This window comes from Streptomyces sp. NPDC056296, assembly GCF_042268605.1.
GTDB lineage: Bacteria > Actinomycetota > Actinomycetes > Streptomycetales > Streptomycetaceae > Streptomyces.
This window is the reverse complement of record NZ_JBHJRX010000065.1, coordinates 1-46,759: the sequence shown is the minus strand read 5'-3', so window position 1 is coordinate 46,759 and position 46,759 is coordinate 1. Positions and strand designations below refer to the sequence as shown.

Here is a 46,759-nt window from a genome sequence, read left to right as displayed (position 1 = left end):
GCGGACGGCAGGCGGCAGGCGGCAGGCGGCGGACGGCGGACGGCGGACGGCGGGCGGCGGGCGGCGGACGGCGGACGGCGGACGGCGGACGGCGGGGGCAGCGTCGCGGGGTCGGGCGGGGCACGGGGCCGCGCGCACGGACGAGTACGGACCTCACAGCATCCCCGGCAGAGCCTGGCCCGCGACCATGCCCAGCAGGCCGAACAGGGCGGCCGGCGGGGGCGCCGGGGACTTCACCTTTCAGGGCGGCGTACAGCGCGCCCACGAGAGAGCCGGCGAGCAGCGCCCATACGTACGCAACCGTGCCCTCAGCTTCGCGTGCGCCACTGGTGGTCGGGCAGGAAGGTCACGTCGTACTGCTGCGGCACGGTACCGAACTTGTGCGACTCGGGCACGAACGGCCGTCGCGGCAGCCCGAGTTCGCCGGTGTCGGTGCCGAGGGTCTCGAAGAACCGCTCGAAGGTGCCGCCGGGACCGGCCGCGACGCCGACGATCTGGCTGTGGTGGCGCTCGATGCGGTAGGCGTGCGGGCAGTTCTTCGGTACGAAGCCGAAGTCGCCGGCGGTGAGCAGCTTCTCCTCCTGCTCGCCCTGGAGGTCCTCCACGAAGAGCCGGACGGCGCCCTGCGTCACGAAGAAGACCTCGTAGGTGTCCGGGTGGGAGTGGGCCGGGATGATGTCGCCCTTGGGGCCCTCGCAGGTAAAGAAGTTGAAGGTGTTCTCGGTCTGCGGTCCGCCCGCGTAGACGGTGATCAGGTCGCCGAAGAGGTGGGCGCGGTCGCCCATGCCCTTCTCGATGAAGTAGGGCTTGCCCGGTTCGGCGGGGATGAGGGAGTGCGAGCGCCTGGCGAATTCGATGGTCACGGAAGCCTCCGATCGATTCTTCCGTCAGGCTACCTGACGTTTCGAGTGGGCGTCAGGCTACCTGACACATGAAGTCGGCAACAGCCCCGTGAACAGCTCCGTGCGCGAGAAATGGCGGAATCACCTGGCGAAGCTGCCCGTATGCTCGGAGCCGAAGGAACCCGAGGAGACATGACGGAAGCCGTACAGAACCTGCCCCTGCTGCTGGCCGGAGCCAAGCGCTGGCTCGACGACGCGCTGACGGCGAGCATGCGGGCGGCCGGCGAACAGCCGCTGAGCAGCGCCCAGGGTCAGGTCTTCGCCCTCCTGGACGCGGAGGGCACCACGGTCGCCGAGCTCGCCCGCCGCCTCGGCGTCACGCGTCAGACCGCCCACCAGGCCGTGCACGGACTGCTCGCCCTGGGTCTGCTGGAACAGGTGCCGGACCCCTCCTCGGCACACAACCGCCTGATCCGTATCACCACGGAGGGCACCCGCGTCCACCGACGTGCCCAGGCCACCCTCGACGTCATCGAGGACGTCCTGGCCGACCGCATCGGCGTCGCCCAGGCCACGGCACTGCGGACCGCCCTGACCCTGCCGCGCGGCGAGCCGCCGGTCGTGGAGGCCCCGTGAACAGGCGACGGCACAAGAAACTGTCCCGGCGTCTCGTCGACGCGACGCTGATCGGCGACATCGCACTGGTGAAAGCGGTACTCCGAGCCGGAGCACCGGCCGAGACGGCCGACGCCGCGGGCACCACGCCGCTGTACCAGGCCTCCGTGAACGGGGCCGCCGACATCGTCCGCGTACTGCTGGCGGCCGGCGCCTCGCCCGACACGGAGAGCGGGATCGGCTCGGAGGGCACACCGCTGTGCGGGGCCGCCTGCTGGGGACACACCGAGGCCGTCCGCGCACTCCTCGAACACGGCGCCGACCCGAACCTCCGGGAGGACCACGGCACGGGCTGGGCACCGCTCGACTGGGCGTCGAAGGGACCGTATCCGGAGACGGTGGACCTGCTCGTCGCGGCGGGGGCACGCCCGCGGTCGTGATCCCCGGCGCGAAGGGCGGCACGGGGCGCATCCGGCGGCGCGGCACAGCACGGCGCGGCACAGCAAAAGAGCCTTCACGGTTTTCTCGCCCGTGAAGGCTCTTCACACCGTCGGGACGACAGGATTTGAACCTGCGACCCCTTGACCCCCAGTCAAGTGCGCTACCAAGCTGCGCCACGTCCCGGTCTGCTGACGCGCGGCGAACCGCGCGATCACGCGGACAGCACTTTACCCCACACCCCGGGCCACTCCTAAGCGGGCGCGGGCGGGGGACAATCGGTCCCATGGACAGCCCTGCCGACAGCCCCATGGACAGCACGGCCGCGAACCGTCCGGTGGACGCGCGGGACCGCGACGACGAGGGCCGGGCGCGCAACGCCCGGCCCCGGGACGGCCTCGGCCGCCCCTTGCCGTACGGCGAGGACGGCGTCCCCCGCCAGCCGGAAGGCGTCGTACGTGCCCCCGAGGAGACGGTCGCCGAGGCACAGCGGCTGCTGGACGCGGGGCGGCCCTTCCACGCCCACGAGGTGTTCGAGGACGCCTGGAAGTCGGGTCCCGAGGAGGAGCGGGAGCTGTGGCGGGGGATGGCCCAGCTGGCCGTGGGACTCACGCACGCGGCTCGCGGCAACGTCACCGGCGGGGCCAGGCTGCTACGGCGCGGGGCCGGGGCGGTGACCGCGTGGGCGGCTTCGGCGTCCGGGCGGGGGCGGCCGTACGGGATGGACCTGGACCGGGTCGCCGGGTGGGCCCGGGAGCTGGCACAGGACGTGGAGGGCGGCGCGACCGTGGACGCGGGGGCACGGGCACCACGGCTGCGGGGCTGACGCCGGCCCCGCCGCAGCGCTTGAGAAAGTCTCGCCGCAGCGCTTGAGGAAGTCTCGCCGCAGTGGTGAGGACAACCCCGCCGCAGTGCTGAGGGCAGCCCGGCCAGGGCGTTGTCAGTGGCGTACGGCAGACTCGTGGCGTGCGGAAGATTCATGTGATCGGTATCGGCGCGGGCGACCCCGAACAGCTCACCTTGCAGGCGGTCAGGGCGTTGCGCGGCACGGACGTGTTCTTCGTCCTGGACAAGGGCGAGGTGAAGGCCGACCTGGTGCGGCTGCGCCGGGACATGCTGGAGACGCACATACCGGAGGGGACGTACCGGATCGTCGAGGCGCGCGACCCCGAGCGGGACCGGAGCGCGGGCGGCACGGCGTACTCCCCCGCCGTCGGGGACTGGCGCAGTGCCCGCGCCGGCATCTACGAGCGGCTGATCGCCGAGGAGCTGGGCGAGGACGAGAGCGGTGCCTTCCTGGTGTGGGGCGACCCGGCGCTCTACGACAGCACGCTGGGCATCCTGGAGGAGATCCTGGAGCGCGGCACGGTGGCCTTCGAATACGACGTCGTACCGGGCATCAGCAGCGTTTCCTCACTCGTCGCCCGGCACCGGACCGGGCTGAACCGGGTGGCGCGGCCGGTGCAGATCACCACCGGGCGGCGGCTCGCGGAGGGCTTCCCGGAAGGGGTGGACGACGTCGTGGTGATGCTCGACGCCCACCAGACCTTCCGGCAGTACGCGGACCAGGACATCGACATCTACTGGGGCGCCTACATAGGCACTCCGGACGAGATCCTCGCCTCCGGCCCGATCGCCGAGGCCGCGCCCCGCATCGAGCGGCTGCGCGCGGAGGCGCGGGAGCGCAAGGGCTGGATCATGGACACGTATCTGCTGCGGCGCAACCCCGGCGACGGCTAGCCGGACCGGCTGCCCGGCCCGGCCCGACGGCCGCACCCGGGCGGACCGTCCCCGCATGCGTGGCCGGTGCACCGGTGTGATCGTGACCGTGTGACAGTCGCCGAGGAAACGCCACGGAACGCCGCCGCCCAGCCGCCCGTGCTCGACAAGCGCCGCCGCAACGTCGTCTTCGTCACGATCATGCTGGGCATGCTGCTCGCGGCCCTCGACCAGACGATCGTCGGCACCGCGCTGCCGACGATCGTGTCGGACCTGGGCGGCGGCGAGCACATGTCGTGGGTGGTCACCTCGTACCTGCTCGCCGAGACCGTGGCGACGGTGCTGGTCGGCAAGTTCGGCGACATGTTCGGCCGCAAGGTCGTCTTCCAGGTCTCGGCGATCGTGTTCATCACGGGCTCGTTCCTGTGCGGGCTGGCCACGAGCATGCCGCTGCTGATCATCTGGCGGGCGATGCAGGGCGTCGGCGCGGGCGGTCTGATGGTCACGTCGATGGCGCTGATCGCCGACGTCATCCCGCTGCGGGAGCGCGGCAAGTACCAGGGCGCCATCGGCGCGGTGTTCGGGGTGGCGACGGTCATCGGGCCGCTGCTGGGCGGGCTGTTCACCGACCACCTGTCCTGGCGCTGGGCGTTCTACGTCAACGTGCCCATCGCGATCGTCGTCGTCATCGCCGCCGCGCGCACCATCCCGGTGGTGAAGTCGGCCGCCCAGCCCGTCATCGACTACCTGGGCATCGCGCTGGTCGCGGTGGGCGCGAGCGCCCTGATCCTGGCGACCAGCTGGGGCGGGAACGAGTACGGGTGGGGTTCGGCCGTGATCATCGGCCTGTTCGCGGGCGGGCTGATCGCGCTCGGGCTGTTCTGCTGGGTGGAGACCCGGGCGGCCGAACCGATGCTGCCGATGCGGCTGTTCTCCAACCCGGTGTTCACGGTCTGCTCGATCCTCAGCTTCATCGTCGGCTTCGCGATGCTCGGCGCGCTGACGTATCTGCCGACCTATCTGCAGTACGTCGACGGCGACTCGGCCACCGTCTCGGGCGTCCGCACGCTGCCAATGGTGGCCGGGCTGCTGATCGCCTCGGTCTTCAGCGGCAGCGTGGTCAGCAAGACGGGGCGGTACCGGCTGTTCCCGATCGTGGGCACCCTGGTGATGGGCGTCGGCCTGTATCTGATGTCGCTCATGGACCCGTCCACGGGCGCCTGGCTGGAGTCGCTGTACATGTTCGTGCTCGGCACGGGCATCGGCCTGTCCATGCAGGTGCTGACCATCGCCGTGCAGAACACCGTCGACTACGCCGACCTCGGCACCGCGACCTCCGGCGTCACCTTCTTCCGCACGCTGGGCAGCTCCTTCGGCACCGCCGTCTTCGGCACCATCTACGCCAACGCGCTCGGCCCCAACCTGCGGGACGGCGTCGCCGCCGCCGCGGGGACCGGCGCCGCCGATCCGGCCGCGATCAGCAGGGCGGCGACCAGTCCGGAGGGCGTGCACCGGCTGCCGCCGGACGCGTCGGTGCCCATCGTCGGCGCGTACGCGGACACCATCCAGACCGTGTTCCTGTGGACGGTCCCGGTCGCGGCGCTCGGCTTCCTCGTCGCGCTGTTCCTCAAGCAGGTCCAGCTGCGCGACAGCGCCCGGCTGGGTTCCACCGACATGGGCGAGGGCTTCGCCTCACCGCACGACGCCGACAACAGGCGGGCGCTGGAGGCCTCCGTCGGAAAGATCATCGGCAGTACGGAGCTGGACACCGCGCGCCGGATCATCGCGGACAGCGACACCCGGCTCGATGTCGCCGGCGCTTGGGCCGTCATGCAGGTCGACCTGTTCACGCGGTTGGTCGGGCACGCCAGCCTCGGCCTGATCGCCGCTCGCCGCCGGCTGCCGCCGGAAGTGCTGCTGCCGGTCTTCGACCGCATGGTCGAGGAGGGTTTCCTGACCCGCCACGGCTCCCTGCTCTCCCACACCGAGGCGGGCGCCCGCGAGGCCCTGGTCATCGGCCGGGCCTGGTCGGCGTGGCTGGAGGACCGGGTGGAGCAGGACATCGGCCGGCCCTCGGACACGGACCTGCGTGCCGCGGTCGACTCGATCGCCAAGCGCCTGCTGGTCGAGGACCTGAGCAGCGGCCTGCCGGACCACGTGCGGCAGCCGGTCACGGCCCGCTGAGCCCCAGCCGCTCCAACCGCTCCAGAACCGCCGGCACGTCGGACACCGCCTCCGCGCCGGTCGGCAGCGGGGGTCTGCGGACGACCACCACCGGGAGGGCCAGCTCCCGGGCCGCGGTGAGTTTGGCCGCGGTGGCCGCTCCCCCGCTGTCCTTGGTCACCAGTACGTCGATGCGGTGGTCGCGCAGGAGGGCCGTCTCGTCGGCCTCCGTGAACGGGCCGCGGGCCAGCAGCACGCGGGTGTCCGGTGGGAGGGGTGGCTCGGGAGGCTCCACCGAGCGGGCGACGAAGTGGTGGTCGGTCAGGTGCGCGAAGGCCGCCAGGCCCAGTCGTCCGGTGGTCAGGAAGACGCGGCGGCCGAGGTCCGGCAGCAGGTCGGCCGCCTCGGCGAGGGAGGCGACCGGGTGCCAGTGGTCGCCGGGTCCGGCCTGCCAGCCGGGGCGGCGCAGGGTCACCGCGGGGATGCCGGTGGCCGCCGCGGCGCGCACCGCGTTCGCCGTGATCGTCCCGGCGAACGGGTGGGTCGCGTCGACGAGAGCGTCCACGTGCTGCTCGCGCAGCCAGGCGGCCAGCCCTTCGGGTCCGCCGAAGCCGCCGGTCCGCACCTCCCCGGCGAGGGAGCCCGGCCGGGTCACACGTCCCGCGAGGGAGGTGGTGACGCGGACGCCGGATCGCGCCGCCAGCTCGGCGGCCAGGCTACGGGCCTCGGTGGTGCCGCCGAGGATCAGCACGTGCGGGGACGGGGGCAGGCGGGACATGGCGTCGAGACTAGGGCCTGTCCGGCGGATCAGGTCGCGGGAAAGGCACGGCGCCTGCCCTACGGTCCGTCAGGTCAGTAGGAGCTGGAGGCCCCCCACCACCGTCGCCGCGATCACCAGCCGCTCGAACAGACGTTGGTTGATCCGGGTCACGGCCCATTTGCCGATGAACGCCCCGGGCACCACGAACACCACGAGCGCGGCGTCGAGAAGCAGCGAGCGGCCGTCGATCAGGCCGAGGCCGGCGCTGAAGGGCAGCTTGGAGACGTTGACGATCAGGAAGAAGAAGGCCGAGGTGCCGAGGAAGCCGAGCTTGCGGAAGCCCGCGGAGAGGAGATACATCGACATCACGGGGCCGCCCGCGTTGGCGACCATCGTGGTGAAGCCGCCGAGGACGCCGTACGAGCGGGCCTTCACGCGGCCGGTCCGGGAGGTGATCTCGTCGGGCTGCCCGTCCGCGTCGGCGGCCTGCCGTCGGCGCCACATCGTCACCCCGGCCATGAACAGCAGGATCACACCGATCGACGTCCGGACGATCGCGTCGTCGGCCCACACCAGGAACAGGGTGCCCGCGACCACGCCGACCGCCACCGCCGGGAACAGCCGCCACAGCGTGGGCCAGTGCGCGTGGCGCCGGTAGGTGAGCACGGCCAGGATGTCACCGGCGATCAGCACCGGCAGCAGGATGCCGGTGGAGGCGCGGGCCGGCAGGACCGCCGCGAAGATCGCGAGGCTGACCGTGTTGGCCCCGCTCACGGCGGTCTTGGAGAAGCCGACGAGCAGGGCCGCGAAGGCGAGTGCGGCGAATTCCCAGCCGGTGAGGTGCCACAGCGTCATGGTGTCCATTGCGGGCACCGATGCTATGCGCATCTATCCGTGGCCCGTAAGCACCGTCTCGCCAGATGATCCTTAGCGGTCCGCGTAAAGCACCCGGAGTTCCCGCTTCAGCACCTTCATGCTGGGTCCGAGCGGCAGCGCGTCCGCGAACTCCACGCGGCGTGGGTACTTGTACTTGCCGAGGTACTGCCTGGACCACTCGGTGACCTCGGCGGCGTCCGGCGTCGTGTCGGGGGCCGGGACGACGACGGCGCACACCTCCTCGCCGTGCAGTTCGTCCGGGAGGCCGATGACGGCCACCTGCGCGATGCCGGGGTGGCGCATCAGCACCTCCTCGACCTCGCGCGGGTAGACGTTGTAACCGCCCCGGATGATGATGTCCTTCTTGCGGTCGACGATCCGGAGGTACCCCTCGTCGTCCTTGGTGCCGAGGTCCCCGGTGCGGAACCAGCCGTCGACGAGCGCCTCGGCGGTGGCCTCCGGGCGGCCCAGGTAGCCGGAGAAGACGTTGTGGCCGCGTACGACGACTTCGCCCAGCTCACCGGGCGGCAGCAGCTCGACGGTGCCCTCGGCCTCCGCGCGGGCGATCTCCACGTCCACGCCCCACAGGGGGTGGCCGATGGTGCCGGGCTTGGCGCCGAACACCGGCTGGTTCACGGCCGCCGCCGGGGAGGTCTCCGACAGCCCGTACCCCTCGAAGACCTTCGCACCGAAAGCCGCCTCGAACCGCTCCAGGACGGCCACCGGCAGCGAGGCACCGCCGGAGATGCACACCCGCAGGGCGGGCAGAGCCTCTGCCCCGGCCGCCGCGGCGGCGAGCGCGACGAACATGGTCGGCACCCCGTGGAAGGTGTTGACGCCCTCCCTCACCATCAGCTCGATCGCGCGCTCCGCGTCGAAGCGCGGCAGCAGGACGAGGGTGGCTCCGGCACGCCAGGTGGAGTTCAGGGAGACGGTCTGGCCGAAGGCGTGGAAGAGCGGCAGCGCGCCGAGTGCGACGTCGTCGGGTCGGATGTCGTTGGCGTCGAAGGCGTTGACGGTCGCGTTCATCACCAGGTTGAAGTGGCTGAGCACGGCGCCCTTGGGGACGCCGGTGGTGCCGCTGGTGTAGAAGACGACGGCCGGGTCGTCGGCGTCGCGGGTGACGTAGGTCGGCAGTGGCTCGGCGTCGGCCGCGAGCTTGTCGAGCTCGTCGCCGAGGGTGATGACCCGTACGCCCGCCTCCCGCGCGGCGGCCGCTCCGGTCTCCGCCTGTGCCGGGTGGCACAGCAGCAGCGTGGCGCCACTGTCCCGCAGGACGTGCTCGACCTCCGTCGGTGACAGCAGCAGGTGGACCGGGACGACGACGCCACCGGTCGCGGCGATGGCGTAGTACGCCTGCGGGAAGTCGGCGGTGTTCGGCGCCATCAGCGCGACCCGGTCCCCCGGGCGGACCCCCAGGCCGGTGAGGGCGCCGGCCTGGGCCCGGGCCCGCTGCTACACCTCGGCGAAGGTCAGCCGCAGGTCGCCCTCGACCAGCGCCTCCTTGTCGGGACGGCGCCGGGCGTTCTCGGCGAGGATGGCGGCGACGGAGAGGGTTGCCATGGGGTGTTGCTCCGTTCCTTGCTGCGGCTCTGCAGAGGGGGTGGGGTGGCGTGCGGGCGAGTCGGGGGTACCGTTCGGAACTTGCCGGGGTCGCGGGGCCGACCCGGTCCGAACGACACCCCCTAGTGCCGCTCGACCAACACCGCGCTGCCCTGCCCCACGCCCACGCACATCGTGGCGAGCCCGCGGGCCGCTCCCGTGCGGCGCATGCGGTGGAGCAGGGTGGTCAGGATGCGGGCGCCGGAGCAGCCGAGCGGGTGGCCCAGCGCGATGGCGCCGCCGCTGGGGTTCACGAGGTCGGGGTCGATGCCGAGCTGGTCCACGCAGGCGAGGGCCTGGGCGGCGAAGGCCTCGTTGAACTCGGCCGCCGCGAGGTCGTCGACGCTCCAGCCGGCGCGGGCGAGGACCTTGCGGGTGGCGGGGACCGGGCCGATGCCCATGACGTCCGGGTGGACGCCGGCCGAGCCGCCCGCGACGTAGCGGCCGAGGGACTCGAGGCCCAGGTCGTTCAGGGCCTCCTCGCTGACCAGGAGGAGGCCGGCGGCGCCGTCGTTCATCGGGGAGGCGTTGCCCGCCGTGACGGTGCCGCCGGCGCGGAAGACCGGCTTGAGACGGCCCAGCTTCTCGACGGAGGTGTCCTCGCGGACGCACTCGTCGGCGTCGACGACCACGCCGTCGGGGCGTTCGAAGGGGAGCAGTTCGTCGTCGAAGTGGCCGCATCTCCGGGCCTCGGCGGCGAGGCGGTGGCTGCGCAGGGCGAACTCGTCCTGGCGTTCGCGCGGGATGCCGTACCGCTCGGCGACCTCCTCCGCGGTCTCGCCCATGGCCAGCAGACCGTGCAGGTCCTTCATCGCCGGGTTGACCAGGCGCCAGCCGATCCGGGTGTCGGCGGTCTCGATGCGGTGCGGCAGGGCCTCGTCGGGGCGGGGCAGCACGAAGGGGGCGCGGCTCATGGACTCCGAGCCGCCGGCGAGCACGATGTCGGCCTCGCCGGCCGCGATGGTGCGGGCGGCGGTGGTGACGGCCTCCAGGCCGGAGGCGCACAGCCGGTTCACCGTGGCGCCGGGCACGGACTCGGGCAGGCCCGCGAGCAGGGCGGCCATGCGGGCGACGTTTCGGTTGTCCTCGCCGGCCTGGTTGGCGGCGCCCCAGTAGACGTCGTCGACGCGGGCGGGGTCGAGCGCGGGCACGTCGGCGACCAGGCCCCGGATCACGGCGGCGGCGAGGTCGTCGGGCCGCACGCTGGACAGGGCGCCGCGGAGCTTGCCGATCGGGGTGCGGCGGGCGGCCGCGAAGTGGACGGGACGCACGAGGGGACTCCTGACCGTCACTCGGTCGCCGGGCGGCGAACGAACACTCGAAACGAACACTTAACTCGAAACGAACACTTAATTAGCACTGCTAGTTTTGGACTATAGACCGCCGGACTGCTCCCTGGGAAGATCCTCCGGTGACCTTCACCGACGCAGCTGGAGGAGAGATGACCGAGGCCCGCGAGCACGTACTGACCGGAACGCGGGGACGGCTCACCGCCCGCGAGTGGCCCGCCGAGCGGCCCACGTACGTGGCGCTGCTGGTGCACGGATACGGCGAGCACATCGGCCGCTACGACGAGGTGGCCGGCGTCCTGACGGAGCACGGTGCGGCCGTGTACGGCGCCGACCACACCGGGCACGGGCGGTCGGACGGCGAACGGGTGCTGATCGAGGACTTCGAGGACGTGGTCACCGACGTGCACACCGTGGCCGAGCGGGCCCGGACCGCCCACCCCGACCTGCCGGTCGTCATGATCGGGCACTCCATGGGCGGCCTGATCGCCTCCCGCTACGCCCAGCGCCACCCCGGCGAGCTGACCGCACTGGTACTGTCCGGGCCGGTCATCGGCGACTGGGAGCTGCCGCGCACGCTGCTCGCCCTGGCGGAGATCCCCGACACCCCGATCAGCCCGTCCTCGCTCTCCCGGGACCCGGCGGTCGGCGCGGCGTACGCGGCGGACCCGCTGGTGTGGCACGGCCCCATGAAGCGGCCGACGGCTCAGGCGTTCGTACGGACCCTGGACACCGTGGCCAAGGGCGGCGACGTCGGTCGGCTCCCGCTGCTGTGGGCCCACGGCGACGACGACCGGCTGGTACCGCTGCCCGGCAGCCGCGTAGGCGTCGAGCGGCTCAGCGGCGGCGACCTGACCGAGCGCGTCTACCCGGGCGCCCGGCACGAGATCTTCAACGAGACGAACCGGGCGGAGGTGTTCACCGACGTCACGCACTTCCTGGACGGCGTACTCGCCCGCTGAGTGCCGGGCGTTCGCCCCGGAGCACGAGCGGCGGCGTTTGCCCTGGAGCCCCATGGGCACCCGCGCCCCCATGGAGTGGTCGCGCCGCGCCGCCTGCGTGGATGAGGACCCCGAACTGTTCTTCCCGGTGGGCACGGCCGGACCGGCTCTGCGGGACACCGAGGCCGCCAAGGGCGTCTGCGCCCGGTGCCCGGTGAGCACCCAGTGCCTGGCGTTCGCCCTGGAGCTGGGGCAGACGTCGGGCGTGTGGGGAGGCACCGGCGAGGAGGAGCACGTCGCTCTGCTCCGTACGACCGCGCAGTACGCACATGCGTACGACTACGCACATACGCACGACGAAATGAGGGGCAACTCATGGCCGACGCCCTCGAACTCGACGCGCTGTGGGAGGACTTCCACCGCGTGGTGAACATGACCTCCGCGGAACTCTCGGACTGGCTCCGGGTGCGCGACTCCGGCGAGCTGACCGAGCCGCTGCCGGACGACGCCGGCTCACCACTGGGGCAGCACGTCCTCGCGATCCTGCAGAAGCGGCGCACGGACCTGACGGAGGACGACCTCCGGGCGATGCGCAAGGTCGTGGACACCGTGACCTCGCAGACCGACCTGGAGAACGAGCCCCGGTCCGAGGACACCCGGCTCAGGCACCGGCTCATGACGGTCGGTCACGACCCGCTGAAACCGTAGCCGTGAGCCGTGACCAACGGCGGGTCGTACGGGAACTCGTCGACGCGCACGGGCAGACGTACGCCGAGGAGGCGGGCATCCGGCTGAGGGACACTCCACAGCCGCTGTACCGGCTGCTCGTCCTCGCCCATCTGCTCAGCGCCCGCATCAGCGCTTCGATCGCCGTGGCCACCGCCCGTGCCCTGCACGAGGCGGGGCTGCGCGACCCGCGCCGCATGGCCGGCGCCGAGTGGCAGGAGCGGGTGGACGCGCTCGGCCGGGGCGGCTACCGGCGCTACGACGAGCGCACCGCCACCCAGCTCGGCGACGCCGCCGAACTGCTGACCGAGCGATGGGGCGGGGACCTGCGCCGGCTCCGGAAGGAGGCGGACGGCGAGGTGCCCGAAGTGCGGCGGCTGCTCCAGGAGTTCCCCGGGGTGGGACCGACCGGCGCGGACATCTTCCTGCGCGAGGCCCAGCGCGTCTGGCCGGAAGCCGCGCCCTACCTGGACCGCAAGGCCCTCCAGGGCGCGGAACACCTCGGCCTGCCGGGCGATCCCGACCGGCTCCTCGACCTCGCCGGAAAGACGGAACCGGCCGTCCTCGCGGCGGCGCTGGTGCGCGCGTCGGTCGACAAGGAGGTCGCGCGGGACACGCTCGACCGCGCCGGGTGAGCCTTCCCGGCTCCCGCTGCCTCACGGCTGTCGGTCACGGCTGCCTCACGGCTGTCGGTCACGGCTGCCGGTCACCCGAACAACCCCGTGCGCTGGTGCGTCCGCGGGTGCGGTGGTGCGCTGAGGACACCGTGTCACGTCCCAGGAGGCATCCGCGATGAGCCGTCGTCCGTCCCACCCCGTCCGTCTCATGGCCTCCGCCCTGGCTGCGGGCGCGCTGCTGACCACGGCGGCCTGCTCGGACGACGGAGGCGGGTCGCGGGCGGCCTCGGACACCGCCGCACAGGCCCGCGCCGCCGAGCAGAACGCGGCGAAGCAGACCCCGAGCGGCTCCCCCACGGACTCCCCGACCGGCTCACCCACGAACTCCCCGACCGGCTCACCCAGTGCCTCCCCCTCCACCCTCACCGAGTCCGGCGCGAAGGCCGCCCTGCTCACCGAGGCCGACCTGGAGGGCGAGTGGAACCAGGTCCAGGACGCGGACAAGTGGCGCGACCGGCTGCTCGTCGGCGAGGTCGACGTCTCCGACTTCCTCACCGCCAAGACCGACGCGGCGGACTGCCAGAGACTCCTCGACGGCCTCTACCGCGACAATCTGCTGGGCGAGCCGTCGGGGCCGTCGGCGCTCACCGGCTTCGAGCAGGGCGACTCCCGCCTGCTGGAGCAGGTCGCCGCCTACGACCGCGCCGGACTGGACGACAGCCTGAAGTGGATGGACTCCCTGCCGCAGAAGTGCGATCAGTTCACCGCGACCGACGAGGCGGGCGAGAAGCGCACGGTCCAGGTCACCGAGGCCTCGGTGCCCGAGGTCGGCGACGCGCGCGAGGGCCTGCACGTGACCGTGCAGGGAACCGCCGCCGACAACCCGGCCACGCTCACGCTGGACGTCGTCGCCGTACGCGTCGGCACCTCCGCCCTCACCGTCACCGGCGGCGGCCTGGACGGCGACGAGGCCGCCTCCGTGGAGCAGGCGGTGCGGCAGGGCACCGAGCGCCTGAAGACCGTCCTGGACGGCGGAACCCCTTCGCCGCAGCCCACCAACCTGGACTGACGGCCTCGCCGGACGGCCCCGGCACCACGCCCCGTGGCGCGTCACCCGACGCGGCGTGGGGCACCGCCGTGTACGCACCTCGGGCGAAAACCGGACACCGTGATCACCGGACGGCACAATGAGGGTGTGCGCCGACTGCCGGCGGGGCTCGCTCCACGCCGCCCGGCGGCCTGGTGGACGGCGGTTGAGCGGCGTGGGACCGGTCACAGTCCCGGAGCGCCGCCCGGGAAGCAGGAACGGCTGAAAGTATGATCAAGCGATGTCTGACATGACCGAAACCACGCCGGGCTGGCTGTCGACCGACGAACTCGAGATGGCGCGCGCCCGCATGCCGATCCTCTACGTCGAGGCCGTGCCCGTGCGCGTCGACGACAGCGGAGAAGTCACCAGCGTCGGCCTGCTCCTGCGCATCGGTCCCGACGGGACGGTCAGCCGGACGCTGGTCTCCGGCCGGGTGCTGCATCACGAGCGGGTCCGGGACGCCCTGCTGCGTCACCTGGAGAAGGACCTCGGCCCGGTGGCGCTGCCTCGGGTGCCGTCCTCGCTCCAGCCGTTCACGGTGGCCGAGTACTTCCCCACGCACGGCGTCACGCCGTACCACGATCCCCGGCAGCACGCTGTCTCCCTCGCCTACGTCGTGCCGGTGACCGGCGACTGCCGGCCGCGGCAGGACGCGCTGGACCTGGTCTGGTTCAGCCCGCGGGAGGCTCTGTCACCGGCGGTGCAGAGCGAGATGCCGGGCGGGCACGGGGTGCTGCTGAAGCAGGCGCTGGCGCATGTGGGCTGCGTGGTCTGAGCCCTCGGTGGCCGGCCGTCCGCACGGGCTACTCCCCGGGCCGCTCCCCGTTGCTCAACTGCGGGTCCAGGTCGTCCCGGAGTAGACCCCGGGACCCCGTCTGGCCGGTGCGGTAGGCGGAGCGGGCCACCAGGTGGGAGGCGACCGGGCCGGTGAGGAACTGGAAGAAGACGATGAGCGCGAGGGTGCCCAGGTCGATGCCGTGGCGCAGCCGCAGCGCCACGCCGACGAGGACGAGGAGCATCCCGAGGGTCTGCGGCTTGGTGGCGGCGTGGCTGCGGGAGAGCACGTCGGGGAAGCGGAGCATCCCGATCACGCCGAGCAGGCACTGCAGGCAGCCGAGGAACAGGAGGACCGCCCCGATCAGGTCGGCGGCCTCGGCCCAGGCGTTCACCGGTGGTCCTCCCTGCCGTCCGCGCGCACCGAGGGCCGGTCGCGTACGGCGATGAACCGGGCGATGCCCACCGAGCCCGTGAAGCCGAGGAAGGCGAGCACCAGCATCACCGGGAAGTAGAAGGAGTCGCCGTCGTGGGCGGCCTTGACGCCGAGGCCGGCGATGATGAGCGCCGCCGCCACGTCCAGGGCGACCGCGCGGTCCAGCATCGAGGGCCCGTACCAGATGCGGTACAGCAGCAGGGCGCCCGCGACGAGGATCATCACGGCCGAGGCGACCAGCACGGCCTCTTCGACGGCACGCAGGGTGGTCACGGCGCGGGGTCTCCTTCCGGTACGGGCTGGGCGGCGAGGGCGATGTCCTCGGCGGTGCCGAAGGCGCGGGCCACGAGTCCCTCCATGCGCCACACCGACCGCTGGGCGCTCTCGATCTCGCCGGGGTCGTCGGCGTCGAGGACGTGCAGGAACAGGGTGGCCGTCGACCGGCGCACCTCGATCACGGAGCCGCCGGGGACGTTGGAGACGGCGACGGCGGTGGCCGTGAGCATGAGGTCGCTGCGCACCCGCAGCGGGACGGCGACGACCGCGGCCGGGTACGGGCCCTTGGCGAAGATCTGCCGGGTGACCTCGACACTCGAGGAGAACATGTCGTACAGCAGGTAGACCGTGAGCCGCAGGATGCCCAGCGGACGCAGCCGCAGGCCGAGGTCGACGGCGGGCAGTGGGAAGGCGAGGCAGAGGCACACCGCGACGATGACGCCGTTGACGAGGTTGGCCCAGGACAGGGTGCCCCACAGCATGATCCAGATGACCGTGAGCCAGGCGATGAGCGGCAGGTCGAGCACGCGTCTGCCGCTACCGAGGCGGAAGGACCAGCTGTAGGGGGAACGGTCGCGGAAGAGGTTGCTCATCGGCCGAGCACCGCCTCGATGTAGGGGGTACGGGCGAGGAGTTCGGTGGCGGCGGCCTCGGTGAAGGTGGTGAGGGGGCCGCCGAGCACGGTGTAGAGCAGGCCGAGGGCGACCGCGGCGCCGGTCGCGACCAGCATCGGCCAGGGCAGCCGCCTGGTGGTGGTGATGGTCTGGCCCAGAAAACCGGCCGGGACCACGGCACCCGCCGGCACCGGCAGGCCGCGCCCGGCGCCGGTCTCCGCCCCGTCCGCCCCGTGCTCCCCGTCCGCCCCGCCCGCCCCGTCTTCGTCATTCGCGTCGTCGCCCGGCTCGTCCTCGGCCGACTCCAGCACCCTGCCCTCGCCCTCGGCCCCGGGCGGAGCGTCCCGCCAGAACGCGAGGTTCCAGACCTTCGCCATGACATAGAGGGTGAGCAGGCTGGTGGCGGCGGACCCGGCGACCAGCGCCCAGGCCCAGCCGCCCCCGTTGTCGACGCCCGCCCGCATCAGGCCGAGCTTGCCGATGAACCCGGAGAGCGGCGGGATGCCCGCGAGGTTCATGGCGGGAACGAAGAACAGCACGGCGACCAGCGGCGCGGTCTTCGCCAGGCCACCGAGGCGGGTGAGTTCCGTGGTGCCGTCGCGCCGCTCGATGAGCCCGGCGACGAGGAAGAGGGTGGTCTGCACGGTGATGTGGTGGGCCACGTACACGATCGCCCCGGCGATCGAACCGCGCCCGGCGAGCGCGATACCGAAGACCATGTAGCCGATGTGGCTGATGAGAGTGAAGGAGAGCACCCGCTTCAGGTCGGTCTGGGCGACCGCGCCGAGGATGCCGATGACCATGGAGGCGAGCGCGGCGAGCATCAGCAGGTCGCCGAGGCGGTGGCCGGGGAAGAGCAGGGTCTGGGTGCGCAGCATCGAGTACACGCCGACCTTGGTCAGCAGGCCGGCGAAGACCGCGGTGACCGGTGCGGGCGCCGTCGGGTAGGAGTCGGGCAGCCAGGCCGCGAGCGGGAACACCGCCGCCTTGATCGCGAAGACCGTCAGCAGCATCGCCTCCAGCAGGGTGCGCACCCCGAGCGGGACTTCCTGCAACCGCCCCGCGAGCTGGGCGAAGTTGACGGTCCCCGCGACCGAGTACGTCATGGCGATGGCGACGAGGAAGAGCACCGAGGAGAACAGCGAGATGATCACGTACGTCGACCCCGCCCGGACGCGGGTCGCGGTGCCGCCGATGGTGAGCAGGACGAAGCTCGCGACGAGCATGATCTCGAAGCCGACGTAGAGGTTGACGAGGTCTCCGGCCAGGAAGGTGCAGGAGACGCCTGCCACGAGGATGAGGTAGGCGGGGTGGAAGACGCCGACCGGCGTCTGGTCGTCGCGGTCGGCCATGCCCTGGCCCAGCGAGTACAGGTTGACGAGCAGGGTGACGGCGCTGGACACGGTGAGCATCAGGCCCGCGAGCCGGTCGGCGACGAGGGTGATGCCGACCGGCGGCGCGAAGTCGCCGAGGTGCACGCTGAGCGGACCGTGGCGGTCGGCGGCCACCATGAGGATGACGGAGAGCACGAGGACCGCGCCGAGCACGGCGAGGGTGATGAAGCGCTGGAACCGCTGGAGCCGGGGGCCGATGGCCAGTTTCAGGCCCGTCACGCACAGGGGCAGCAGGACGGGGAGCGGCACGAGCGCGTTCACTTGGTTCCTTCCGTGCCGGCGCCCTCGGGGTCGTCGGGCTGGTCGGGCGGCGGGTGGCCGGAGTCCTCGCCGGGGTGCGAGTCGGGCTCGCGGCCGGTCTCCTCGGGGTCGTTGGAGGGCCCGGCGACGCGGGCCGGTGCCGGTCCCGGCCGGCCCGACGGGTCGGTGGTGCCCAGCTCCCGGCCCTCGCGGTAGTCCTCCGGGTCGGCGCCGAGGATGTCGTTCCACAGGTTCCCGGAGACGTCGTTGGCGCGGGCCTGGTAGGCGCGTTCCTCGCGGACCCGTCGGCGCAGCCGTTTGCGGGCGGCGCGGTAGCGGGCGCCGAGTTCGGGGTCGGTGCCGTGCTCGGCGCGCGCCTCGCGGTAGCGGTCCCGCAGTTCGCCGCGCCGGTCGAGGAACTCGGCGCGCAGGGCGACCAGCCGGTCCTCGGTGTCGTCGCTGATCTCGTCGGAGCCGGTGACCTGGTGGCTGCGGTAGGCCATGGCGAGCAGAAACGCCGTGGTGGCGAGGGTGATGACGATCGCGGTGAGGGCGATGGCCTGGGGCAGCGGGTCGGTGACCCGGTTGCGGATGACGTGCGGGTAGAGCAGCGGCGCGTCGCCCGCGCTGCCCGTCGAGGCGAGGACCAGCAGGTTGACGCCGTTGCCGAGGACGACCGCGCCGAGCAGGATCCGGGTCAGGGACCGGGTCAGCAGCAGGCTGGCGCCGACGGCGCTGAGGACGGCGGCGGCCACCAGGAGGGACAGGCTCACGGTCATGCGGGGCCCGCCTCGCCGCGCGGGGTGTGTCGGCCGGCGGCCGCCCGTTCGATCTGCCGGTCGATCCGGGCGCCGAGGGCCCGCACGATGTCGAGGACCACGCCGAGGACGAGGAGGTAGACGCCACAGTCGAAGAGGACGGCGGTGGACAGGTGGGCGTCCCCCCACACGGGCAGGTGGCCGTGCCAGGTCCAGCCGTGCAGCACGGTGCCCTCGGCCAGGCCGCCCAGTGCGACCCCGGTGGACAGGAACAGGCCGAGCCCGGTGAACAGGCCCGCCTTGAAGGGCACGGCGTCGGCGAGTTCGTGCCGCCCGCCCGCGAGATAGCGGGCGATGAAGGCCACGCCGGCGGTCAGGCCCGCGACGAAGCCGCCGCCCGGCAGGTTCTCCGCGCACATCAGCAGGTAGACGGAGAGGACGAGGATGGGGTGGAAGATGAGACTCGCGACCACTTCCAGGACCACGGAGCGGCGCTCGGGGGCGAGGGTGGAGCTGGCCGCGAGCCAGGTCCGCTCCGGTGCGCCCTCGTCGCCGCTGGGCAGGCCCGCCGATTCGTACGAGGTCGCCCGCCAGGCAGTGCGCAGGCCGGCGTGCGGGTGGTCCCCGGGCAGCGGCAGTACGGGCTGCTCGGCGCTGTCGGTGCGGCGGTGCAGGTAGATGAGGCTGGTGACACCGATCGCGGCGGCGGCGAGCACCGCGGACTCCCCCATCGTGTCCCAGGCCCGCAGGTCGACGAGGATCGTCGCGACGACGTCCTTCAGACCGTGGTGGGCGGTCTCCTCGACCATCGCCGCCCCGGCGCTGTCGGCCCGGCGGTGCCCCGCCATGATCCAGACGACGAGGCCGACGGCGGCGCCGCCCGCGAGCGCCACCGGCATCCGCAGTGCGCGCCGCCACCGGCTGTAGTTCTCCTCGAAGTGCACCGGCATCCGGCGCAGCACGAGCACGAAGACGATCATCGAGACGGTCTCCACGCAGAACTGGGTCAGCGCGAGGTCGGGCGCGCCCTGCACGACGAAGAGCAGCGCGGTGCCGTATCCGGTGAGCCCGGCGAGCACGACGGCCTTCATCCGGCGCCGCACAACCAGGCACAGCGCGGCGGCGGCACAGGTCAGCGCCGCGACACCGGCCTGCGCCGGGGTGTCCCACAGGCGCGGCGCGGGCACTCCGGTCCAGGGTTCGTCGGCGACGAGTACGGCGATCTGTCCGGCGAGGACCACGCTCATGGTCGTCACGAGGTACACCGACAGCGAGCCGCGCTGCACGAAGCCGGTGCACTGCAAGGCGGCGCGTTCCAGCGCGAGCAGCAGCCGTCCGAAGTTCCGGTCGGCGGAGCGCCAGGCCAGGGCCTGCCCGACACGCTGGACGGGGCCTGCGGCGAGGAACAGCAGGACACCGCCCGCCCAGGCCGCACAGGACAGGCCGAGGGCCAGGCCCGCCCCGTGCCACAGCGCCAGGTGGTACGGGTGGACGGGTACGGGGAACTGCCCGGCGTACGTACCGAGGAGCCCCTGGAGCCAGGACACGCCGGGTCCGAGGGCGAGGCAGGCCAGGGCCAGGCACGGCGGGCGGCGCGAGGAAGGCCGGCGGGACGGCGTGCGCGTCGGTGTCCTGGAGGCCGGGCTTGCGGGCGAAGGCACCCCACAGGTAGCGCAGCGTGTAGGCGGTGGTCAGGGCCGAGCCGACGACCGTCGCGGCGAGCGCCCAGCGGTCGGCGGTGCCCCCGTCCAGGAGGGACTGGAAGGCGGCCTCCTTGGCGGTGAAGCCGAGCAGCGGCGGTACGGCGGCCATGGACAGTCCGGCGACCACGGCGACGGTGCACACGGCGGGCAGCCGGCGCCCGAGCCCGGAGAGTCTTCGCAGGTCGCGGGTGCCGGTGGCGTGGTCGATGACCCCGGTGACCAGGAAGAGCGGGGCCTTGAACAGGGCGTGGCCGAGGATCATGGCGGTGGCGGCGAGACCGGTGTCGTGCCGGCCCGCGCCGGCGAGGACGGTGAGGAAGCCGAGCTGGCTGACGGTTCCGTACGCGAGGACGAGTTTGAGGTCGTTCAGGCGCAGCGCCCGCCAGGCGCCCAACAGCATCGTCGCGGAGCCCAGGACGAGCAGGAGCGGCCGCCAGGGCGTGACCTCCGCGAACGCGGGAGCGAGCCGGGCGATGAGGTAGACGCCGGCCTTGACCATCGCGGCGGCGTGCAGATAGGCGCTGACCGGGGTGGGGGCGGCCATGGCGTTGGGCAGCCACAGGCTGAACGGCCAGATCGCGGACTTGGAGAGGGCGCCGACGAGGATCAGCACGATCGCGGTGGACAGCGCCGCCGACGCGGACGGCGGGTCGGCGAGGATCGCCGAGATCCGGTAGGTGCCCGCCTCGTGACCCAGGATCAGGAAACCGACGAGCATGGTCAGTCCGCCGAGCGTGGTGACCGTCAGGGCCTGCAGGGCGCTGCGCCGGTTCCGCTTGTGGTCGCTGGTCTGGCCGATCAGCAGGTAGGAGAAGACGGTCGTCAGTTCCCAGAAGATGTAGAGCAGGATCAGGTCGTCGGCGAGGACCAAGCCGAGCATCGCCCCGGCGAAGGCGAGGAGGTTCCCGGCGAACCTGCCCAGTTGCCGCGACCGGTCGTCGAAGTAGGAGGCGCAGTAGACCAGGACGAGGGCGCCCACTCCCGCGGCGAGCAGCACCATGAGTTCGGCGAGGGCGTCCAGCCGCAGCGCCCAGTCCACGCGGTAGGCGGGCAGCCAGGCCCACTCGGTGGTGTCGGCGCCGCCCGCGGCCGTCGTGCTCCACCGGGTGGCCGCCCAGACGGCCGTCGCGGCGGGCGGCAGCGCCAGCACGATGAAGGCGCGGGTCCCGCACCACCTCACCAGCGGCGCGGCGAACAGCGCGAGCGCGAAGTGGCAGAGGATGAGCGCGGACACCCGACAGTGATATATCGGGCATCTCGCCTGGGCGCCCAGCCACGCCGCAGGGCAGACAATCGAGGGGCGGTTTCGGATCTCTCCGAAACCGCCCCTCGATCAACGACTGTCTCCAGTCGGGACGACAGGATTTGAACCTGCGACCCCTTGACCCCCAGTCAAGTGCGCTACCAAGCTGCGCCACGTCCCGTTGCCCGCCTGACCTGGGGTTTCCCCCGGCCGAACGCGCAGGAAAACCATACCGCACTCGGGCCGGTGGTCGCGCATCGCTTTCCGGGGCACGGCCCGCCGGGCGACACGCCTCCGCACGGCCCGCCGTCAGCGCTTCTCCGCGCGGGACGGCTCGGGTGTGGCCGCCGCCGTGCGGTCGGAGCCGGCCGCGGCCGCGTCGACCCGCACCAGTCCGCGCACCGCCGGTATCAGCAGCAGGGCGGCGCAGACGGCGAAGCTCGTCGCGCCGGCGACGAGCAGCACATGGTCGGCGCCGATGACCGAGGCGGCGGGTCCCGCGAGGGCCTGGCCGACGGGCATCATGGCCAGCGAGCCCGCCACGTCGTAGGCGTGGATGCGGTTGAGGACGTCCGGCGGGACCTGGGTCTGCACACTGGTCGCCCACATGACGCCCCAGAAGGACATCCCCGCCCCGGCGACGGCGGCTCCGGTCGCCATGGCGGGCACGCCGAGCCCGGCTCCGACGCTCGCCGGGAAGGCGGCGAAGCCGACGAGGGCGATCGCGCCGGCGCGGAGCATGCGGCGGGGCCGCAGCCGCAGCGCGAGGAGCCCGCCGACGACGGTGCCCGCGCCCAGGGCGGAGTTGACCAGGCCGTACGCGCGTGGGCCGTGCTCCTGCACCACCTCGGTCGCCACCAGCGGGACGGTCGGGCCCCACACGGCGATCATGTAGACGCACCAGACGGCGATGACGCCCCACAGCCACTGCCTGGAGCGGAACTCCCGCCACCCCTCGACCAGGTCGGCGCGGAAGGCCTTCGTCCCGCCGCCCACCACCACTCGGCTGCCCGGCGCGAGCGGAGGCAGCCGGAGCAGCAGCAGGCACAGAGCGCTGACTCCGTACGTGGTCGCATGGGCCGCGAAGACCCCGCCCGGTGAGGCGAAGCCGACCAGGAGACCGGCCACCGCGGGCCCCGCGAGCTGGGCGGCGGACTCGGCGACGCGTATCGCGCCGTTCGCGCCCTGGATGTCGGAGGCGAGCCGGGGCACGGTGCTGGCGACGCCGGGCTGGAAGACGGCGCCCGCGACGCCGTTGACGAACCCGATCGCGCAGATCTGCCACAGCACGACGTGGCCGGAGAAGAACAGGACGGCGGCCAGCGCCTGGGTGCCGAGCCGCACCAGGTCGGCGCCGATCATCAGTTTGCGGGTGCTGAAGCGGTCGGCGAGGACCCCGCCGAAGACGACCAGGCCGGCGAACGCGGCGGCCGTCGCGGCCATGGCGAGACCGACCGCGCCCGCCCCGTACCCGTGCTGGAGCAGACCGGCGGCGAGCGCGACGGGCAGCATGGTGTCGCCCAGCCGGGCGATGGCCCGGGCCACGAAGAACAGCGCGAAGTCCCGCGACCAGACAGCTCGCGCCGCGCCCGCCCCGGCCGCCCCCTCGTGCGTGGGCTGCGACGACGTCCCGGCCATCCCGCACTCTCCCCTCCACGGCCGGCCCCGCCGGTCGCCCGCCCCGTGCGGCCCCTGCTGGTCCCCGCCCGGCCCCTGACCCCGCGCGCGTCGTACGTCCGACAGCCGGAGCCCCCTTCGGCCCCGGCTGCCACGCATGTCACCGGATCATGCCACGGGGCACTGACAACGCCCGAGGGGTTTTCAGCCCCCGGCCGGCAGCCCCAGCCGGGGGTGGGACTCCAGCAGCCGGGTCGGGGCCGCCTGGCGCCAGGAGTCGGCGAGGATGTCGCGCAGCTCGTCCTCGCCCTCCAGGGCGGCGAGGCGGGCCCGTACCCAGGCGAACTGCGCCTCGTGGCCAGCGATCCAGAACTTCCCCGGCTCGGCCAGCACGAGTTCGTCGCGCTCCTCCTTGGGGCAGCGCACCGCGATGGAGGTCTCGTCCTCGGGCAGCGTGGCGAACATCTTCCCCGCGACCCGGAACGTGGGCATGCTCCAGGCGATCTTCTCCGTCGTATCCGGCAGGGACAGGGCGATACGGCGTACGTCTTCTGCGTCCGGCATGTCAGGCACGGTAGCCGCCGCCACTGACATTCACCCGGCGTCGGCCGGGGCGCCCACCTGCGAACCGACCTGCTTGAAGTAGAGCGTCGTCGGCCGCAGTTCCCCGCCCGGGTCCGCCGCATAGTCGGGGATCGTTCCGGCGCGGGTCCACCCGCGGGAGCGGTAGAGGTGCTCGGCGGGGCTGCCGGTCTCGGTGTCCAGGTGGAGCAGGGTGATGCCGGCCCCCGCGGCCGCCTCCTCCGCTGCGGTCAGTAGCCGGCGGCCGAGCCCCCGGCCTCGCGCCGTACGGGAGACCATCAGCTTGGCCACCTCGGCGCGGTGGCGGCTGTTGGGCTTGTCGGGCAGGGCGAGGCTCACCGTTCCGAGCACACGGTCCCCCTCGTGCGCGACCCAGACGGCGAGCCGACCGGCGGCCACCGCGGCGGCCCGGCCCCGCCACCAGGCGAGGGCGTCCGCCCGGTCGAGCGGCGCGAGGAAGCCGACGGACGCGCCGCCCTCGACGGTGTCGGTCAGCAGGTCCGCCAACTCCTCCAGCAGGGCGGTCAGTCGGTGCTCGTCCACGCGGCTCACGATCACGGCAGCACCACCGCCAGCACATAGCGCGCGTCCTCGGGGCCGGCGCACCGGAACCTCGTCGGCCCCCACACCCGCATCCGCAGGCAGTCCCCGGTGCCGAGGTGGTGCTCGACGTCCTGGGCCGTCACCTCCAGGGCCCCTTCCAGGACCCAGATGTGCTGTTCCAGGCCGGGCACGGGCGGCCGGTCGTAGGCGAGGTCGGCGCCGGCGGCGAGCCGTCCCTCGACGAGTTCGCCGCGCAGGCCGGCGTGCGGCGGGGACACGGAGCGGCGTGCGAACCCGGCGGACCGGTCCTCCCACAGCGGCTGCTCGGCGGCCCGTACCAGCAGCGCGGGTTCCGCCTCGACCTCGCTGAGCAGCCGGGACATGGTCCGTCCGTAGACGGCGCACAGGCGGTTCAGCAGGGCGGCGGTGGGGCTGATCTCCGCCCGTTCGGCGCGGGACAGCGTGGACCGGCTCACTCCGGTGCGTTCCGCCAACTCCCCCAGCGACCAGTTGTGTTCGGCGCGCAGCTCGGCCAGTCGGGCGGCGAGCCGGGCGTCCACGAGGTCGGGAGCCTTGGACTCCTCATCCGCGTCTCTCATATTCGGGACGTTATCCCGGATATGAGACGGCCGTGTTACTGAGACCTCACACCCGGGCCGCCTCGTCGAGCGCGTCCAGGACCGGGCGGATCAGCGGGTGCTCCTCGGCGCCCCGGCGCACGGCCGCGAAGACGCGGCGGGTGGGCGCGACCCCGTCGACCGGGCGGACGACCACTCCCGTGAGGTCCGTGCCGTGCAGGGCCGAGCGCGGGACGAGTGCCACGCCGACATCGGCCGCGGCGAGCGACACGACCGCGCGGAAGTCGTCCGAGGAGTGCTCCATGCGGGGCTGGAAACCGGCGTGCTCGCAGGCCAGGACCACCACGTCATGGCAGGGGTTGCCCGGGTAGGGGCCGATCCACGAGTCCTTGGCCAGCTCCCCGAGCGGCACCTCGTCGGCGTCGGCGAGGCGGTGGCCGAGAGGGACGACCGCGTCGAAGGGCTCGGCGTACAGGGGGACGTGGGTCAGCCGCGGATCGTCGGCGGGCGGCGCCCCCCGGTACTCGACGGCGACGGCCACGTCGACCTGCCGGTCGAGGACCATCGGCAGGCTGGCGTCGCCCTCGGCGTCCTGGACGCGGATGCGGATGCCGGGCGCCGACTCGGCGAGGCGGGCCAGCGCGGGCGCGACGACCAGGGCGATACCGGTCGCGAAGGAGGCGACCGTGACCGTGCCCGCGTCGCCCGAGCTGTACGCGGCGAGTTCCGCCTCGGCCCGCTCCAGCTGGGCGAGGACGGCGTTGGTGTGGCTGAGCAGGATCTCGCCGGCCGGGGTCAGCCGTACGCCCTTGGCGCCGCGCTCGACCAGGCGGTGGCCGGTCTCCTGCTCCAGGGCGGCCAGCTGCTGGGAGACCGCCGACGGGGTGAGGTACAGCGCGGCGGCAGCCGCCGTCACGGTGCGGTGGTCCGCCACCGCTCGGAGGATGTGCAGCCGCCGCGCTTCGATCACGGGATCGATTCTCTCACCCACCGCACCTGCCGCGCCCGTGGCCGCAGGTCACGCCCGCGTCAGGCGTCCAGCTCCTTGCGCGCCGCCACGAAGGCGTCCACCGCGCGGTTCACGTCCTCCGTCGAGTGGGCGGCGGACAGCTGCACCCGGATGCGGGCCTGGCCCTGCGGCACGACCGGGTAGGAGAAGCCGATCACGTACACCCCACGCTCCAGCAGCAGCTCGGCCATGCGGCCCGCCTTCGACGCGTCGCCGATCATCACCGGCGCGATGGCGTGGTCGCCGGGGAGGATGTCGAAGCCCTCCTCGGTCATCCGGTGGCGGAACAGGGCGGTGTTCTCGGCGAGCCGGACGCGGAGGTCGTCGGCCGACTCCAGCAGGTCGAGCACCTTGAGGGAAGCGGCGGCGATCACCGGGGCGAGCGTGTTGGAGAAGAGGTACGGCCGGGAGCGCTGGCGCAGCAGGGCGACGATCTCGGCGCGGGCGGCGACGTAGCCGCCGGAGGCGCCGCCGAGGGCCTTGCCGAGGGTGCCGGTGATGATGTCGACGCGGTCCATGACGCCGTGCAGCTCGGGGGTACCGCGCCCGCCGGGGCCGACGAAGCCGACGGCGTGCGAGTCGTCGACCATGACCATGGCGTCGTGGCGGTCGGCCAGGTCGCAGATCTCGCGGAGCGGGGCGACGTAGCCGTCCATGGAGAAGACGCCGTCGGTGACGATCAGCTTGCGGCGCGCGTCGCCGGCGGCCTTGAGCTGCGTCTCCAGGTCGGCCATGTCGCGGTTGGCGTAGCGCAGGCGCCTGGCCTTGGACAGGCGGATGCCGTCGATGATCGAGGCGTGGTTGAGGGCGTCGGAGATCACCGCGTCCTCGGGGCCGAGGAGGGTCTCGAAGACGCCGCCGTTGGCGTCGAAGCAGGAGGAGTAGAGGATCGTGTCCTCCTGGCCGAGGAACGCGGAGAGCCGGGCCTCCAGTTCCTTGTGCACCTCCTGGGTGCCGCAGATGAAGCGCACGGAGGCCATGCCGTAGCCCCAGCGGTCCAGCGCCTCGTGGGCGGCGGCGACGACCTCGGGGTGGTCGGCGAGGCCGAGGTAGTTGTTGGCGCAGAAGTTGAGGACCTCGCCGGGGCGGCCGCCCGCGGTGACGTTCACGGTCGCGGACTGCGGGGTGCCGATCACACGCTCGGGCTTGTGCAGCCCGGCGGCGCGGATCTCGTCGAGGGTGGCGCGCAGGTCGTCGCGCACGGAGTCGAACATGTCAAAAGCTCCTGGAAGAGGCGTTGGCAGAGGCGCTGGAGAAGACGCTGGAAGAGGCAGGTGACTTACGCGGTCCAGTCGAGGATGACCTTGCCGCCCTTGCCGCCGGCCGCGTCCTCGAACGCCGCCTCGTGGTCGCGGTGGCTGTAGCGGCCGGTGATGACGGGGGCGAGGTCGAGGCCGCCTTCGAGCAGCACCGACATGGCGTACCAGGTCTCGAACATCTCGCGGCCGTAGATGCCCTTGACGGTGATCATCGAGGTGACGATCCGGGCCCAGTCGACCGGGAACTCCTCGGACGGCAGGCCGAGCATCGCGATCCGGCCGCCGTGCGTCATGTTGGCGATCATGTCGCGCATGGCCTCGGGGCGGCCGGACATCTCCAGGCCGATGTCGAAGCCCTCGCGCAGGCCGAGTTCGCGCTGTCCGTCGGCGATGGTCGACTTCGACACGTCGAGGGCGAGGCTCACGCCGACCTTGAGCGCGAGGTCCAGGCGTTCCTGGCTCACGTCGGTGATCACGACGTTGCGGGCCCCGGCGTGCCGGGCGACGGCGGCCGCCATCAGGCCGATCGGCCCGGCGCCGGTGATGAGGACGTCCTCGCCGACCAGCGGGAAGGACAGGGCGGTGTGCACGGCGTTGCCGAACGGGTCGAAGATCGCGGCGACGTCGAGGTCGACGGGGACGCGGTGCACCCAGACGTTGGTGGCGGGCAGGGCGACGTACTCGGCGAACGCCCCGTCCCGGCCGATGCCGAGCCCGACGGTGGCGCGGCACAGGTGGCGGCGGCCGGCCAGGCAGTTGCGGCACTTGCCGCAGACCAGGTGTCCTTCGCCGCTGACCCGGTCACCGGCCTTGATGTCGGTGACGTCCCGCCCGGTGTCGACGACCTCGCCGACGAACTCGTGCCCGACGACGAGCGGGGTGCGGATGGCCTGCTGCGCCCAGCCGTCCCAGGCCCGGATGTGCAGGTCGGTGCCGCAGATGCCGGTGCGCAGCACCTTGATGAGCACGTCACCGGGTCCGATGACGGGATCGGGGACGTCCGTGAGCCGGAGGCCGGGCTCCGCCTTCTCCTTGACCAGCGCCTTCAACGCTACGGCTCCTGACGGTGAGTCCCGGTGCCGGGCATGCCGAGGCAGCCCGCGTCCGGGAAGGGGAGGGGAATCGCACAGCAATCTGCCGTACGACACCGTCCCGGGTCCATCGAGCCTTTCTTAAGCCCGGTCGCAGCTTTCCTTCACGCCCTCACACCCGGTCGCCGCGGTGCCCGTCGGCTCACAGCGGGAGGCCGTCCTCCGCGCTGCGTTCGATGCGCCGTACGAGATCGGCCGCCGTCGACTTGATCGTCGCCAGGCCCGCCTTCCCCCAGGTCCGGGGCCTCACGTCGGCGGCGGACACCGCGCCCAGCACCGTCCCCGTGCTGTCGATGAGCGGGGCCCCCAGGTAGGAGCGGATGCCGAACTCGTCGACGACCGGGTTGCCCGCGAAGCGCGGATAGTCGCGCACGTCCTCCAGGACCAGGGCCTTGCGCCGGACCACCACGTGGGGGCAGAAGCCGTGGTCGCGCGGCTGGACCCGGGCGAACTCGGGACTGGTGCCGTCCCCCCGCGTCACCGGCGCGATCTCGGGCACCCGCAGGCCCGCGAAGAACTGCCCGCCCTCGACCAGGAAGTTGACCATCGCGTACGGCGCCTCGGCGAGCCCGGCGAGATGGGCCGCGTAGGCGTCGAGGGCCGGATCCGGGCGTTCCGCCAGACCGAGCCTGCGCAGCCGCCGCACCCGGGCGGGGGCCTCCCGGTCCTCGGGGGTGAGCAGCAGTCGTCCGGCCGGGCGCGGCGGGTCATAGCTCATGGGCGGGCTCCGTCGCTGTGGGCGTGCGTCATGTGCGGCTCCGTGGCGGTGGGTACGGGAATCACCTGGGGTCACCTGGAGATCACCTGTGGGCGCCGTACCCCGTCGTGGGGGCCGGTGTGTGGGCGATGAGGTGGCGTACGAGGGTGAGCAGGGTCTGCACGCCGGAACTGGAGATCCGGGCGTCGCAGCGCACGATCGGGATCTCGGGATGGAGGTCCATGGCGGCGCGCACCTCCTCGGGGTCGTAGCGGTACGCACCGTCGAACTCGTTGATCGCGACGATGAAGCCGAGTCCGCGCTCCTCGAAGAAGTCGACGGCGGCGAAGGACTCCTCAAGGCGGCGGGTGTCGGCGACGATCACGGCACCGAGCGCGCCCTCGCACAGCTCGTCCCACATGAACCAGAACCGTTCCTGGCCGGGCGTCCCGAACAGGTACAGCACGTGTTCCGGGTCGAGGGTGAGGCGGCCGAAGTCCATGGCCACGGTCGTTTCGAGTTTGTTCTCGATTCCGTCGAGGTTGTCGGTCGCGGCGCTGACCGTGGTGAGCAGTTCCTCCGTGCTCAGCGGTGCGATCTCGCTGACCGCGCCGACGAAGGTCGTCTTGCCCACCCCGAACCCGCCCGCCACGAGGATCTTCAGCGCGGTGGGGAAGGGGTCGGTGGTGTCGTGGCCGGATCCCGGGACGGGTCCGTGGCCGTAGTCAGAGCTGTCGTCGTAGTCCATCGAGCACTGCCTCCAGAAGGGCCCGGTCCGTGGGGTCGTGGTGGAACGAGGCGGGGGGTTTGGTGGTCAGCGCGCCGCAGTCGACGAGGTCCGACAGCAGCACCTTGGTGACTGCCACCGGAAGCCTCAGATGAGCGGCGAGCTCGGCGACCGGGAGGGGCGCCCGGCACAGGTCGAGTGCCTGCGCGTGTTCAGGACCGAGGTAACCGAGGGGGGTCGCCCCCGTGGCCATCACCTGGGACATCAGGTCGAGCTCGACGGTGGGCCGGGTACGGCCGTTGCTCACGGTGAAAGGGCGCACCAGCCGTCCGGCCGCATCGTCGAGCCAGGGCCCGTCGCCGGCCGCGGCCACCCTCAAGGCCTCATCGCCGGGGGTTCGACGGCGTGCTGTCGGGGCGCGGTGACCAGGTAGGGGCGGACGCTCTTGACCAGCATCGCCATCTCGTAGCCGAGCACTGCCGCGTCGGCCTCGCGGCCGGCCAGTACGGCGAGGCAGGTGCCCGAACCGGCGGTGGTGACGAAGAGCAGGGTCGAGTCGAGTTCGACGACGACCTGCCGTACGTCCCCGCCGTCGCCGAAGCGGACACCGGCGCTGCGGCCGAGGGAGTACAGGCCGGAGGCCAGGGCCGCCATGTGGTCGGCGCTGTCCGCGTCGAGGCCGTGGACGGACTTCACCAGTCCGTCGCAGGACAGGAGCACCGCGCTGGACGTGTGCGGCACGCGCTGCACGAGGCCGCTCATCAGCCAGTCGAGGTCGGATACATGGCCGGTCGGCGCGTGGCTCGCCATGGTGGATCGACTCCTTGGGGTACGAAGGTCTGCGGGAGCGCTGGTGGGGGTGGGGGTGGGGAGGAAGCGGGGGGCGGTCGCGGGGCTGCTCATCCGGCCGGGTCCCGGTGGGTCGGTTCCATGGGGATCGGCTCCATGGGGATCGGCTCCGTGTGTGCCGGCTCCATGCGGGACGGTTCCGTGCGCGTCGGCGCCGGATCGACGCGCGTCGGCTCCATGGGGGCCGGCCCCATGTGCTGCTGGGCCTCCGCGAGGCCGATGCCGCGTTGGAAGGCCGCCATGAGTCCGGGGTCGTGGCCGGCGTGCTGCTCGGGTTCCTGGCGCGGTGCGGGTCCGCCGCGCAGCTGGGGCGCGATGTGCTCCTGGGCGCGGCGGCGGGGCAGTTGGGGCTTGCCCATGGTGCCGCGCACCGCACTGTGGCGCGGGACGGGCGGGGTGGCCGCGTGCTCGGCGAGGACGCCCCGGTCTTCGGGCCGGACACCGGGCACGGCGGCTGCCGGGGTGGGCCGGTCCCGGTGGGCGCCGCGCACGGGCAGCGGCACGGGTTCGCCAGAGTCCGCCCTGCGGGCCGGGGCCGGCGCGGGCACCGTGGGGGCGGGCGCGAAGGGGACGGGAGCGGGTGCGGCTGGGGCTGCGGGTGCGGCGGGGACCGGCGGCATCGCGGGGGCGTCGGTCGGCGGCTGCTGCCGGGGCGGCGGCAGGGGCACGGGTTCGGCCCCGCCGGCCTCCGCCGGCCGGGCTCCGCCCGCGGGGAGCACTCCCGGCTCCGTGCCCAACAGGGCCTGCGGCACGACCAGTACGGCCTGGACACCGCCGTAGATGTTGGTCTGCAGGCGGACGGTGATCCCGTGCCTTTTCGCGAGCTGGGAGACGACGTACAACCCGATGCGGCCGTCCGCGAGCAGGCGGGCGACGTTGACCTGGTCCGGGTCGGCGAGCAGGGCGTTCATCCGGCTCTGTTCGCCGACGGGCATGCCGAGTCCGCGGTCCTCGACCTCGACGGCGAGGCCCGAGGTGACGAGGTTGGCGCGCATCAGCACCTGGGTCTGCGGGGCGGAGAACAGGGTGGCGTTCTCGACGAGTTCGGCCAGCAGGTGGATGACGTCGGCGACGGCGTGGCCGCGCAGGGTCCCGTCGATCGGCGGGACCAGCCGGACGCGCGAGTACTGCTCGACCTCGGCGATGGCCGAGCGGAGCACCTCGGTCATGTCGACGGGGTTGCTCCACTGCCGGCGGGAGACGGCGCCGCCCATCACGGCGAGGTTCTCGGCATGGCGGCGGATGCGGGTGGCGAGGTGGTCGACGTGGAAGAGGCCCTTGAGGAGGTCGGGGTCCTCGATCTCGTTCTCCAGCTCGTCCAGGATGGAGATCTCCCGGTGCACCAGCGACTGCAGGCGCCGGGCGAGGTTGACGAAGACCTCCAGCTTCTGTTCGCTGCCCGCCTGGCTGGAGAGCTGGGCGGCCCGGACGACGGCGGTGACGGCGCCGTCGTGGGCGCGGGACAGGTCGGCGGCGAGCAGTTCGAAGTCGTCGGCGTCGTCCGGCGGTCCGCCGCGCGGTTTGCGCTGGGGCGGGGTCTCGCCGCGGCGCAACGCCTCGACCACGGCCCGCAGATCGCCCTCCTGGCGCGCGGTGCTGCGCCGCAGGGCGCCGACGCGGTCGTGCACGGACCGCGCGGCGCGGTCGGCGGCGACGGCGGCGGTGACGACGGCCGCGAGGGTCACCGTGACCGCCCCGGCGAGCACGCCCCACAGGACGAGGCCGGGCCGGGCGCCGGTGGACCGGACGGTGAACAGGACGACCGCGCAGGCGCCGAGGGCGACAGCGACGGGCGGCAGCACGGCGAGACGCAGGAGTTGGGGGCGTATGTGGGTCTCGGGCAGCGCGGGGGCGGTGGGTGAGGCCGGCCGGCCGTGCCGCCCGCCCTCACGGCGGTCTGCTCGCGCGGCCGGGGCGCGGAGGTGAGACATCGGGGTCCTCGTACTGGTCCGTTGGTCCGTCGGGCCCGGATCGGGCCCTGATGCTCGCGCGTGGTGGCGGATGCCACGCGGACACGCGACGCCACGCGGGCACGCGTCGTCGCGGTGTCGACCGAGCGGACCGGGGGATCCGGTCTACGTCGCCCGACGGACACTGACAGTAGTCGCCCGCACATCATGTGCGGTGGGCAGTTGCCAAAGTCCCCCGGACAACGTCCCGCTCTGGTATGAGGCTTCGTACGACAGCCCGATAAGCCGGTGAAGCTTCCGCTCCGGAAGCACTGGGAACCGGTCCGACTCGATCAAGTTCAGTCACCGCGAGTGACAACGGAGACTCCCGCCCGGACGGGGCGAGGAGATGACGGGCGTCGCGCCGGGGACGCCGCCCGCCTCACCTTCGCCGACCGCGGTACGTGCCCGCGGTACCGCGGCGGGCCATCATCCGCCGTACAGCCGCCTCGCGCGGGATCTCAACATTCCCGGCTCCGGCGTACGGCGGGGGCGCCGGCCGGTCAGCGCAGCGCCTGCGGCCCTACGACGGCATGCGCGCCTACAGCCAGTCGAAGACCGCCTTCGGCCTCTTCGGCCTGGAACTCGACCGGCGCAGCGAAGCGGCGGGCTGGGGCATCACGAGCAACCTCTCTCACCCCGGAGTCGCGCCGACGAGCCTGCTCGCCACCCGCCCGGCGGTCGGCCGCGCCAAGGACACGCTGGGCGTGCGCCTGATCCGCCGCCTGTCCGCCCGTGGCCTCGTTGTCGGCACGGTCCACACCGCACAGCTGCCCGCCCTCTACGCCGCCACTTCCCCCAGGGCCATGGGCGGCGGGTTCTACGGGCCGAGCGGCCCCGGGCACCTGGGTGGCCCTCCGGCGGAGCAGAGGCTGTACAGCCGCCCGCACAGCACCGAGGAGGCGCGGCGTGCGTGGCAGACCTCCGAGGAACTCGTGGGTGTCCGATCCTGCGGATAGACCCGGTGCGGGCCTGCCCGGCTCAGTGGCCGAGGTGGGTGTCAGGTGAACGGCAGAGGGTCCGGCAGGAGCCAGGTGGCCGCCGCCGCTCCGCTCACGAGGGCCGTCGCCCAGCCCGCCCACGGCCGCCCGGACAGGGTCCGGGCCCCGGCAACAGGGCGGTTTTGTCTAGACCTATTTTGTCTAGACCTCTTGCCCCGCCCATGACCTGCGGGCTACGTTTCCCGCTGTTCGGAGTACTGCACGTTTCCTTCAATTCCCTTGATGAGCAAGGCTGGAAGGGGCATGTCCGTATGCAGGACCGGAGTCTGTCCAGACGAACCGTTCTCGCCTCCGCGACGGTGGTCGCCGCGAGCGCCACGGGCATCGTGGGCGTGGCGGCGACCCCCGCGGTCGCGCACAGGCGCGACCACCGCCTCAAGAAGATCATCTCCAGGATGAGCATCGAGGCGAAGATCGGCCAGCTGTTCGTGCCGTACTTCTACGGTGCGTCGGCGACTTCTCCCAGCCAGTTCGACCAGGACCGCAATCTCAGGGAACTCGGCGTCCGCACCGTGGCCGAGCTCATCGCCAAGTACCACATCGGCGGTGTCATCTACTTCTCCGGCTGGACGAACAACATCCAGGACCCCCGCCAGATCGCGGACTTGACGAACGGTGTGCAGCGCGCCTCGCTCGCCCTGCCCACCCCCATCCCGTCCCTGATCTCCATCGACCAGGAGCACGGGGCCAACGTCCGCATCGGCAGCGGCGCCACCCAGCTGCCGGGCGCGATGGCGCTCGGCGCGGGCCGCTCGCTCTCCGACGCGCGCACCGCCGGGTGGATATCGGGCACCGAACTGGCCGCCCTGGGTATCCACCAGAACTTCGCCCCGGTCGCCGACGTCAACGTCAATCCGGCCAACCCCATCATCAACGTCCGCTCCTTCGGCGCCGACGCCCGCGAGGTCGGTCGTATGGTGGCGGCCCAGGTGAAGGGGTATCAGCAGGCCGGCGTCGTGGCCTGCGCCAAGCACTTCCCGGGCCACGGGGACACCGCGCAGGACAGCCACACCGGACTGCCCGTGATCACCCACACCCGAGAGGAGTGGGAACGCATCGACGCCCCGCCCTTCAGGGCCGCGATCGCCACCGGCGTCGACTCGATCATGACCGCGCACCTCCAGGTTCCCGCGCTCGACCCCAGCAACGAACCGGCCACCCTGTCGCCCACGATCCTCCAGGGCGTGCTGCGCGACGAGCTCGGCTTCGACGGTGTGATCGTCACCGACGCCCTCAACATGCAGGGTGTGCGCACCAAGTACGGTGACGACCGCGTGCCCGTCCTGGCCCTCAAGGCCGGCGTCGACCAACTGCTGTTCCCGCCGAACATCGACGTCGCCTACCACGGCGTCCTGGCCGCCGTCCGCAGCGGCGAGATCACCGAGGACCGACTCGACGAGTCGGTCCTGCGCATCCTGCGGGTCAAGGACAAGGTCGGCCTGCTCAGCGGCAGCCCGTACGCCTCCCCGAAGGAGGTCGACCGGGTCGTCGGCGCCCGCAGGCACCAGCGCACCGCCGCCCGGATCGCCGAGCGCACCACCACCCTGCTGGTCAACGAGGACGAGGCGCTCCCGCTGCGCCGTCGGCAGAAGAAGCTGCTCGTGGTCGGCGCCAGCCCGGCCTTCCCGACCGACGACACCCGCACCACGGTGCCCGAGCTGGCCAAGGCCTTCGACGAGCTGGGCTACAGCACCACCCACCTCGCCACCGGCCGGGCTCCCGACGCGGCGAAGATCGACGAGGCCGTGGCCGCCGCGCGGGGACGGGACGCGGTGGTGGTCACCACCGACAACGTCGGCGCCACCAGCGCCCAACGCACCCTGGTGTCCAGGCTGCTCGCCACGGGCGTTCCCGTCATCCACCTCGCGGTGCGCAACCCCTACGACATCGCCCACCTAGGCCAAGTCCCGGCCTCACTGGTCTCCTACTGTTGGACCGAGGTCGAACTGCGCGCCGCGGCGCGGGTGATCGCCGGCCGGGTCGAGCCGCGCGGCAAATTGCCGGTACCCATCCAACGGGCCGACGACCCGACCAAGGTCCTCTTCCGCTCCGGGCACGGCCTGTCGTACGACGACTGACGTCCGCGTCCCCCACGGCTTTCCGTCCCGGTGCCCCTGCAGGGGGAGCACCGGGGCCGAAAGCGTCACCCGCTCGGCAGCGTGGCCGGACTCTCGCCCGCAACGGCAACCCGCTCACCCAGCAGCGGCAGGCCGACCACACGGCTTCAGGCGGCACGCAGGGGGTACTCGCGTCCCAGGACCGAACGGGGAGGATCGCGGTGGACGAATCGTCGCTACGGGCGGTGGGCTGGGCGCGTTCGCTACCGCTGGACAGCAGTCCGAAGTCGGCGCGTGACTGGGCGCTCGGGCACCTGGATACCCTCGGCTGGACCGACAGCGCACGGGACACGGTGGACGCTGTGCTGTTGACCGTCTCGGAACTGGTCACCAACGCTCACGTCCACGCCCACTCCCACGCCCAGTTGGCGATGACCTGGGACGGCCACTGCCTGCACGTCGCCGTGCACGATACTTCCACCACCCTGCCCACGCCCCGCCCCCCGAGCGGCGAACGCCTCGGCGGACGGGGCATGTTCCTCGTCGATGCCCTCACCGACGACTGGGAAGCCCGCCGCTGCCCTAGAGGAAAGACAGTCATCGCCTGCTTTCGTCCGCCGACGACGTCCGAGAGTGCCCGCTGACAGCGTGGAAGCCGCCAGCCCCTGATGCTCGCCCGTCCAGGCGGTAGCCACCGCCCGCACACCGATGGACGCCCAAGCATCTGCCCCCGAGCTCGTCCCCGACCGACGTCACCGCTCACCGGCGAGGTCGAGATCACCCCTGCTCGGCTCGGCCACGACCTCAGCACCCCGCGGACGCCGCCACGGGTGCGCGATCGGACCGGACACCGCCTGCCACCACGGCTCCTCGGGCAGCCGCCCCGCCGGCTCGAACGGCTCGCCGGGACGAGGGAAAGCCACCGCCTGCCCCGCCTCCCCAGCCGCATCCCTCGTCCACTCCACCGGCTCCGCCCACGCGTGCGGAGCGAGGTTGAAGGTCCCCCAGTGGATCGGCAGCAGGGCACCGCCGGGCCGCCCTCCCTGCAGATCGAGGTGGGCGCGGACGCCCTCCTCGGGAGTCATGTGGATGTCCGGCCAGAATTCGGCGTACGCCCCGAGCTGGATCATCGTGGCGTCGAACGGGCCGTGTGCGGCGCCGATGTCCCGGAAGCCGTCGAAGTAGCCGGTGTCGCCGCTGTGGTAGACGCGGTGCTCCTCCCCGGCGACGACCCAGGACGCCCAGAGAGTGTGCTGGGTGTTGCGCAGTCCCCGTCCGCAGAAGTGCCGGGCCGGAGTGGCGGTCAGGGTGAGGCCGCCGACGCGCGTCGACTCGTGCCAGTCCAGCTCGCGCAGCCGGCCCGTGGAGACGCCCCAGCGTTCGAGGTGGGCGCCGACGCCGAGCGGCACCGCGAACAGGGTGTCCGTGCCGGCCAGCGCCTTGATCGTGGGCATGTCCAGGTGGTCGTAGTGGTCGTGCGAGATCACGACGACGTCGACCGGGCCGAGGGCCGCCAGGGGCACCGGGACCGGATGCAGCCGCTTGGGACCGGCGAAGGGGAACGGGGAGCAGCGCTCGCCCCACACGGGGTCGAAGAGCACCCGCTGTCCGTCGATCTGGGCGAGCACGCTGGAGTGTCCCATCCAGGTCAGCCGCAGTCCGGTGGCGGGCGGCTCGGCGAGGTCGGCGAGCGTGGTGGCGTGCACGGGCACGGTGCCCAGCGGCGAGCGACGGAGCCGGGCCTGCCGGTCGAAGTAGATCTTGGCGAATTCCGCGGCCGATCCGGAGGGCCGGGTTCGGGCGGTGCCTCCGGGGTTCTGGAAGACGCCGTCACGGAAGTGCGGCGATCTGCGGATGCGCGCCATGCGCTCACCGCTCGGGTCCGCGCCGAAGGCCGCGGGCCGCGGCACGCTGAGCCCGGGGCTCGGGTAACGGAAACCGGCCACGGTACCTCCAGGTGGAGTAGGTCAGGCTCTCATTATCGTCTCGTCCGACGTCACTCGAACGCCGGATGTCACATCCGAGTTCCCTCCGCCCGTCGTACCGGTGAGGGCGCCCCCGACGGAGCGCCCGGAAACACACACCGGCACGACCGACGGACAGGAAGGTGGCCCTCATGGCCCGCGTATCCCTCACCCCGCCCCGGACGCTCCTCCTCCGCGTCATGGAGTGGTACTCCCGGCGCGCCTACGGCAAGGTCCTCGACCCCGGCAAGGCGCTCGCCCACAACCCGCGCGTGCTCTGGGGCGACCTGCGTTTCGAGCAGTCCGTGGCCAAGTGGAACAGGCTGGACTCCGACCTGAAGGCGCTCGCGGTGATGGCCTCGGCGGCCTCGATCGGCTGCTCCTGGTGCATGGACTTCGGCTACTGGGAGAACGCCGAGCGCGGCATGGACCGGCGCAAGCTCCACGACGTTCCGGCGTGGCGGGAGAGCGATGTGTACACGCCGCTGGAGCGGGACGTCATGGAGTACGCCGAGGCGGTGACGGCGACGCCGCCCACCGTCGGCGACGACCTCGCCGAGCGGCTGCGGGCCCGGCTGGGCGAGCCCGGGTTCGTGGAGCTGACGGCCATGGTCGCCGTCGAGAACCTGCGCTCCCGCATGAACGCGGCGCTCGACCTCACCAGCCAGGGCTTCAAGGACTCCTGCGACCTGCCCGGCACGGGGCCCACCAGCCCGGTCACCGCGACGACGGACTGAGCGACCGGGCCTGAAGCGGCCGTCGCCGCATGTCCGGGCGCGTGTATAGGGTGACGGGCGTGGTGAGAGTCCGGTTGGGTGTCGCGGAGCGGCGCGAGGAGCTGCTGCGCGCGGCCATCGAGCAGATATCGGCGCGGGGCGTGGCGGCGTTGCGGATCGCCGACGTGGCCGCCGCGCTCGGTGTCAGCAACGCGCTGGTGCTCTACCACTTCTCCACGAAGGAGAAGCTGGTCGCCGCGGCGTTCACGTACGCCGCCGAGGACGATCTCGCCCGTCTGCGCAAACTGCTCGGCCGCCGTACGTCGGCACTGCGCCGGTTGCGGGCGGCGGTGCGCTGGTACGCCCCGACCGGGCAGGCCAAGGGCTGGCGGCTGTGGATCGAGGGCTGGGCGGTGGCGCTGCGCGAGCCCGCGCTGCGGGAGGTCACGCGGGAACTGGACCGTCAGTGGAAGGCGGCGATCGCCGAGGTCATCGCCGAAGGCGTGGCCGCCGGGGAGTTCACCTGCCCGGAGCCCGACGGCGCGGCCCTGCGTCTGACCGCCCTGCTCGACGGGCTGGCCGTGCAGCTGACGTCCTACCCGGGTGCGGTGTCCCGGGCCCGCGCCCAGGAGTGGACGGACGAGGCCCTCGCCCGAGAACTCGGCCTGACTCGCGAGGCGTTGACGACACCACGGCGCTAGGCGCGGCCTCGCGCGGGGCCGGCGGCTCCTCACCGCGGACGGACACCCCCGCCCCGGCGTCCGGGGCGCGACGGGCCAGCCCCTCGATCACCGTTCCACCGGCGGCCGGGCCCGCCCCCACAGCCGCGCCACGACGGGCCGGCCACCGTTCCACCGGCGGCCGGCCCGCGCCCCCGCATGCGCGGCACGCCGGACGGCCCCCCGGCCACCGTTCCACCAACGGCCAGGCCCGCGCCCCCACAGCCGCGCCACGACGGGCCGGCCACCCGGCCACCGTTCCACCAACGGCCAGGCCCGCGCCCCCGCATGCGCGGCACGCCGGACGGCCCCCCGGCCACCGTTCCACCAGCGGCCAGACCCGCCCCCACCCCTCGCCACCCGGCGGCGAACCGGACGCCAGCCACCCGCCCGCCGGCGTCCGCCCACCCGGCCCACGGCCACCCGCGCAATCCGGCAGAGCGACCCCGCGACCGTCCGCCGCACGCCCCACACCGCGCCGTAAGCCGCACGCCGCACACCCCACGCCGCCGTCAGGCCACCGCCGCGATCCGCACCTTGATGTCGTCCGGCGACAGCGCCCCCTTCGCGGTCACGTGGTCGCCCGACGACTCGCCTCGCAGTCGGCGTCCGATCCACGGCACCAGGTACTCGCGTGCCCAGTGCACGTCGTCGCGCCTGACGTGCAGGGTGCCGCGGGGCGGCAGGGCCGGCCAGGGCTGGTCCGGGTCGGCGGGGACGCGCAGGCCGAGGGCCTGGCCCGCGCGCAGCGCCACGCGCGTGTGGCCCTCCGGCGACAGGTGCAGCCGGTCGGCGTCCCACGCCCTGCGGTCCTGGACGCTCCGGAGCGACCACAGGTCGAGCACGGGGCAGCCGTAGCGGTCGGCGACGGCACGGACGTGCCCGTTGTAGGTCGCGATCTTGCCGCGCAGATGTTTGAGGACGGGCACCCCACGGGTGTCGAAGCCGGTCGTCACCAGGACGGTGCCGGCCGCCGCGGTCAGCGCGGCCACCGCGCGCTCGAACCGCTCGGCCACCTCGTCCGGATCGGTGCCGGGCCGGATGATGTCGTTGCCGCCCGCCGCGAACGAGACCAGGTCCGGGGCGAGTTCGACGGCTCGCGGGACCTGTTCCGCCACGATCCGGTCGAGCAGCCTGCCGCGCACGGCGAGGTTCGCGTACCCGAAGTCGCCCTCGGGGCGCCGGTCCGCGAGCAGTACGGCCAACCGGTCCGCCCAGCCGACGAACGCCCCCTCGGGGCCGGGGTCGCCGACGCCCTCGGTGAAGCTGTCCCCCACCGCCACGTACGACCCGATCACTTCTCTGCTGTCACTCTTCGAATCGTCTGCCACGTCGGCCCATGATTCACCTTGGAATGTGACCTACGCGACCGTAGGAAAGGGTTGACGGTCGGTGAGAAAAACCACGCCTAAAGTGTTCGTCAATTCCGGAATACACCGAAGGCCGGACCCGGGGATCGGGGTCCGGCCTTCGGAGGCGCGGAGGCTGCGCCGGAGCCGTCGTCAGAGAGAGACGCCGTGCGAGCGCAGGTACGCGATCGGGTCCACGTCCGAGCCGTAGTCCGGCGAGGTGCGGATCTCGAAGTGCAGGTGCGGACCGGTCACGTTGCCGGTGGCACCCGAGAGACCGACCTGCTGACCCGCCGTCACGGACTGACCGGCGGAGACGGAGAGCGAGGACAGGTGGGCGTACTGGGCGTAGTGGCCGTCGGAGAGCTGGATGACGACCTGGTTGCCGTACGCGCCGCCCCAGCCGGCGGAGACGACGGTGCCCGCGCCGACGGCCTTGAGCGAGGTGCCGGTCGGGACGACGAAGTCCGTGCCGGTGTGGTAGCCGCTGGACCACATGCTGCCCGACTGGTGGTACGGGGTGCCGACGCTGCCGCCGGGAACGGGCGAGGCGAAGCCGCTGGCGGTACCGGCGGACTGGGCGCTCGTGTTCGACGAGTCCGAGGAGGAGGTCTTCGCGGCGTCCGACGACTTCTCGGCCGACTCGGACTTCGCCGACTCGGACTTCTCGGAGGACGACTTCTTCGGCGCGGCGGGCTTCTCGGCCGGCTTCTCCGACTCGGCGGAGGACGAGGGGGCCGACGACTTGGCGGCCTGCTCGCCGACCGAGAGCTTCAGGCCGGGGTGGATCAGCGACGGGTCCGAGCCGACGATGTCGCGGTTGTCCGAGTACAGCTTCTTCCAGCCGCCGTCGACGTCCTGCTCGTCGGCGATCTTCGAGAGGTAGTCACCGCTCTTGACAGTGTACGTCCGCGAGTCGGAGTTCTTCTCGGCGCTGCCGCCGGCGGCCTTCTTCGCCGTCGTCGGTATGGACTGAACGGCCTGCTCGGACACGGACTGCGCGGGTGCGGCCTGGGCGCCGGCGGCGCCGAGCAGCGGGAGCGCGAGCGCGGCGCCACCGGTTCCGGCGACGGCGATGGTGCGGGTCAGGCGCATGGCCCTGGTACGGCGGTGCTTACCCTTCGCGGGCATGGCGAATTCCTCTCCGGCGCCTACGAGGTGAGCTGTCGGGTGCGAGCTGGAGATGCCCGGCCGCGCCGAGACGCGGCTTTACCCCAAGCCGTTCCGGGAACCGGAACAGGCAGTTGTACCTGTGGGTCCCCCGCTCCTGCCGTGTACGGGTGGTGGATGAGTGCGGGCTCCGGTCGGCGGCAGGATTAGGCGTCCGTCCGGATCGGTGGTGAACGTAAGGGACCAAGACGCGCGGGGACAAGCGAGGGGTTCCATTGGCAGGTGTTCCGATTGATCCTTTACGGGAATTACCGGTCACCCTCCGTCGATTCGCGCAGTGCCCTTTCCGGTAAACAGCCTTGAAAACCGGTCGCATTACGTGAACATGACGGGCAACGCACGGTCACGGATATGACGCTGCTCACGCGCCGTCTCCCCAGTCCCTTTTATTCCAGCGCTAGTTGGAATGAAGGTGCCAATTCGGACAGAAGGTTCAGATATGACGCAGTCGGGCGATGGTGCCGCCGAGGCCCCCGGACCGTGCCGTATCTTCGAGTGGTGCCCGTCGGCGAGCAGCGTCGACGGGGCGGAGTGGGAGGAGCCCCCGTGACGCAGCAGGTCCCGTCGACCGAACCCGAGCTGGCCGGTGTGCGTAACTTCCGTGACGTGGGCGGGCTGCCGACCGTGGACGGGCGGCGGGTGCGACAAGGGGTGCTGTTCCGCAGCGGCCACCTGGCGCACGCCACCGGGGAGGACGCCGCGTTCCTGGCCTCGCTGGGCCTGCACACCATCTTCGACTTCCGCAACGCGGCCGACCAGAAGCTCGAGGGTCCGGACGTCGCGCTGCCGGGCGTGCGCAATGTGAACCTGCCGCTGAGCGATCCGGCCGACGGTGCCGAGTTCTGGAAGATGGTCCGCGACGGCGACCTCGACCAGCTGCGCGAGATCCTGGCGGGCGACAAGGGCGCCGACCGGATGATCGGCTCCTACCGCATGATCATCAAGGAGCGCACGGCGGAGCACTCCCGGGTACTGCACGCGCTCGCCGAGGACAGCGTCCCCGCGCTGATGCACTGCGCGGCCGGCAAGGACCGCGCGGGCCTGTCGATCGCGGTCACCCTGCTCGCCCTGGGCGTCGAGCGCGAGGCCGTCATCGACGACTACCTGAAGTCCAACGCCGCGCACCGTCGCTACAAGGTGCGCCGCAGCAGCTCCGCCGCCTCGGCCTACTCCCCCGAGGTCATGGAGCTGCTCAGCCCCCTCTTCGACGCGCGCGCCGAGTACCTGGCGGCGGCCTTCGAGACCGTCGAGGAGACCTGGGGCGGGGTCGACGCCTACCTGGAGAAGGGCCTGCGGATCACTCCGGAGACCCGGGAGCGGCTGCGCGAGCGGATGCTGGACTGAGCCCACCGGCTCACCGACCGGCCCACCCGCTCACCGGCTGTTGGCGCCCACCTCGAAGAGCAGGTAGATGAAGGCCGCGAGGACGTGTCCCACGATGAGGTAGATGAAGAGCCGCACCCACAGGGCGCGCGGGAGCTTCTCCTGCAGGTTCATGGCGTCCCTCCAAGGGTGGGGTGGGCCGGCGTGGTGGCGAGTCCAGGCATAGCGCTGCCGAGGCACTCTGCGTCAGGGTGTGGACGAACAGTGACTCGACCCCGTCGGCGATCCGGTGCAGGGTTAGCGAGTCGAGGCGCGGGCTGTCGCCGGGGCGCCTACAGGTGCGCTTCAGCTGAGCGCTGACAGGGACGCGAAACAGCACCATCTGGCCGCCGCGCCCCAGTCAGCGATGTCTCATAGGTTTCCGAGACGGTCGTACCTTGAAGCGCTCTCCCGGGTAGCTCAGGAGACTCTCCGCCTGGATCGCTCCGGGGAGTTTGACGGGTCATGCCCGTCCGACGACGACCCTTCCGGCCGCCGGAGCAAGTACAGGACTCACTCGGGCTGCTGTGAGCTTGATTGTCGCCCCCAACAGAGCACTAAGCGTACCAGTCCCATTACTTTGCGCTGCCCATCACTGTCAGGCAGGACACCTGCGGCGGCCCGGCGCCACACCGCACGCAGCTGCGGTGCCACGACGGACACCGCGTCCGGCGACGGCGGACCGGTTCATGGGAGGTCATGCCTCCATTCAGCCCGATACTTGCCCGACGGGCAATTTTCTTGCCTCAGAGGCGAAGACGGTCGCGGCCGGACGCGCTAACGGTTGCCCACCGCCTGCCTGACCAGCGTCTTTCCGAAGTCCCACATCAGGCCGCCGCCATTGTGGGCGTCGTCCATCACCTCGGTGAAGGCGTCGACGAACCGGTCCGCGTCCCCCGCGTCGATGATCAGCGGCGGGATCAGCTTGATCACCTCCAGGTGGTCGCCGGACACCTGCGTCAGGATCCGGTGCCGTTGCAGCAGCGGCACCACGACCATCTGCGCGAACAGACCCTTACGCGCGGCCTGCAGCATCGTCCAGCGGCTGCGCAGCTTCAGGGACCTGGGCCGGCCGAACTCGATGCCGATCATCAGCCCCCGCCCCCGGACGTCGGCGAGCAGCTCGTAGCGGTCCACCAGCTCGGCCAGCCGGGACTTCAGCCGCTCCCCCACCGCGGCCGCGTTCGCCACGATCTCCTCGTTCTCCATCACCGACAGCACCGCGAGCCCGGCCGCCATGGCCTGCGCGTTGGACCCGAAGCTCGCCGAGTGGACCTGCACCCGGTCCATCGAGGAGAACACCTTCTGGAAGATCCAGTCCTTGCCCAGCGTGGCCCCCACCGGCACGTATCCGCCGGACAGCGCCTTGGCCACGCACACCAGGTCGGGCTCGACGCCGTCCTCGTGCTGGAAGGCGTAGAACCTGCCCGTCCGGCCGAGGCCCGTCTGCACCTCGTCGGCGATCAGCAGCGCCTTGTGCCGGTGCAGCAGCTCCTGCGCGGCGCGCAGATAGCCGGGCGGGGCCTCGTGCACGCCCTTGCCCTGGACCGGCTCCACGATCAGCGCGGCCACGTCGCCGTGCTTGAGCTCCCGCGCCAGGGCGTCCAGGTCGCCGAGCGGGACGGCGGTGTCGGGGAGCAGCGGGGCGAAGCCGTCGCGGAAGCCGTTCTCGCCGTTGACGGACAGCGAGCCGGTGGTCAGCCCGTGGAAGGCGTGCGAGCAGTACAGGATCCTCGGCCTGCCGGTCGCGTACCGGGCGAACTTCAGCGCGGTCTCGACCGCCTCCGTGCCGCTGTTGCCGAAGAAGACCCGGTCCAGGTGCGGGCTGTAGGAGAGCAGCTTCTCGGCCAGCAGCCCGGGCAGCGGCGGGCAGTCGAAACGGGTGAGGTCGGCCAGCGAGGCGTCGAGGACGTCGTGCAGCGCCTTGCGTACGACGGGGTGGTGGCGCCCCAGGCCCATCACCGCGAACCCGGCGAGCATGTCCAGGTAGTCGTTGCCGTCCGCGTCCCAGAAGTGCGCGCCCTCGGCCCGCTCGTAGACCTTGTCGAAGCCGATGGTGTGCAGCATGCGCGGCAGCTGGTGGTTGAGGTGCTTGGCGTGCAGCTCGTATCGCTCGGCTCCGCGCTCGGCCAAGAGCGCGGCGAGGTCGAACTCCTTGGTCATTCAGCTCTCTCCTTGGACTGGCGTGACGGTCCGTACGTCCCCGGCCTGATCTCCGGCCTTTTCCCCGGCCTGCGCTCCGGCCTGCGCTCCGACGGCCAGGCTCGCGCTGATCCGCCCGGCGATCTCGACCGGCGTGAGACCGATGTCGGCGAGCACCTCGGCGCGCTTGGCGTGTGCGAGGAACTGCTCGGGGATGCCGAACCGGCGCACGGGTACGTCGACGTCCGCGTCGCCCAGCGCCAGTGCCACCGCCGAACCGACCCCGGCGGCGCGGCTGTTGTCCTCCACGACGGCCACCAGACGGTGTCGGGCGGCCAGGGGCGCGAGCGCCGGGTCGACGGGTTTGACCCAGCGCGGGTCGACGACGGTGCACCGGATGCCGCGGGCTTCGAGCAGCTCGGCGGCGCGGAGGCAGACGGGCGCCATCACGCCGACGGCCACGAGCAGCACCTCGGGCCGGTCGGCCGCGTGCAGGACGTCCATGCCGCCGACCCGGTCGACGGCGGGTACGGCCGGGCCCACGGACTCCTTGGGGAAGCGCACCAGCGTCGGCGCGTCGTCGACGGCCACCGCCTCGCGCAGCTGGGCGCGCAGCTGGTCGGCGTCGCGCGGGGCGGCGATGCGCAGCCCCGGGACGACCTGGAGGACGGACATGTCCCACATGCCGTTGTGCGAGGGCCCGTCGGCGCCGGTGACGCCGGCCCGGTCCAGGACGAAGGTGACCCCGCAGCGGTGCAGGGCCACGTCCATGAGCAGCTGGTCGAAGGCGCGGTTGAGGAAGGTGGCGTAGACGGCGACGACCGGATGGAGCCCGCCGGTGGCGAGGCCGGCCGCGGACACGGCGGCGTGCTGCTCGGCGATGCCGACGTCCCAGACCCGGTCGGGGAAGCGTTCGGCGAAGGCGGCGAGGCCGACCGGGTGCAGCATGGCCGCGGTGATCGCCACGACGTCGTCGCGCTCCTCACCGATCCGGACGATCTCCTCGCCGAACACGGACGTCCAGGACGGCCCGTTCGAGGGGCTGAGCGGCGCGCAGGTGAGCGGGTCCATCACACCGACGGTGTGGAAGTGGTCCTCCTCGTCGCGCAGGGCGGGTTCGTAGCCGCGGCCCTTCTCCGTGAGGCAGTGCACCAGCACCGGCCCGTGGAAGCGTTTCGCGCGCCGCAGCGCCGACTCGACGGCCCCGGTGTCGTGCCCGTCGATCGGGCCGACGTACTTCAGCCCCAGGTCCTCGAAGAGCCCCTGCGGGGCGAAGGCGTCCTTGAAGCCCTTCTTGGCGCCGTGCAGGGCCTCGTAGACGGTGTTGCCGACCACGGGGGTGCGCTGGAGGACATCCTTGCCCCAGGCCAGCATCCGCTCGTAGCCGTCGGTCGTCCGGAGCGTCGCGAGGTGGTTGGCGAGACCGCCGATGGTCGGGGCGTACGAGCGTTCGTTGTCGTTGACGACGATGATCAGCGGCCGGTCCCTGGCCGCCGCGATGTTGTTCAGGGCCTCCCAGGCCATGCCTCCGGTGAGCGCGCCGTCGCCGATGACGGCGACGACGTGGCCGCGCTCCCCCTGCACCTGACGGGCCTTGGCGAGGCCGTCGGCCCAGCCGAGGACGGTGGAGGCGTGGCTGTTCTCGATGACGTCGTGCTCCGACTCCTCGCGCGAGGGATAGCCGGACAGGCCGCCCTTGCCGCGCAGCTTGGAGAAGTCCTGCCGCCCTGTCAGGAGTTTGTGTACGTAGCTCTGGTGGCCGGTGTCCCAGAGGATGCGGTCGGTCGGTGACTCGAACACCCGGTGCAGGGCGACGGTGAGTTCCACCACCCCCAGGTTGGGTCCGAGGTGTCCGCCGGTGCGGGCGACCGCGTGCACCAGGAAGTCACGTATCTCGTCGGACAGTTCACCGAGTTCCGCCTCGGCCAGCGCCTTCAGGTCGCGTGGTCCCCGGATACTCTCCAGAATCGTCACGCTCGGGCCCCCTTCGGTCCGTGCTGTTCAGCTCACGGTGACGGCCGGCTCCCCCGACGCGCCGTCCTTCTCCATCTGTTCGGCGATCCGCATCGCTTCGTCGATCAACGTCTCCACGATCTTGGACTCGGGGACGGTCCTGACGACCTCGCCCTTGACGAAGATCTGGCCCTTGCCGTTGCCGGAGGCGACGCCGAGGTCGGCCTCGCGGGCCTCGCCGGGGCCGTTGACGACGCAGCCCATGACGGCGACGCGCAGCGGGACGTCCATGCCCTCCAGGCCGGCGGT

General features: G+C 72.3%; 44 protein-coding genes, 2 tRNA genes, 4 pseudogenes and 1 riboswitch. Of the genes and pseudogenes, 17 read left to right on the top strand and 33 right to left on the bottom strand.

The window, feature by feature from the left end; translation table 11 throughout:
* Positions 1 to 308: 308 nt before the first annotated feature.
* On the bottom strand, positions 309 to 863 hold the full coding sequence (locus ACFCZF_RS34685) for a quercetin 2,3-dioxygenase (RefSeq protein WP_376675015.1): 555 nt from the start codon (positions 861 to 863) through the stop codon (positions 309 to 311).
* A gap of 171 nt (positions 864 to 1,034) precedes the next feature.
* Here ACFCZF_RS34685 and ACFCZF_RS34680 point away from each other — a divergent pair, with 171 nt between their 5' ends.
* Together ACFCZF_RS34680 and ACFCZF_RS34675 are read left to right on the top strand one after the other, a co-directional pair.
* Positions 1,035 to 1,478, top strand: coding sequence for a MarR family winged helix-turn-helix transcriptional regulator (locus tag ACFCZF_RS34680; protein WP_376675014.1), 444 nt, complete (start codon positions 1,035 to 1,037; stop codon positions 1,476 to 1,478).
* Positions 1,475 to 1,897, top strand: a complete 423-nt coding sequence (locus ACFCZF_RS34675) for an ankyrin repeat domain-containing protein (RefSeq protein WP_375920167.1) — start codon at positions 1,475 to 1,477, stop codon at positions 1,895 to 1,897. Before ACFCZF_RS34680 ends, ACFCZF_RS34675 begins: the two co-directional genes overlap by 4 nt.
* Before the next feature lie 110 nt (positions 1,898 to 2,007).
* On the opposite strand, the gene ACFCZF_RS34670 is transcribed toward ACFCZF_RS34675, so the two are convergent.
* A tRNA-Pro gene (locus ACFCZF_RS34670) sits at positions 2,008 to 2,081 on the bottom strand.
* 100 nt (positions 2,082 to 2,181) lie between these two features.
* On the opposite strand from ACFCZF_RS34670, the gene ACFCZF_RS34665 reads away from it, so the two are divergent.
* The 3 genes from ACFCZF_RS34665 to ACFCZF_RS34655 all read left to right on the top strand — a co-directional run bounded on the left by ACFCZF_RS34665 (position 2,182) and on the right by ACFCZF_RS34655 (position 5,798).
* On the top strand, positions 2,182 to 2,721 hold the full coding sequence (locus tag ACFCZF_RS34665; RefSeq protein WP_376675013.1) for a DUF309 domain-containing protein: 540 nt from the start codon (positions 2,182 to 2,184) through the stop codon (positions 2,719 to 2,721).
* Positions 2,722 to 2,861: 140 nt separating this feature from the next.
* Complete coding sequence (cobF, locus tag ACFCZF_RS34660) at positions 2,862 to 3,635, top strand: precorrin-6A synthase (deacetylating) (RefSeq protein ID WP_376675012.1); 774 nt, start codon at positions 2,862 to 2,864, stop codon at positions 3,633 to 3,635.
* A 90-nt stretch (positions 3,636 to 3,725) separates the two neighbouring features.
* On the top strand, positions 3,726 to 5,798 hold the full coding sequence (locus ACFCZF_RS34655) for an MDR family MFS transporter (protein WP_376675011.1): 2,073 nt from the start codon (positions 3,726 to 3,728) through the stop codon (positions 5,796 to 5,798).
* On the opposite strand, the gene ACFCZF_RS34650 is transcribed toward ACFCZF_RS34655, so the two are convergent.
* The 4 genes and pseudogenes from ACFCZF_RS34650 to ACFCZF_RS34635 form a co-directional block, all read right to left on the bottom strand.
* The gene (locus ACFCZF_RS34650) at positions 5,785 to 6,555 is read right to left on the bottom strand and encodes a cobalt-precorrin-6A reductase (protein WP_376675010.1); all 771 of its coding nucleotides are present in this window, start codon (positions 6,553 to 6,555) and stop codon (positions 5,785 to 5,787) included. The two genes, ACFCZF_RS34655 and ACFCZF_RS34650, sit on opposite strands and share 14 nt — an antisense overlap.
* Before the next feature lie 69 nt (positions 6,556 to 6,624).
* Positions 6,625 to 7,401, bottom strand: a complete 777-nt coding sequence (locus tag ACFCZF_RS34645) for a sulfite exporter TauE/SafE family protein (RefSeq protein ID WP_376675009.1) — start codon at positions 7,399 to 7,401, stop codon at positions 6,625 to 6,627.
* 63 nt (positions 7,402 to 7,464) lie between these two features.
* Positions 7,465 to 8,976, bottom strand: a pseudogene (locus ACFCZF_RS34640) (long-chain fatty acid--CoA ligase).
* Between the two features lie 122 nt (positions 8,977 to 9,098).
* Positions 9,099 to 10,286 carry a thiolase family protein gene (locus ACFCZF_RS34635; RefSeq protein ID WP_376675008.1) on the bottom strand — a complete coding sequence of 396 codons (1,188 nt, stop codon included), beginning with the start codon at positions 10,284 to 10,286 and terminating at the stop codon, positions 9,099 to 9,101.
* Between the two features lie 170 nt (positions 10,287 to 10,456).
* On the opposite strand from ACFCZF_RS34635, the gene ACFCZF_RS34630 reads away from it, so the two are divergent.
* From ACFCZF_RS34630 to ACFCZF_RS34605, 6 genes are all read left to right on the top strand, one after another.
* Positions 10,457 to 11,266: an alpha/beta hydrolase gene (locus ACFCZF_RS34630; RefSeq protein ID WP_375920230.1), complete on the top strand. Its 810-nt coding sequence runs from the start codon at positions 10,457 to 10,459 to the stop codon at positions 11,264 to 11,266.
* A gap of 52 nt (positions 11,267 to 11,318) precedes the next feature.
* Complete coding sequence (locus tag ACFCZF_RS34625; RefSeq protein WP_376675007.1) at positions 11,319 to 11,675, top strand: WhiB family transcriptional regulator; 357 nt, start codon at positions 11,319 to 11,321, stop codon at positions 11,673 to 11,675.
* Positions 11,621 to 11,953, top strand: coding sequence for a DUF3140 domain-containing protein (locus ACFCZF_RS34620; protein ID WP_121745745.1), 333 nt, complete (start codon positions 11,621 to 11,623; stop codon positions 11,951 to 11,953). The genes ACFCZF_RS34625 and ACFCZF_RS34620 overlap by 55 nt, the downstream gene beginning before the upstream one ends.
* Positions 11,954 to 11,955: 2 nt before the next feature.
* Entirely contained in the window at positions 11,956 to 12,606 is a 651-nt protein-coding gene (locus ACFCZF_RS34615) for an endonuclease (protein WP_376675006.1), read from the top strand.
* Positions 12,607 to 12,763: 157 nt separating this feature from the next.
* A complete protein-coding gene (locus ACFCZF_RS34610) occupies positions 12,764 to 13,657 on the top strand; it encodes a hypothetical protein (RefSeq protein WP_376675005.1) in 894 nt (297 codons plus the stop codon).
* 268 nt (positions 13,658 to 13,925) lie between these two features.
* The gene (locus ACFCZF_RS34605) at positions 13,926 to 14,453 is read left to right on the top strand and encodes an NUDIX hydrolase family protein (RefSeq protein ID WP_375920227.1); all 528 of its coding nucleotides are present in this window, start codon (positions 13,926 to 13,928) and stop codon (positions 14,451 to 14,453) included.
* Positions 14,454 to 14,481: 28 nt separating this feature from the next.
* On the opposite strand, the gene mnhG is transcribed toward ACFCZF_RS34605, so the two are convergent.
* The 19 genes and pseudogenes from mnhG to ACFCZF_RS34510 all read right to left on the bottom strand — a co-directional run bounded on the left by mnhG (position 14,482) and on the right by ACFCZF_RS34510 (position 31,999).
* Positions 14,482 to 14,847, bottom strand: coding sequence for a monovalent cation/H(+) antiporter subunit G (mnhG, locus tag ACFCZF_RS34600; protein ID WP_376675004.1), 366 nt, complete (start codon positions 14,845 to 14,847; stop codon positions 14,482 to 14,484).
* Positions 14,844 to 15,110: a monovalent cation/H+ antiporter complex subunit F gene (locus tag ACFCZF_RS34595; RefSeq protein WP_375920224.1), complete on the bottom strand. Its 267-nt coding sequence runs from the start codon at positions 15,108 to 15,110 to the stop codon at positions 14,844 to 14,846. The genes mnhG and ACFCZF_RS34595 overlap by 4 nt, the downstream gene beginning before the upstream one ends.
* A 47-nt stretch (positions 15,111 to 15,157) precedes the next feature.
* On the bottom strand, positions 15,158 to 15,757 hold the full coding sequence (locus ACFCZF_RS34590; RefSeq protein WP_375920134.1) for a Na+/H+ antiporter subunit E: 600 nt from the start codon (positions 15,755 to 15,757) through the stop codon (positions 15,158 to 15,160).
* Entirely contained in the window at positions 15,754 to 17,433 is a 1,680-nt protein-coding gene (locus ACFCZF_RS34585; RefSeq protein WP_376675003.1) for a Na+/H+ antiporter subunit D, read from the bottom strand. Before ACFCZF_RS34585 ends, ACFCZF_RS34590 begins: the two co-directional genes overlap by 4 nt.
* Positions 17,430 to 18,191: a Na(+)/H(+) antiporter subunit C gene (locus ACFCZF_RS34580; RefSeq protein ID WP_376675002.1), complete on the bottom strand. Its 762-nt coding sequence runs from the start codon at positions 18,189 to 18,191 to the stop codon at positions 17,430 to 17,432. The genes ACFCZF_RS34585 and ACFCZF_RS34580 overlap by 4 nt, the downstream gene beginning before the upstream one ends.
* Positions 18,188 to 21,107 (bottom strand): annotated as a pseudogene (locus tag ACFCZF_RS34575) (Na+/H+ antiporter subunit A). The gene ACFCZF_RS34580 and the pseudogene ACFCZF_RS34575 overlap by 4 nt, the downstream one beginning before the upstream one ends.
* A gap of 116 nt (positions 21,108 to 21,223) precedes the next feature.
* Positions 21,224 to 21,297: transfer RNA gene (locus tag ACFCZF_RS34570), tRNA-Pro, on the bottom strand.
* A 128-nt stretch (positions 21,298 to 21,425) separates the two neighbouring features.
* Positions 21,426 to 22,754: an MFS transporter gene (locus ACFCZF_RS34565; RefSeq protein WP_376675001.1), complete on the bottom strand. Its 1,329-nt coding sequence runs from the start codon at positions 22,752 to 22,754 to the stop codon at positions 21,426 to 21,428.
* A gap of 183 nt (positions 22,755 to 22,937) precedes the next feature.
* Positions 22,938 to 23,297 (bottom strand): MmcQ/YjbR family DNA-binding protein, encoded by a 360-nt coding sequence (locus ACFCZF_RS34560; protein WP_375921942.1) that lies wholly within the window; start codon positions 23,295 to 23,297, stop codon positions 22,938 to 22,940.
* A 30-nt stretch (positions 23,298 to 23,327) separates the two neighbouring features.
* On the bottom strand, positions 23,328 to 23,873 hold the full coding sequence (locus ACFCZF_RS34555; RefSeq protein WP_376675000.1) for a GNAT family N-acetyltransferase: 546 nt from the start codon (positions 23,871 to 23,873) through the stop codon (positions 23,328 to 23,330).
* A complete protein-coding gene (locus ACFCZF_RS34550; protein ID WP_376674999.1) occupies positions 23,870 to 24,457 on the bottom strand; it encodes a helix-turn-helix domain-containing protein in 588 nt (195 codons plus the stop codon). The genes ACFCZF_RS34555 and ACFCZF_RS34550 overlap by 4 nt, the downstream gene beginning before the upstream one ends.
* A 46-nt stretch (positions 24,458 to 24,503) precedes the next feature.
* Entirely contained in the window at positions 24,504 to 25,406 is a 903-nt protein-coding gene (locus ACFCZF_RS34545; protein WP_376674998.1) for a LysR family transcriptional regulator, read from the bottom strand.
* Positions 25,407 to 25,465: 59 nt separating this feature from the next.
* The gene (locus tag ACFCZF_RS34540; RefSeq protein ID WP_376674997.1) at positions 25,466 to 26,659 is read right to left on the bottom strand and encodes a glycine C-acetyltransferase; all 1,194 of its coding nucleotides are present in this window, start codon (positions 26,657 to 26,659) and stop codon (positions 25,466 to 25,468) included.
* Between the two features lie 65 nt (positions 26,660 to 26,724).
* Positions 26,725 to 27,753 (bottom strand): L-threonine 3-dehydrogenase, encoded by a 1,029-nt coding sequence (gene tdh, locus ACFCZF_RS34535; RefSeq protein ID WP_376674996.1) that lies wholly within the window; start codon positions 27,751 to 27,753, stop codon positions 26,725 to 26,727.
* Positions 27,754 to 27,937: 184 nt separating this feature from the next.
* The gene (locus tag ACFCZF_RS34530) at positions 27,938 to 28,513 is read right to left on the bottom strand and encodes a GAF domain-containing protein (protein WP_376674995.1); all 576 of its coding nucleotides are present in this window, start codon (positions 28,511 to 28,513) and stop codon (positions 27,938 to 27,940) included.
* A gap of 82 nt (positions 28,514 to 28,595) precedes the next feature.
* Positions 28,596 to 29,240 (bottom strand): ATP/GTP-binding protein, encoded by a 645-nt coding sequence (locus ACFCZF_RS34525; protein WP_375921963.1) that lies wholly within the window; start codon positions 29,238 to 29,240, stop codon positions 28,596 to 28,598.
* Positions 29,218 to 29,592, bottom strand: a complete 375-nt coding sequence (locus ACFCZF_RS34520) for a DUF742 domain-containing protein (protein ID WP_376674994.1) — start codon at positions 29,590 to 29,592, stop codon at positions 29,218 to 29,220. Before ACFCZF_RS34520 ends, ACFCZF_RS34525 begins: the two co-directional genes overlap by 23 nt.
* A 2-nt stretch (positions 29,593 to 29,594) precedes the next feature.
* On the bottom strand, positions 29,595 to 30,029 hold the full coding sequence (locus ACFCZF_RS34515; RefSeq protein ID WP_375921966.1) for a roadblock/LC7 domain-containing protein: 435 nt from the start codon (positions 30,027 to 30,029) through the stop codon (positions 29,595 to 29,597).
* 89 nt (positions 30,030 to 30,118) lie between these two features.
* On the bottom strand, positions 30,119 to 31,999 hold the full coding sequence (locus ACFCZF_RS34510) for an ATP-binding protein (protein ID WP_376674993.1): 1,881 nt from the start codon (positions 31,997 to 31,999) through the stop codon (positions 30,119 to 30,121).
* A 542-nt stretch (positions 32,000 to 32,541) separates the two neighbouring features.
* Between ACFCZF_RS34510 and ACFCZF_RS34505 the strand changes: the two are divergent.
* From ACFCZF_RS34505 to ACFCZF_RS34495, 3 genes and pseudogenes are all read left to right on the top strand, one after another.
* Positions 32,542 to 32,976 (top strand): annotated as a pseudogene (locus tag ACFCZF_RS34505) (short chain dehydrogenase); the annotation flags it as partial.
* Between the two features lie 293 nt (positions 32,977 to 33,269).
* The gene (locus tag ACFCZF_RS34500) at positions 33,270 to 35,096 is read left to right on the top strand and encodes a glycoside hydrolase family 3 protein (RefSeq protein ID WP_376674992.1); all 1,827 of its coding nucleotides are present in this window, start codon (positions 33,270 to 33,272) and stop codon (positions 35,094 to 35,096) included.
* Between the two features lie 200 nt (positions 35,097 to 35,296).
* Complete coding sequence (locus tag ACFCZF_RS34495; RefSeq protein ID WP_376674991.1) at positions 35,297 to 35,719, top strand: ATP-binding protein; 423 nt, start codon at positions 35,297 to 35,299, stop codon at positions 35,717 to 35,719.
* Between the two features lie 108 nt (positions 35,720 to 35,827).
* On the opposite strand, the gene ACFCZF_RS34490 is transcribed toward ACFCZF_RS34495, so the two are convergent.
* Positions 35,828 to 37,021, bottom strand: a complete 1,194-nt coding sequence (locus tag ACFCZF_RS34490) for an MBL fold metallo-hydrolase (RefSeq protein WP_376674990.1) — start codon at positions 37,019 to 37,021, stop codon at positions 35,828 to 35,830.
* A 170-nt stretch (positions 37,022 to 37,191) separates the two neighbouring features.
* Here ACFCZF_RS34490 and ACFCZF_RS34485 point away from each other — a divergent pair, with 170 nt between their 5' ends.
* Positions 37,192 to 37,776: a carboxymuconolactone decarboxylase family protein gene (locus ACFCZF_RS34485; protein ID WP_376674989.1), complete on the top strand. Its 585-nt coding sequence runs from the start codon at positions 37,192 to 37,194 to the stop codon at positions 37,774 to 37,776.
* Positions 37,777 to 37,835: 59 nt separating this feature from the next.
* Positions 37,836 to 38,456, top strand: coding sequence for a TetR/AcrR family transcriptional regulator (locus tag ACFCZF_RS34480; protein ID WP_376674988.1), 621 nt, complete (start codon positions 37,836 to 37,838; stop codon positions 38,454 to 38,456).
* Between the two features lie 530 nt (positions 38,457 to 38,986).
* Here the strand turns inward: ACFCZF_RS34480 and ACFCZF_RS34475 are convergent.
* A complete protein-coding gene (locus ACFCZF_RS34475) occupies positions 38,987 to 39,772 on the bottom strand; it encodes an SGNH/GDSL hydrolase family protein (RefSeq protein WP_376675016.1) in 786 nt (261 codons plus the stop codon).
* A gap of 204 nt (positions 39,773 to 39,976) precedes the next feature.
* Entirely contained in the window at positions 39,977 to 40,954 is a 978-nt protein-coding gene (locus ACFCZF_RS34470) for a peptidoglycan DD-metalloendopeptidase family protein (protein WP_376674987.1), read from the bottom strand.
* Between the two features lie 4 nt (positions 40,955 to 40,958).
* Positions 40,959 to 41,116, bottom strand: a riboswitch (cyclic di-AMP (ydaO/yuaA leader).
* 423 nt (positions 41,117 to 41,539) lie between these two features.
* On the opposite strand from ACFCZF_RS34470, the gene ACFCZF_RS34465 reads away from it, so the two are divergent.
* Positions 41,540 to 42,337 (top strand): tyrosine-protein phosphatase, encoded by a 798-nt coding sequence (locus ACFCZF_RS34465; RefSeq protein ID WP_376674986.1) that lies wholly within the window; start codon positions 41,540 to 41,542, stop codon positions 42,335 to 42,337.
* Positions 42,338 to 42,367: 30 nt separating this feature from the next.
* Here ACFCZF_RS34465 and ACFCZF_RS34460 read toward each other — a convergent pair whose 3' ends face one another.
* The 5 genes and pseudogenes from ACFCZF_RS34460 to ACFCZF_RS34440 all read right to left on the bottom strand — a co-directional run.
* The gene (locus ACFCZF_RS34460) at positions 42,368 to 42,490 is read right to left on the bottom strand and encodes a DUF6126 family protein (RefSeq protein ID WP_376674985.1); all 123 of its coding nucleotides are present in this window, start codon (positions 42,488 to 42,490) and stop codon (positions 42,368 to 42,370) included.
* Positions 42,491 to 42,521: 31 nt separating this feature from the next.
* A pseudogene (locus ACFCZF_RS34455) lies at positions 42,522 to 42,644 on the bottom strand (XRE family transcriptional regulator); the annotation flags it as partial.
* A 488-nt stretch (positions 42,645 to 43,132) separates the two neighbouring features.
* Positions 43,133 to 44,518: an aspartate aminotransferase family protein gene (locus ACFCZF_RS34450; protein ID WP_375906634.1), complete on the bottom strand. Its 1,386-nt coding sequence runs from the start codon at positions 44,516 to 44,518 to the stop codon at positions 43,133 to 43,135.
* Positions 44,519 to 46,471, bottom strand: coding sequence for a 1-deoxy-D-xylulose-5-phosphate synthase (gene dxs, locus ACFCZF_RS34445; RefSeq protein WP_376674984.1), 1,953 nt, complete (start codon positions 46,469 to 46,471; stop codon positions 44,519 to 44,521).
* 27 nt (positions 46,472 to 46,498) lie between these two features.
* A partial coding sequence (locus ACFCZF_RS34440) for a flavodoxin-dependent (E)-4-hydroxy-3-methylbut-2-enyl-diphosphate synthase (protein ID WP_376674983.1) occupies positions 46,499 to 46,759 on the bottom strand: 261 nt, incomplete at its 5' end.

What these genes read in the sequence shown, in the direction of transcription:
- ACFCZF_RS34530 (WP_376674995.1), bottom strand. Translation starts at nt 28,513, where the DNA reads ATGAGCTATGACCCGCCGCGCCCGGCCGGACGACTGCTGCTCACCCCC.
- ACFCZF_RS34515 (WP_375921966.1), bottom strand. Translation starts at nt 30,029, where the DNA reads ATGGCGAGCCACGCGCCGACCGGCCATGTATCCGACCTCGACTGGCTG.
- ACFCZF_RS34510 (WP_376674993.1), bottom strand. Translation starts at nt 31,999, where the DNA reads ATGTCTCACCTCCGCGCCCCGGCCGCGCGAGCAGACCGCCGTGAGGGC.
- ACFCZF_RS34580 (WP_376675002.1), bottom strand. Translation starts at nt 18,191, where the DNA reads ATGACCGTGAGCCTGTCCCTCCTGGTGGCCGCCGCCGTCCTCAGCGCC.
- ACFCZF_RS34450 (WP_375906634.1), bottom strand. Translation starts at nt 44,518, where the DNA reads ATGACCAAGGAGTTCGACCTCGCCGCGCTCTTGGCCGAGCGCGGAGCC.
- ACFCZF_RS34625 (WP_376675007.1), top strand. Translation starts at nt 11,319, where the DNA reads ATGGGCACCCGCGCCCCCATGGAGTGGTCGCGCCGCGCCGCCTGCGTG.
- ACFCZF_RS34565 (WP_376675001.1), bottom strand. Translation starts at nt 22,754, where the DNA reads ATGGCCGGGACGTCGTCGCAGCCCACGCACGAGGGGGCGGCCGGGGCG.
- ACFCZF_RS34485 (WP_376674989.1), top strand. Translation starts at nt 37,192, where the DNA reads ATGGCCCGCGTATCCCTCACCCCGCCCCGGACGCTCCTCCTCCGCGTC.
- ACFCZF_RS34645 (WP_376675009.1), bottom strand. Translation starts at nt 7,401, where the DNA reads ATGGACACCATGACGCTGTGGCACCTCACCGGCTGGGAATTCGCCGCA.
- ACFCZF_RS34500 (WP_376674992.1), top strand. Translation starts at nt 33,270, where the DNA reads ATGCAGGACCGGAGTCTGTCCAGACGAACCGTTCTCGCCTCCGCGACG.
- ACFCZF_RS34610 (WP_376675005.1), top strand. Translation starts at nt 12,764, where the DNA reads ATGAGCCGTCGTCCGTCCCACCCCGTCCGTCTCATGGCCTCCGCCCTG.
- ACFCZF_RS34540 (WP_376674997.1), bottom strand. Translation starts at nt 26,659, where the DNA reads ATGTTCGACTCCGTGCGCGACGACCTGCGCGCCACCCTCGACGAGATC.
- ACFCZF_RS34595 (WP_375920224.1), bottom strand. Translation starts at nt 15,110, where the DNA reads ATGATCCTCGTCGCGGGCGCCCTGCTGCTGTACCGCATCTGGTACGGG.
- ACFCZF_RS34560 (WP_375921942.1), bottom strand. Translation starts at nt 23,297, where the DNA reads ATGCCGGACGCAGAAGACGTACGCCGTATCGCCCTGTCCCTGCCGGAT.
- ACFCZF_RS34650 (WP_376675010.1), bottom strand. Translation starts at nt 6,555, where the DNA reads ATGTCCCGCCTGCCCCCGTCCCCGCACGTGCTGATCCTCGGCGGCACC.
- ACFCZF_RS34630 (WP_375920230.1), top strand. Translation starts at nt 10,457, where the DNA reads ATGACCGAGGCCCGCGAGCACGTACTGACCGGAACGCGGGGACGGCTC.
- ACFCZF_RS34460 (WP_376674985.1), bottom strand. Translation starts at nt 42,490, where the DNA reads ATGAACCTGCAGGAGAAGCTCCCGCGCGCCCTGTGGGTGCGGCTCTTC.
- ACFCZF_RS34605 (WP_375920227.1), top strand. Translation starts at nt 13,926, where the DNA reads ATGACCGAAACCACGCCGGGCTGGCTGTCGACCGACGAACTCGAGATG.
- ACFCZF_RS34470 (WP_376674987.1), bottom strand. Translation starts at nt 40,954, where the DNA reads ATGCCCGCGAAGGGTAAGCACCGCCGTACCAGGGCCATGCGCCTGACC.
- ACFCZF_RS34525 (WP_375921963.1), bottom strand. Translation starts at nt 29,240, where the DNA reads ATGGACTACGACGACAGCTCTGACTACGGCCACGGACCCGTCCCGGGA.
- ACFCZF_RS34665 (WP_376675013.1), top strand. Translation starts at nt 2,182, where the DNA reads ATGGACAGCCCTGCCGACAGCCCCATGGACAGCACGGCCGCGAACCGT.
- ACFCZF_RS34680 (WP_376675014.1), top strand. Translation starts at nt 1,035, where the DNA reads ATGACGGAAGCCGTACAGAACCTGCCCCTGCTGCTGGCCGGAGCCAAG.
- ACFCZF_RS34590 (WP_375920134.1), bottom strand. Translation starts at nt 15,757, where the DNA reads ATGAGCAACCTCTTCCGCGACCGTTCCCCCTACAGCTGGTCCTTCCGC.
- ACFCZF_RS34550 (WP_376674999.1), bottom strand. Translation starts at nt 24,457, where the DNA reads ATGAGAGACGCGGATGAGGAGTCCAAGGCTCCCGACCTCGTGGACGCC.
- ACFCZF_RS34620 (WP_121745745.1), top strand. Translation starts at nt 11,621, where the DNA reads ATGGCCGACGCCCTCGAACTCGACGCGCTGTGGGAGGACTTCCACCGC.